The organism is Actinokineospora sp. NPDC004072, assembly GCF_053604195.1.
In genome coordinates this window covers 56,681-110,126 of the sequence record NZ_JBSGHB010000008.1, presented here as the reverse complement: position 1 = coordinate 110,126, position 53,446 = coordinate 56,681, and the positions used below count along the sequence as shown (strand labels likewise).

The 53,446-nt window shown below is 73.2% G+C and carries 63 protein-coding genes and 1 riboswitch (1 of these 64 only partly in view); of the genes, 25 read left to right on the top strand and 38 right to left on the bottom strand.

Features of this window, described 5'->3' with window-relative positions:
• Positions 1–468 precede the first annotated feature (468 nt).
• Positions 469–1,854, bottom strand: coding sequence for a glycine--tRNA ligase (locus ACWEPX_RS14425; RefSeq protein WP_451897612.1), 1,386 nt, complete (start codon positions 1,852–1,854; stop codon positions 469–471).
• 151 nt (positions 1,855–2,005) lie between these two features.
• On the bottom strand, positions 2,006–2,371 hold the full coding sequence (locus ACWEPX_RS14420) for an antibiotic biosynthesis monooxygenase (protein ID WP_451897611.1): 366 nt from the start codon (positions 2,369–2,371) through the stop codon (positions 2,006–2,008).
• A 59-nt stretch (positions 2,372–2,430) separates the two neighbouring features.
• Here ACWEPX_RS14420 and ACWEPX_RS14415 point away from each other — a divergent pair, with 59 nt between their 5' ends.
• The 3 genes from ACWEPX_RS14415 (at position 2,431) to ACWEPX_RS14405 (ending at position 3,593) form a co-directional block, all read left to right on the top strand.
• Positions 2,431–2,703, top strand: coding sequence for a DUF6703 family protein (locus ACWEPX_RS14415; protein ID WP_451897610.1), 273 nt, complete (start codon positions 2,431–2,433; stop codon positions 2,701–2,703).
• Positions 2,704–2,808: 105 nt separating this feature from the next.
• Complete coding sequence (locus ACWEPX_RS14410; protein WP_451897609.1) at positions 2,809–3,183, top strand: ArsR/SmtB family transcription factor; 375 nt, start codon at positions 2,809–2,811, stop codon at positions 3,181–3,183.
• Positions 3,180–3,593 carry a Fur family transcriptional regulator gene (locus tag ACWEPX_RS14405; protein ID WP_451897608.1) on the top strand — a complete coding sequence of 138 codons (414 nt, stop codon included), beginning with the start codon at positions 3,180–3,182 and terminating at the stop codon, positions 3,591–3,593. The genes ACWEPX_RS14410 and ACWEPX_RS14405 overlap by 4 nt, the downstream gene beginning before the upstream one ends.
• 166 nt (positions 3,594–3,759) lie before the next feature.
• Here ACWEPX_RS14405 and ACWEPX_RS14400 read toward each other — a convergent pair whose 3' ends face one another.
• The 17 genes from ACWEPX_RS14400 to hrcA form a co-directional block, all read right to left on the bottom strand.
• Positions 3,760–4,578, bottom strand: coding sequence for a TIGR03943 family putative permease subunit (locus tag ACWEPX_RS14400; RefSeq protein ID WP_451897607.1), 819 nt, complete (start codon positions 4,576–4,578; stop codon positions 3,760–3,762).
• Positions 4,575–5,594: a permease gene (locus tag ACWEPX_RS14395; RefSeq protein ID WP_451897606.1), complete on the bottom strand. Its 1,020-nt coding sequence runs from the start codon at positions 5,592–5,594 to the stop codon at positions 4,575–4,577. The genes ACWEPX_RS14400 and ACWEPX_RS14395 overlap by 4 nt, the downstream gene beginning before the upstream one ends.
• 72 nt (positions 5,595–5,666) lie before the next feature.
• Complete coding sequence (locus ACWEPX_RS14390) at positions 5,667–6,089, bottom strand: hypothetical protein (RefSeq protein WP_451897605.1); 423 nt, start codon at positions 6,087–6,089, stop codon at positions 5,667–5,669.
• On the bottom strand, positions 6,086–6,931 hold the full coding sequence (locus tag ACWEPX_RS14385) for an isoprenyl transferase (protein ID WP_451897604.1): 846 nt from the start codon (positions 6,929–6,931) through the stop codon (positions 6,086–6,088). Before ACWEPX_RS14385 ends, ACWEPX_RS14390 begins: the two co-directional genes overlap by 4 nt.
• A gap of 14 nt (positions 6,932–6,945) precedes the next feature.
• Positions 6,946–7,707 (bottom strand): DNA repair protein RecO, encoded by a 762-nt coding sequence (recO, locus tag ACWEPX_RS14380; protein WP_451897603.1) that lies wholly within the window; start codon positions 7,705–7,707, stop codon positions 6,946–6,948.
• Positions 7,708–7,716: 9 nt separating this feature from the next.
• A complete protein-coding gene (locus tag ACWEPX_RS14375) occupies positions 7,717–8,142 on the bottom strand; it encodes a CD225/dispanin family protein (RefSeq protein WP_451897602.1) in 426 nt (141 codons plus the stop codon).
• 79 nt (positions 8,143–8,221) lie between these two features.
• Positions 8,222–8,641 carry a DUF2752 domain-containing protein gene (locus ACWEPX_RS14370; protein WP_451897601.1) on the bottom strand — a complete coding sequence of 140 codons (420 nt, stop codon included), beginning with the start codon at positions 8,639–8,641 and terminating at the stop codon, positions 8,222–8,224.
• An 8-nt stretch (positions 8,642–8,649) separates the two neighbouring features.
• Positions 8,650–9,549: a GTPase Era gene (era, locus tag ACWEPX_RS14365; RefSeq protein ID WP_451897600.1), complete on the bottom strand. Its 900-nt coding sequence runs from the start codon at positions 9,547–9,549 to the stop codon at positions 8,650–8,652.
• On the bottom strand, positions 9,542–9,841 hold the full coding sequence (locus ACWEPX_RS14360; protein WP_451897599.1) for a (2Fe-2S) ferredoxin domain-containing protein: 300 nt from the start codon (positions 9,839–9,841) through the stop codon (positions 9,542–9,544). Before ACWEPX_RS14360 ends, era begins: the two co-directional genes overlap by 8 nt.
• Complete coding sequence (locus tag ACWEPX_RS14355; RefSeq protein WP_451897598.1) at positions 9,838–10,173, bottom strand: cytidine deaminase; 336 nt, start codon at positions 10,171–10,173, stop codon at positions 9,838–9,840. Before ACWEPX_RS14355 ends, ACWEPX_RS14360 begins: the two co-directional genes overlap by 4 nt.
• The gene (locus ACWEPX_RS14350) at positions 10,166–11,503 is read right to left on the bottom strand and encodes a hemolysin family protein (RefSeq protein ID WP_451897597.1); all 1,338 of its coding nucleotides are present in this window, start codon (positions 11,501–11,503) and stop codon (positions 10,166–10,168) included. The genes ACWEPX_RS14355 and ACWEPX_RS14350 overlap by 8 nt, the downstream gene beginning before the upstream one ends.
• Positions 11,504–11,505: 2 nt before the next feature.
• The gene (ybeY, locus tag ACWEPX_RS14345; protein WP_451897596.1) at positions 11,506–12,057 is read right to left on the bottom strand and encodes an rRNA maturation RNase YbeY; all 552 of its coding nucleotides are present in this window, start codon (positions 12,055–12,057) and stop codon (positions 11,506–11,508) included.
• Between the two features lie 18 nt (positions 12,058–12,075).
• Positions 12,076–13,128, bottom strand: a complete 1,053-nt coding sequence (locus ACWEPX_RS14340; protein WP_451897595.1) for a PhoH family protein — start codon at positions 13,126–13,128, stop codon at positions 12,076–12,078.
• Between the two features lie 100 nt (positions 13,129–13,228).
• On the bottom strand, positions 13,229–13,570 hold the full coding sequence (locus tag ACWEPX_RS14335; protein WP_451897594.1) for a histidine triad nucleotide-binding protein: 342 nt from the start codon (positions 13,568–13,570) through the stop codon (positions 13,229–13,231).
• 1,721 nt (positions 13,571–15,291) lie between these two features.
• Positions 15,292–16,026, bottom strand: a complete 735-nt coding sequence (locus ACWEPX_RS14330) for a 16S rRNA (uracil(1498)-N(3))-methyltransferase (RefSeq protein ID WP_451897593.1) — start codon at positions 16,024–16,026, stop codon at positions 15,292–15,294.
• Positions 16,023–17,177: a molecular chaperone DnaJ gene (gene dnaJ / locus ACWEPX_RS14325; protein WP_451897592.1), complete on the bottom strand. Its 1,155-nt coding sequence runs from the start codon at positions 17,175–17,177 to the stop codon at positions 16,023–16,025. Before dnaJ ends, ACWEPX_RS14330 begins: the two co-directional genes overlap by 4 nt.
• Positions 17,178–17,230: 53 nt before the next feature.
• Positions 17,231–18,256, bottom strand: a complete 1,026-nt coding sequence (hrcA, locus tag ACWEPX_RS14320; protein ID WP_451897591.1) for a heat-inducible transcriptional repressor HrcA — start codon at positions 18,254–18,256, stop codon at positions 17,231–17,233.
• A 170-nt stretch (positions 18,257–18,426) separates the two neighbouring features.
• Between hrcA and ACWEPX_RS14315 the strand changes: the two genes are divergently transcribed.
• Positions 18,427–19,311, top strand: a complete 885-nt coding sequence (locus ACWEPX_RS14315) for a bile acid:sodium symporter family protein (RefSeq protein WP_451897590.1) — start codon at positions 18,427–18,429, stop codon at positions 19,309–19,311.
• Here ACWEPX_RS14315 and ACWEPX_RS14310 read toward each other — a convergent pair.
• The 3 genes from ACWEPX_RS14310 to ACWEPX_RS14300 form a co-directional block, all read right to left on the bottom strand.
• Positions 19,266–19,715 carry a hypothetical protein gene (locus ACWEPX_RS14310; protein WP_451897589.1) on the bottom strand — a complete coding sequence of 150 codons (450 nt, stop codon included), beginning with the start codon at positions 19,713–19,715 and terminating at the stop codon, positions 19,266–19,268. The two genes, ACWEPX_RS14315 and ACWEPX_RS14310, sit on opposite strands and share 46 nt — an antisense overlap.
• Before the next feature lie 9 nt (positions 19,716–19,724).
• Complete coding sequence (locus ACWEPX_RS14305) at positions 19,725–21,416, bottom strand: FG-GAP-like repeat-containing protein (protein WP_451897588.1); 1,692 nt, start codon at positions 21,414–21,416, stop codon at positions 19,725–19,727.
• 105 nt (positions 21,417–21,521) lie between these two features.
• Entirely contained in the window at positions 21,522–22,721 is a 1,200-nt protein-coding gene (locus ACWEPX_RS14300; RefSeq protein WP_451897587.1) for a cytochrome P450, read from the bottom strand.
• A 55-nt stretch (positions 22,722–22,776) separates the two neighbouring features.
• Here ACWEPX_RS14300 and ACWEPX_RS14295 point away from each other — a divergent pair, with 55 nt between their 5' ends.
• Positions 22,777–23,391 carry a TetR/AcrR family transcriptional regulator gene (locus tag ACWEPX_RS14295; protein WP_451897586.1) on the top strand — a complete coding sequence of 205 codons (615 nt, stop codon included), beginning with the start codon at positions 22,777–22,779 and terminating at the stop codon, positions 23,389–23,391.
• Here the strand turns inward: ACWEPX_RS14295 and hemW are convergent.
• Entirely contained in the window at positions 23,384–24,598 is a 1,215-nt protein-coding gene (gene hemW, locus ACWEPX_RS14290; protein WP_451897585.1) for a radical SAM family heme chaperone HemW, read from the bottom strand. The genes ACWEPX_RS14295 and hemW overlap by 8 nt on opposite strands.
• Positions 24,599–24,785: 187 nt before the next feature.
• Here hemW and ACWEPX_RS14285 point away from each other — a divergent pair, with 187 nt between their 5' ends.
• The 11 genes from ACWEPX_RS14285 to ACWEPX_RS14235 all read left to right on the top strand — a co-directional run bounded on the left by ACWEPX_RS14285 (position 24,786) and on the right by ACWEPX_RS14235 (position 34,024).
• On the top strand, positions 24,786–24,869 hold the full coding sequence (locus tag ACWEPX_RS14285) for a putative leader peptide (protein ID WP_451897800.1): 84 nt from the start codon (positions 24,786–24,788) through the stop codon (positions 24,867–24,869).
• Between the two features lie 106 nt (positions 24,870–24,975).
• The gene (locus tag ACWEPX_RS14280) at positions 24,976–26,658 is read left to right on the top strand and encodes a nitrite/sulfite reductase (protein ID WP_451897584.1); all 1,683 of its coding nucleotides are present in this window, start codon (positions 24,976–24,978) and stop codon (positions 26,656–26,658) included.
• Complete coding sequence (locus ACWEPX_RS14275) at positions 26,655–26,822, top strand: Insertion element protein (RefSeq protein WP_451897583.1); 168 nt, start codon at positions 26,655–26,657, stop codon at positions 26,820–26,822. Before ACWEPX_RS14280 ends, ACWEPX_RS14275 begins: the two co-directional genes overlap by 4 nt.
• Positions 26,819–27,502, top strand: coding sequence for a phosphoadenylyl-sulfate reductase (locus ACWEPX_RS14270; protein ID WP_451897582.1), 684 nt, complete (start codon positions 26,819–26,821; stop codon positions 27,500–27,502). Before ACWEPX_RS14275 ends, ACWEPX_RS14270 begins: the two co-directional genes overlap by 4 nt.
• Before the next feature lie 6 nt (positions 27,503–27,508).
• The gene (gene cysD / locus ACWEPX_RS14265) at positions 27,509–28,417 is read left to right on the top strand and encodes a sulfate adenylyltransferase subunit CysD (protein WP_451897581.1); all 909 of its coding nucleotides are present in this window, start codon (positions 27,509–27,511) and stop codon (positions 28,415–28,417) included.
• The gene (locus tag ACWEPX_RS14260; RefSeq protein WP_451897580.1) at positions 28,417–29,691 is read left to right on the top strand and encodes a sulfate adenylyltransferase subunit 1; all 1,275 of its coding nucleotides are present in this window, start codon (positions 28,417–28,419) and stop codon (positions 29,689–29,691) included. The genes cysD and ACWEPX_RS14260 overlap by 1 nt, the downstream gene beginning before the upstream one ends.
• Positions 29,691–30,740 carry an ABC transporter substrate-binding protein gene (locus ACWEPX_RS14255; protein ID WP_451897579.1) on the top strand — a complete coding sequence of 350 codons (1,050 nt, stop codon included), beginning with the start codon at positions 29,691–29,693 and terminating at the stop codon, positions 30,738–30,740. The genes ACWEPX_RS14260 and ACWEPX_RS14255 overlap by 1 nt, the downstream gene beginning before the upstream one ends.
• Complete coding sequence (locus ACWEPX_RS14250) at positions 30,737–31,525, top strand: ABC transporter ATP-binding protein (protein WP_451897578.1); 789 nt, start codon at positions 30,737–30,739, stop codon at positions 31,523–31,525. Before ACWEPX_RS14255 ends, ACWEPX_RS14250 begins: the two co-directional genes overlap by 4 nt.
• Entirely contained in the window at positions 31,512–32,381 is an 870-nt protein-coding gene (locus ACWEPX_RS14245; RefSeq protein WP_451897577.1) for an ABC transporter permease, read from the top strand. Before ACWEPX_RS14250 ends, ACWEPX_RS14245 begins: the two co-directional genes overlap by 14 nt.
• On the top strand, positions 32,381–33,127 hold the full coding sequence (locus tag ACWEPX_RS14240) for a sirohydrochlorin chelatase (RefSeq protein ID WP_451897799.1): 747 nt from the start codon (positions 32,381–32,383) through the stop codon (positions 33,125–33,127). The genes ACWEPX_RS14245 and ACWEPX_RS14240 overlap by 1 nt, the downstream gene beginning before the upstream one ends.
• A 273-nt stretch (positions 33,128–33,400) precedes the next feature.
• Entirely contained in the window at positions 33,401–34,024 is a 624-nt protein-coding gene (locus ACWEPX_RS14235) for a cyclase (RefSeq protein WP_451897576.1), read from the top strand.
• Positions 34,025–34,081: 57 nt separating this feature from the next.
• Here the strand turns inward: ACWEPX_RS14235 and pip (ACWEPX_RS14230) are convergent, their stop codons facing one another.
• Positions 34,082–34,999 carry a prolyl aminopeptidase gene (gene pip, locus ACWEPX_RS14230; RefSeq protein ID WP_451897575.1) on the bottom strand — a complete coding sequence of 306 codons (918 nt, stop codon included), beginning with the start codon at positions 34,997–34,999 and terminating at the stop codon, positions 34,082–34,084.
• Positions 34,996–35,958 carry a prolyl aminopeptidase gene (gene pip / locus ACWEPX_RS14225; protein WP_451897574.1) on the bottom strand — a complete coding sequence of 321 codons (963 nt, stop codon included), beginning with the start codon at positions 35,956–35,958 and terminating at the stop codon, positions 34,996–34,998. The genes pip (ACWEPX_RS14230) and pip (ACWEPX_RS14225) overlap by 4 nt, the downstream gene beginning before the upstream one ends.
• A 51-nt stretch (positions 35,959–36,009) precedes the next feature.
• Here pip (ACWEPX_RS14225) and ACWEPX_RS14220 point away from each other — a divergent pair, with 51 nt between their 5' ends.
• On the top strand, positions 36,010–36,522 hold the full coding sequence (locus tag ACWEPX_RS14220; protein WP_451897573.1) for a MarR family winged helix-turn-helix transcriptional regulator: 513 nt from the start codon (positions 36,010–36,012) through the stop codon (positions 36,520–36,522).
• Here ACWEPX_RS14220 and ACWEPX_RS14215 read toward each other — a convergent pair.
• Together ACWEPX_RS14215 and ACWEPX_RS14210 are read right to left on the bottom strand one after the other, a co-directional pair.
• The gene (locus tag ACWEPX_RS14215) at positions 36,473–37,246 is read right to left on the bottom strand and encodes an enoyl-CoA hydratase family protein (protein ID WP_451897572.1); all 774 of its coding nucleotides are present in this window, start codon (positions 37,244–37,246) and stop codon (positions 36,473–36,475) included. The two genes, ACWEPX_RS14220 and ACWEPX_RS14215, sit on opposite strands and share 50 nt — an antisense overlap.
• Positions 37,247–37,260: 14 nt before the next feature.
• A complete protein-coding gene (locus tag ACWEPX_RS14210; RefSeq protein WP_451897571.1) occupies positions 37,261–37,701 on the bottom strand; it encodes an SgcJ/EcaC family oxidoreductase in 441 nt (146 codons plus the stop codon).
• A gap of 86 nt (positions 37,702–37,787) precedes the next feature.
• Here ACWEPX_RS14210 and ACWEPX_RS14205 point away from each other — a divergent pair, with 86 nt between their 5' ends.
• On the top strand, positions 37,788–38,237 hold the full coding sequence (locus tag ACWEPX_RS14205; protein WP_451897570.1) for a MarR family winged helix-turn-helix transcriptional regulator: 450 nt from the start codon (positions 37,788–37,790) through the stop codon (positions 38,235–38,237).
• Here the strand turns inward: ACWEPX_RS14205 and ACWEPX_RS14200 are convergent.
• Genes ACWEPX_RS14200 through ACWEPX_RS14190 form a run of 3 tightly spaced genes read right to left on the bottom strand, consistent with a single transcriptional unit; the run spans position 38,234 to position 39,110 of the window.
• The gene (locus ACWEPX_RS14200) at positions 38,234–38,533 is read right to left on the bottom strand and encodes a barstar family protein (RefSeq protein ID WP_451897569.1); all 300 of its coding nucleotides are present in this window, start codon (positions 38,531–38,533) and stop codon (positions 38,234–38,236) included. The genes ACWEPX_RS14205 and ACWEPX_RS14200 overlap by 4 nt on opposite strands.
• The gene (locus ACWEPX_RS14195; RefSeq protein WP_451897568.1) at positions 38,530–38,910 is read right to left on the bottom strand and encodes a ribonuclease domain-containing protein; all 381 of its coding nucleotides are present in this window, start codon (positions 38,908–38,910) and stop codon (positions 38,530–38,532) included. The genes ACWEPX_RS14200 and ACWEPX_RS14195 overlap by 4 nt, the downstream gene beginning before the upstream one ends.
• A gap of 5 nt (positions 38,911–38,915) precedes the next feature.
• Complete coding sequence (locus ACWEPX_RS14190) at positions 38,916–39,110, bottom strand: hypothetical protein (RefSeq protein ID WP_451897567.1); 195 nt, start codon at positions 39,108–39,110, stop codon at positions 38,916–38,918.
• Positions 39,111–39,178: 68 nt separating this feature from the next.
• Here ACWEPX_RS14190 and ACWEPX_RS14185 point away from each other — a divergent pair, with 68 nt between their 5' ends.
• Positions 39,179–40,144: a zinc-binding dehydrogenase gene (locus ACWEPX_RS14185; protein ID WP_451897566.1), complete on the top strand. Its 966-nt coding sequence runs from the start codon at positions 39,179–39,181 to the stop codon at positions 40,142–40,144.
• A gap of 29 nt (positions 40,145–40,173) precedes the next feature.
• On the opposite strand, the gene ACWEPX_RS14180 is transcribed toward ACWEPX_RS14185, so the two are convergent.
• The 6 genes from ACWEPX_RS14180 to ACWEPX_RS14155 form a co-directional block, all read right to left on the bottom strand.
• Complete coding sequence (locus tag ACWEPX_RS14180) at positions 40,174–41,199, bottom strand: alpha/beta fold hydrolase (protein WP_451897565.1); 1,026 nt, start codon at positions 41,197–41,199, stop codon at positions 40,174–40,176.
• Positions 41,200–41,223: 24 nt separating this feature from the next.
• A complete protein-coding gene (locus ACWEPX_RS14175; RefSeq protein WP_451897564.1) occupies positions 41,224–42,315 on the bottom strand; it encodes an NAD(P)H-dependent flavin oxidoreductase in 1,092 nt (363 codons plus the stop codon).
• A 17-nt stretch (positions 42,316–42,332) separates the two neighbouring features.
• A complete protein-coding gene (locus ACWEPX_RS14170) occupies positions 42,333–43,133 on the bottom strand; it encodes a TIGR04222 domain-containing membrane protein (protein WP_451897563.1) in 801 nt (266 codons plus the stop codon).
• A 151-nt stretch (positions 43,134–43,284) separates the two neighbouring features.
• Positions 43,285–43,647 carry an MmcQ/YjbR family DNA-binding protein gene (locus ACWEPX_RS14165; RefSeq protein WP_451897562.1) on the bottom strand — a complete coding sequence of 121 codons (363 nt, stop codon included), beginning with the start codon at positions 43,645–43,647 and terminating at the stop codon, positions 43,285–43,287.
• 41 nt (positions 43,648–43,688) lie between these two features.
• The gene (gene lepA, locus ACWEPX_RS14160; protein WP_451897561.1) at positions 43,689–45,536 is read right to left on the bottom strand and encodes a translation elongation factor 4; all 1,848 of its coding nucleotides are present in this window, start codon (positions 45,534–45,536) and stop codon (positions 43,689–43,691) included.
• A gap of 129 nt (positions 45,537–45,665) precedes the next feature.
• Complete coding sequence (locus ACWEPX_RS14155; RefSeq protein WP_451897560.1) at positions 45,666–46,046, bottom strand: VOC family protein; 381 nt, start codon at positions 46,044–46,046, stop codon at positions 45,666–45,668.
• A gap of 45 nt (positions 46,047–46,091) precedes the next feature.
• Here ACWEPX_RS14155 and ACWEPX_RS14150 point away from each other — a divergent pair, with 45 nt between their 5' ends.
• The 5 genes from ACWEPX_RS14150 to ACWEPX_RS14130 all read left to right on the top strand — a co-directional run bounded on the left by ACWEPX_RS14150 (position 46,092) and on the right by ACWEPX_RS14130 (position 48,713).
• Entirely contained in the window at positions 46,092–46,526 is a 435-nt protein-coding gene (locus tag ACWEPX_RS14150; RefSeq protein ID WP_451897559.1) for a type II toxin-antitoxin system PemK/MazF family toxin, read from the top strand.
• Positions 46,527–46,581: 55 nt separating this feature from the next.
• Positions 46,582–47,520: an SPFH domain-containing protein gene (locus ACWEPX_RS14145; RefSeq protein WP_451897558.1), complete on the top strand. Its 939-nt coding sequence runs from the start codon at positions 46,582–46,584 to the stop codon at positions 47,518–47,520.
• Positions 47,520–47,726, top strand: coding sequence for a hypothetical protein (locus ACWEPX_RS14140; RefSeq protein ID WP_451897557.1), 207 nt, complete (start codon positions 47,520–47,522; stop codon positions 47,724–47,726). The genes ACWEPX_RS14145 and ACWEPX_RS14140 overlap by 1 nt, the downstream gene beginning before the upstream one ends.
• Positions 47,727–47,851: 125 nt before the next feature.
• On the top strand, positions 47,852–48,115 hold the full coding sequence (gene rpsT / locus ACWEPX_RS14135; RefSeq protein WP_451897556.1) for a 30S ribosomal protein S20: 264 nt from the start codon (positions 47,852–47,854) through the stop codon (positions 48,113–48,115).
• Positions 48,116–48,212: 97 nt separating this feature from the next.
• Complete coding sequence (locus ACWEPX_RS14130; RefSeq protein WP_451897555.1) at positions 48,213–48,713, top strand: acyl-CoA thioesterase; 501 nt, start codon at positions 48,213–48,215, stop codon at positions 48,711–48,713.
• A gap of 140 nt (positions 48,714–48,853) precedes the next feature.
• Here ACWEPX_RS14130 and holA read toward each other — a convergent pair whose 3' ends face one another.
• Positions 48,854–49,828 carry a DNA polymerase III subunit delta gene (gene holA, locus ACWEPX_RS14125; protein ID WP_451897554.1) on the bottom strand — a complete coding sequence of 325 codons (975 nt, stop codon included), beginning with the start codon at positions 49,826–49,828 and terminating at the stop codon, positions 48,854–48,856.
• 137 nt (positions 49,829–49,965) lie between these two features.
• Positions 49,966–50,093, top strand: a riboswitch (SAM riboswitch).
• Positions 50,094–50,104: 11 nt separating this feature from the next.
• Here holA and thrC point away from each other — a divergent pair.
• Positions 50,105–51,358 carry a threonine synthase gene (gene thrC, locus ACWEPX_RS14120; protein WP_451897553.1) on the top strand — a complete coding sequence of 418 codons (1,254 nt, stop codon included), beginning with the start codon at positions 50,105–50,107 and terminating at the stop codon, positions 51,356–51,358.
• 14 nt (positions 51,359–51,372) lie between these two features.
• Here thrC and ACWEPX_RS14115 read toward each other — a convergent pair whose 3' ends face one another.
• Positions 51,373–53,446, bottom strand: the 3' portion of a protein-coding gene (locus ACWEPX_RS14115; RefSeq protein WP_451897552.1) for a ComEC/Rec2 family competence protein. Its footprint extends 224 nt past the window's final position; only the last 2,074 of its 2,298 coding nucleotides appear in the window; the start codon falls outside the window, past its right edge; the stop codon is at positions 51,373–51,375.

The following is a 53,446-nucleotide window of genomic DNA, read 5'->3' as shown; positions in this document are numbered from 1 at the left end:
CATCGACGGCCACCGGGCCGATTCGCCCGCTGGTCCGATCAATCGGGCTGGCTCCCGGGTCAGACTGGCTCGGGTCGAAGCGACACGGATCGGGCTGACTCCGGCCGGGGTGACGGGGGACGACGCGGGTCAGGGCGACCGGGTCGGGCAGCGACCGGTGGGTCGGGCCGCTGAGCAAGCCCGGGGGCCGGGCGTCTGGGCTGGTTCGGGCGTTCTGAGGCCGGGCAGGTGCCGGGCGGCAGGTGTCGAGCGCAGGGCTGTTGGCTTGGGCGGGCCGGGCGGCTCGGCGTTGCGCCAGCCTGGGCTTGGCTTGCGGGTAGCCGCGCTGCCACCGTGGGGCGTGGGTGCCAGCCGGGTCGGGGCGGTGGGTGGTGTTGCCGCGACCCGGCTGGTGGAGGCCCTGTCGATGGAACCCCTGTCCGTGGCCCGCACGTGGTCCGTGGGTGGGCTGCGCTGGGTGGCTGGTGGTTAGCAGCCGACCAGTTGGGCGGCGAGGTAGGACTCCAGGTTGTCCAGGGAGACGCGCTCCTGGGACATGGTGTCGCGCTCGCGGACCGTCACCGCTTGGTCGGTGAGGGTGTCGAAGTCGATCGTGACGCAGAACGGGGTGCCGATTTCGTCCTGCCTGCGGTAGCGCCTGCCGATCGCGCCTGCGTCGTCGAAGTCGATGTTCCAGTGCTTGCGGAGGGCGGCGGCGACGTCGCGGGCCTTCGGGGAGAGGTCGGCGTTGCGGGAGAGCGGGAGGACGGCGACCTTGACCGGGGCCAGCCTGCGGTCCAGGCGCAGGACGATGCGCTTGTCGACGCCGCCCTTGGCGTTGGGGGCCTCGTCCTCGGTGTAGGCCTCGACCAGGAAGGCCATCATCGGGCGGCCGACACCTGCTGCCGGTTCGATGACGAACGGGCGGTAGCGGGAGTTGGTGGCCTGGTCGAAGTACGACAGGTCGACGCCGGAGTGGTTGGAGTGGGTCGTCAGGTCGAAGTCGGTGCGGTTGGCGATGCCCTCCAGCTCACCCCACTCGGAGCCGGAGAAGCCGAAGCGGTACTCGATGTCGACGGTGCGCTTGGAGTAGTGGGACAGCTTCTCCTGCGGGTGCTCGTAGACCCGCAGGTTGTCCTTGTCGATGCCCAGGTCGGTGTACCAGCGCATGCGCTCGTCGATCCAGTACTGGTGCCATTCCTCGTCGGTGCCCGGCTCGACGAAGAACTCCATCTCCATCTGCTCGAACTCGCGCGTGCGGAAGATGAAGTTGCCCGGGGTGATCTCGTTGCGGAACGACTTGCCGATCTGGCCGATGCCGAAGGGCGGCTTGCGGCGCGAGGTCGTCTGCACGTTGAGGAAGTTGATGAAGATGCCCTGCGCGGTCTCCGGCCGCAGGTAGTGCAGGCCCTCCTCGGACTCCACCGGACCGAGGTGGGTCTTGAGCATCATGTTGAACTCGCGCGGCTCGGTGTACTGGCCGCGGACGCCGCAGTTCGGGCAGGGCACGTCGGACAGGTCGTCCTCGGTGACCGCCTTGCCGGTGCGCGTCGAGTGCTCCTCGGCGAGGGTGTCGGCGCGGAAGCGCTTGTGGCAGTTGGTGCACTCCACCAGCGGGTCGTGGAAGGCGCCGACGTGGCCGGAGGCCACCCACACCTGGCGCGGCAGGATCACCGACGAGTCCAGGCCGACGACGTCCTCGCGGCCCTGCACCATGGTCTTCCACCACTGGCGCTTGATGTTGTCCTTCAGCTCCACGCCCAGCGGGCCGTAGTCCCAGGCCGACCGCGTTCCGCCGTAGATCTCCCCGCACGGGTAGACGAAGCCTCGGCGCTTGCAGAGACTGACCACGGTGTCGATCCGGTCGGCTGCCACTGACCCTCCAGCGGGAGAACTACGAGAAGGATGCAAGGGTAGCCATCCGCGGCCCGCCGACCTGACCGGGGGATTCGTCCCCGGCGTCCGCGCGCCCCGACCAGCCCCCGCGTCCACGGTAACGCCTGACCCGCGGGTGGCCGGAACCGGATTACCGGGCCGACGCGGGCCCGCCCGCCTCACCCAGCCGGACCGTGCCCGCGTCGGCGGCCAGCAGGCTGGTGTGCTCGCGGACCCCGTCGCCGTCGGCCTCCAGCACCAACTCGTACGCGGCGGGCTCGGCGCTCTCGGCGCGGGCCAGGAACGGGATGACGTGCGTGCGGACGTCGAAAGGCGACAACGCCCTCCGGTACGCGGCGATGGAGTCGAACTCCACCGTCAGCACCCAGGTGTCGGCCTCGGTGGAGCGCACGAACAGGCCGCGGCGGCAGCCGGGCTGGGCCAGCAGCAGGGCCAAGGCGCGGCGGGCGTCGGCCAGCAGGTCGGCGGCGTCGGTGAACCGGGCGATGAGCAGCACGTGGGACTCCCCGGGGAGGTGATGGGGCTAACCTAGCGGCTCGACCCGAGGAGGAGACCGTGGCCCGAAACCGGACGATGCGCACGCAGCTGCTGCCCGGTCGGGGGCCGCTGGCCAAGGTGCCGCCGCTGGCGGCGTTCCTGCTGGTCATCGGGCTGTTCGCGGCCGGTGTGCTGATCAAGGGCGGGGTCGGGGCGGCGCTGTTGCTGCTGCTCGCGGCCGCCGTCGGCGCGCTGCTCGCCGCGACCTGGGGCGTGCTCACCCCGGCGCAGCGGGGCGGGCGGCTGCTGGTGCTGGCCGTGGTGGTGGCCATCGCCTTCTCCGTGCTCTGACGGCGCGGCGGGCAGACCGGGAATTGTGAAAGACGCATAGAATGGTGAACACGGTAACCATCACACCCGGCGGCCCGGGCTGTCGTCGGGAGGCTAGGGAGGACGATGTCGACCGTGACCCCGGACGCCGCCCCGGACGAGCTGCGCGCCACCGAGCACTCGCCGGACCGGCCTGCGGTGCACCGGGCGGCCCGGCGACCGGCGACCACCCTGGCCGCCGCGGGTGATTTGCTGCGCGCGCTGGCCGCGCCGGTGCGCATCGCCATCGTCCTCGAACTGCGCGAGGCCGACCGCTGCGTGCACGAGCTGGTCGAGGCCCTCGGCGTCGCCCAGCCGCTGATCAGCCAGCACCTGCGGGTGCTCAAGTCCGCAGGCGTGGTGCACGGCGAGCGGCACGGCCGGGAGGTCGTGTACCGGCTGGTCGACGAGCACCTCTCGCACATCGTGGTGGACGCCGTCGCCCACGTGGAGGAGGAGTGACCGACGACCGCTCCGCGGCGACCGTCCCGGGCAAGCGCTCCACCCGCCAGCGCACCGCCGTCGCCCGCCTCCTCGACCAGCTCGACGACTTCCGCTCCGCGCAGGAGCTGCACGAGGAGCTGCGCAAGCGCGGCGAGGGCATCGGCCTGACCACCGTCTACCGCACCTTGCAGTCGCTGGCCGACGCGGGCGAGATCGACGTGCTGCGCACCGACTCCGGCGAGGCCATCTACCGGCGCTGCTCCAGCCACCACCACCATCACCTGGTGTGCCGCACCTGCGGGCACACCGTCGAGGTGGAGGGCCCGGCCGTCGAGCGGTGGGCCGAGCGCGTCGCCGCCGAGAACGGTTTCTCCGATGTCAGCCACACCGTCGAGATCTTCGGCACCTGCGAGCGCTGCGCGGCCTGAGCGGGCGCAGCAGGCCGCGGCCGACCCCACCCGCCGCGCGGGCCGACCTCCCCCACCAGGGCGCCGATCGGCCAGCAGCAGAGCAGGCTGGGCGTCCGGCCCCCCGCCGCCAGGTTATCCCGCGGGGGTGGGGTGGGGCGATGGGAGTTTGCGGGGTGTGGATGGGTCACGTCTCGTAAGGGTTTTCGGGTTGGGGGATCTGGGAGAGGCCGGTGACGGTCAGGGTGGGGATGTAGTCGGTTTCCTTGGTTGCGGTGCCCGGCTGGAGCTGGCCGACGGCTTCGACCCAGGTGTCGTCCGCGAGGGTGGAGGCGCCTTCGCCGTCGAGGTTGACCTTGACGGGGAAGGCGTCGGCGGCGCAGCAGGCGATGGTGAGGCGGGCGAGGTAGACCTCGTCGCCCTGGGTGACGATGAAGCCGGTCAGGCGGACGGTGCGGTCCTTGAGGGAGTCGCCGGAGTCCCAGGCGGCTCGGGCGGCGAAGTCGGCCATGGGCACGGCGATGACCTCGCCCGGGGGCAGGGGCGGGAACAGCGAGCGGCCGTCGGTGCCCGCAGCTCGGCTGGCGGCGGCGGAGTTGTCGGTGCGCATCACCGAATCCGCGCCCAGGGCAGGCGGGGCGATGAGGAAGATCGCCAGGACCGGCAGCAGCAGGAGCCAGGCGCTGCGGGCGGAGTGGTTGTGCTCGCCGTCGTGGGCGTGACCGCTGGTGTCCTGCTCGGAGGCGTGGACGGGCTCGGCTCCGACCGGGGTGGCAGCGCTGTCGCCGCGCTGGTGCGGGAGGACGGGCTCGCTGCGCTCGGGGCCGGAGGCCATCAGGTCGCGGGCGATGGAGATGGCGGCCAGGGCCACCATGACCGCGCCGCCGCCGATGAGCCACGGGAGGTGGGCGGGTTTGACGTACTGCAGGTAGGCGCCCGAGAAGCTGATCTTCAGCAGGGCGCCGCCCGCCAGGATCAGCAGGATGTTCTGGGTCTCGCGCCTCATCCGATGCCTCCGAGGAACACCAGGCCGCTCACGACCGCGCAGGCCACCGCGACGACGAAGGTCGCCGGGCCGAAGCGCAGGGCGAAGGCGCGGCCGAACGTGCCCGCCTGCAGGGCGAACAGCTTGACGTCGATGGCCGGGCCGACGACCAGGAACACCAGCTTGGGCAGCAGCGGCATGCCCGAGATCGACGCGGCCACGAAGGCGTCGGCCTCGCTGCACAGCGCCAGCAGCACCGCCAGCGCCGCCATCACGACGACACCCAGCACGACCTGCTCGCCCAGGGTGTCCACCCAGGACCGCGGGATCGCCACGTTCAGCACCGCCGCGGTCAGCCCGCCGAGGACCAGGAAACCGCCCGCGTCCACCAGATCGGCGCGCGAGGTCTCGAAGAACATCCGCCAGCGCGTGCGCCCGCGCGGCTCGGGCAGGCGCCGCAGCGCGCGCTCGATGATCCAGGACGCCTTGCCGAAGCGCGCCCACAGCCAGCCCATGACGATCGCGGTGGCCAGCGAGCCGACGAGGCGGGCCACCACCAGCTCCGGGTTGTTGGGGAAGGCGACGTTCGTGGCGACCAGCACGACCGGGTTCACCGCGGGCGCGGCCAGCAGGAACGCCAGGGCCACCGAGGTCGGCACGCCCTGCTGCATCAGCCGCCTGGCCACCGGCACGGCCGCACACTCGCAGGTCGGCAGCGCCACGCCCGCGATCCCCGCCACCGGCACCGCGGCCGCCTGCTTCTTCGGCAGCAGCCGGTTGAGCGCCGAGGCGGGCACGAACGCCGCGATCGCGCCGCTGATCAGCACGCCCAGCACCAGGAACGGCAGCGCCTGCACGCACACCGCGACGAAGATCGTCGCCCCGGTCTGGACCGCGCCGACGTCCAGCCACGAGGTCAGCCAGCTCTGCCCGACGAGCGCCAGGACCAGCAGCACGCACAGCACTTCCAGCGAGGTGATCCGGCGCGCGGGCTTCTCCTCGTCCGCCCGCGGCTCGGCAGTGCTGACCTCGCTCATCGGCGCTCCAACGCGGGATGCGGGAATGTCACTCGGCGCATGATGCCGGCCGCCGGGACACCGGGGGGAGCGTCAGCGCGCGGGTTGGCCCGATCCGGTGGTTCCCAGCAGATCCGCGCGCAGCTGCGACGCCGTCGACACCACCAGCAGCAGCAGCGTGCCCAGCGGGGCGATCTCCAGGCCGTGCGCGGGGAAGGCGTACCGGAGGGTGACGTCCATGCCCCGGTCGGTGTGCACGACGCCGAGCGTGCCGAACAGGCCCTGGCCCGCGCGCTCGGCCGCCGAGGCCGCCAGCGCCGGGTCGTCGGGCAGGTCCCAGGCCACCACGCAGGTCAGGCTGACCACGACCAGGCCCTCGGACAGCTCCATCGCCTGCACCGCGCACGGCACCTCGCCGTGGCGGAAGGTCAGCGAGCCGTCGTCGTCGACGGTGACGTCGTGGTAGAGCTCCAGGGCCTCGCGGGTGCGGTCGAGCAGCGCGGCCTCGGGCGTCATGCGGTGTCTCCGCTCTGCAGCTGGGCCGCGACCTCGTCGGAGTCCTGCGCGGCGCCGAAGCGGCGGTCGCGGCGGGCGTACTCGGTGACGGCGGCCCACAGGTGGGTTCGGTCGAAGTCGGGCCAGAGGACGTCCTGGAACACCAGCTCGGCGTAGGCGGACTGCCAGAGCATGAAGTTCGAGGTGCGCCGCTCCCCCGACGGCCGGATGAACAGGTCCACATCCGGCATGTCCGGCTGGTACAGGAACCGGGCGACGGTGCGCTCGTCCACCTTGTCCGGGTTGATCCGGCCCTCGGCGGCGAGCTGGGCGATGCGCCGGGCCGCGTCGCCGATCTCGGCGCGGCCGCCGTAGTTGATGCACATGGCCAGGTGCAGCTTGTCGTTGGGCCGGGTGCGCTCCTCGGCGACCTCCAGCTCCTTGATGACGCTGCGCCACAGCCGCGGCCGCCGCCCGGCCCAGTGCATGCGCACGCCCATGTCGTCCAGTTCGTCGGTGCGGTGGCGGATGACGTCGCGGGAGAAGCCCATGATGAAGCGGACCTCCTCGGCGCTGCGCCGCCAGTTCTCCGTGGAGAAGGCGTAGAGCGACAGCCACTTCACGCCCAGCTCCAGGCAGCCGATCGCGGCCTCGACGACCCGCGCCTCGCCGCGCTTGTGCCCCTCGACGCGGGTCAGCCCGCGCTGGTTGGCCCAGCGGCCGTTGCCGTCCATGACGATGGCCACGTGCCGGGGCACCAGCTCGGCGGGGATGGCGGGCGGACGGGCGCCGGACGGGTGGGGCGCGGGCGGCCGTACCGGTCTGCCCGCCTCGCTCCGGCTGGGCGGGCGCCGTCGCAGCACCGCGATACCTCCGATCAGGGGGACTGGTCCGGCCGCGATGGTACTTGCCTGCGCTCGACCAGCGGCAGGGACCGCAGCTGCCGCTCCAGGTGCCACTGCAGCAGCGCGGCGACCAGGCCCGAGGTCTCCCGGCGCACCGGCTCGCCGCTGGCCTCGGCGACGTCCCACAGCCCGTGCGCCAAGGCGTCCATCAGGGTCAGCACGTCCCGCGACGGGCTGGCCGAGCCCGCCGGGCGGCAGCGCGGGCACACCGAGCCGCCCGCGGGCACGCTGAACGCCGGGTGCGGGCCGGGCTCGCCGCAGCGGGCGCACTCGCCGATCGCGGGCGCCCACCCGGCGAAGGCCAGCGCCCGCAGCAGGAAGGCGTCGAGCACCAGGGAGGCGTCCCGGGTGCCGTCGGCCAGCGCCCGCAGCGCGCCCGCCACCAGCAGGTACAGCCGCAGGACCGGCTCCCCCTCCTCGGCGGAGAGCCGGTCGGCGGTCTCCAGCACCGCGCAGCCCGCGGTGTAGCGGCGGTAGTCGGCGGCGATGGTCGCCCCGAAGGCGTCGAGGGTCTGCACCTGGGTGATCACGTCGAGCGTGCGGCCGGTGTAGAACTGCACGTCGACGTGGGCGAAGGGCTCGACCCGCGCGCCGATGCGCGAGGTCATCTTGCGCACGCCCTTGGCCACGGCGCGGACCTTGCCGTGCTTCTGGGTGAGCAGGGTGATGATCCGGTCCGCCTCGCCGAGCTTCTGCACGCGGAGCACCACCCCGGTGTCGCGGTAGAGGCTCACCCGACGAGCTTAGAACGCGGCGAAGGCCACGATGACCCAGATGATGCCGAAGACGCAGCCCAGGCCGCCGAGGATCGTGCCGATCAGGCAGATCGTCTTGGTGGTGTTCGACGCCGACAGCGCCATCTGGTAGTCGCCGCGCATCTTGTGCTGGCCGACTTCGTTCGACTTCATCAGCGCGAGGATGCCGAAGAGGATGCCGCCGATGAAGAAGCTGGCGATCGCCCAGCCCTTGTAGTCCGGGATGGCGTTGATGTCGCCGTAGGGCTGTCCGTAACCGGGGTGCCCGTAGGGCTGGCCGTACGGCTGGCCGTAGCCGGGCGGGCCGTACGGCTGCGGCGGCTGCCCGTAGGGCTGCTGGCCATACGGCGGCTGGCCGTACGGCGGCGGCTGCTGGCCGTACGGCTGCTGCGGCTGACCATAGGGATTGGTCACGAAAGTCCCCCTGGGAAACCCGGATCGGTGTCGACTGCGCGGAAGGATAACGGGTGACCAGGACCGCGGTGGGGCGGATTCACACTGACAGCGCGGCGAATGGTTGCATGGGCAGGTTGCGGACCACGAACCAGACGATGAGCAGCGGGATCACCACGTGCGGGGTGTACTTCCAGTGCAGCCACGACCGCACGTGCCTGCCCCGCACGCGGCTGACCGTCCACGCCACCGCGGCCCAGGCGAACAGTCCGAGGAAGACGAACGACACCGCGTTGTAGCGCAAGGCTGCGCCGATGTCGCCGTGCAGCAGGCTGTAGAGCATGCGCAGGCCGCCGCAGCCCGGGCAGCACACCCCGGCGAGCGCCTTGGTCGGGCAGGTGGGCAGCCAGCCGCCCGGGGTCGTCGGGTCGGCCAGCAGCACCGCGGCGCACCCGGCCGCGGCCAGCGCGGCCAGGGCCAGCGGCGGGCCCAGCGCCGCGGCGCGCCCGCGCCGCGGCATGACGACCACTAGAACCCCAGCCGCCGCAGCTGGCGCGGGTCGCGCTGCCAGTCCTTGGCGACCTTGACGTGCAGGTCCAGGTACACCCGGGTGCCCAGCAGCGCCTCGATCTGCTTGCGGGCGCTGGTGCCGACCCGCTTGAGCCGCTCGCCGCGGTGGCCGAGGATGATCCCCTTCTGGCTGGGCCGCTCGACGAAGACGAAGGCGTGCACGTCCAGCAGATCGTCGCGGCCTGCGCGCGGCACCATCTCCTCGACGGTGACCGCGATCGAGTGCGGCAGCTCGTCGTGCACGCCCTCCAGCGCGGCCTCCCGGATCAGCTCGCCGACCAGCACCGCCTCCGGCTCGTCGGTCAGCTCCCCGCCGGGGTAGAGGGCCGGGCCCTCGGGCAGCCGGGCCACCAGCAGATCGGCCAGCGTGCCCACCTGGAAGCCGTCCTTGGCGGACACCGGCACCAGCTCGGCGAAGTCGAACGCCTCCTGCAGCGCCAGCAGCTGCGCGGCCACCTGCTCGGGCGGCACCAGGTCGGTCTTGGTCACCACGCCGACCACCGGCGTCTTGCGGGCGACCTTGACCAGCTCGCCGAGGATGAACTTGTCGCCGGGGCCCACCTTCTGGTCGGCGGGCGCGCAGAACCCCACGACGTCCACTTCGGACCAGGTCTGCCGCACGACGTCGTTGAGCCGCTCGCCGAGCAGCGTGCGCGGGCGGTGCAGGCCGGGGGTGTCGACGATCACCAGCTGCGCGTCCGACCGGTGCACGATGCCGCGGATGGCGTGCCGGGTGGTCTGCGGCTTGCTGGAGGTGATGGCGACCTTGCCGCCCACGAGCGCGTTTGTCAGGGTCGACTTGCCCGCGTTGGGCCGCCCCACGAAGCAGGCGAACCCGGAACGGTGCGTGTCACTCACTTGCCCATTGTGCCTTCCGCAATCCGGGCGCGGCGACGCGGTGCAGCTCCAGGACCTCCGGCAGCGGCCCGCCCGAGGTCAGCCAGGCCGCCACGTCGGCGAGGACGGCCTCGCCGCGCACCCAGCCCAGCCAGACCGGCGCGGCGCCCGGCCGCTGCACGACCAGGACGTCGGGGGTGTCGCAGGCGTCCAGGCAGTCCACCGCCCGCACGCTCGCCCCCACCCGCTCGGCGACGCCGCGCAGCGCGCCGAGGTCGGCGCTGTGGCAGTCGGCGCAGACGGTGAACCTCACCGCAGCACGTCGAGCACGGCGCCCGAGGCGTCCGCCCGCAGCACCGGGGCGGCCGGGGCGAGGTCGCGCACGGCGGCCACGGAGGCGGCGTCCACCGCGTCGGCGGCGGTGACCACGGCGGCGGCCTCCAGGCCGGGCGCGCCGCTGGAGACCGCGGCGGCCACCGCGGCCTGCAGCGCGGTGAGCTTGAGCGAGGGCAGGTCGACCGAGGCCGCGGCGTAGGTGCGGCCGTCGGTGTCGCGGACGGCGGCGCCCTCGGCCGCGCCGGTGCGCGCCCGGCTCGACCGCGCCAGCGTCACGATCTTGGCATCCTCCGGGTCCAGCTCAGCCACGGTCGGCGCTCCTCTCCCCCGCGATCTGCTCGGCGGTGTCGTCCGTCTCGTCGGTGCCGTGGGTCTCGGATCGGCGGACGACGACGGAGGTGATGCGCACCCGGCCGCGGCTGTCCTTGCCGCCCTCGGCACGGAACCGTAGCCCGGTGATCTCCGCCTCCGCGCCGGGAAGTGGCACACGTCCCAGCCGCTGGGCCAGCAGCCCGCCGACGGTCTCCACGTCCGGGTCCTCCAGCACCAGGCCGAACAGCGCGCCGAGGTCCTCGACCGGCAGCCGGGAGCTGACCCGCACCGCGCCGTCGGGCAGGTGCTCCACCGGGGGCCGGTCGTCGGTGTCGGACTCGTCGGTGATCTCCCCGACGATCTCCTCCAGGATGTCCTCGATGGTCAGCAGGCCCGCCGTGCCGCCGTACTCGTCGACGGCGATGGCCAGGTGGTTCTTCGACAGCTGCATCTCGCGCAGCAGGTCATCGATGCGCTTGGTGTCGGGGACGAACACCGCCGCGCCCATCAGCTCGGCGACCGTGCGGTTCTCCGCCCCGGGCTCCATCCACGCCCGGACCAGGCCCTTGAGGTTCACCAGGCCGACGATGTCGTCGACGCTCTCGCCGATGACCGGCAGCCTGCTGTAGCCGGTGCGCAGGGACAGCGCCAGCGCCTGGCGGACGGTCTTGGCCTGCTCGATCCACACCATCTCGGTGCGCGGGACCATCACCTCGCGGGCGATGGTGTCGCGCAGCTCGAACACCGAGTGGATCATCTCCCGCTCGTCGGCGTCCACCACGCCGCGCTCCTGGGCCATGTCGACCAGCTCGCGCAGCTCGACCTCGGAGGAGAACGGGCCCTCGCGGAAGCCCTTGCCGGGGGTGATCGCGTTGCCGACCAGGATCAGGAACCGCGACAGCGGGCCGAGCACCGTGCCCAGCACCCGCACCGGGCCCGCCACCAGCAGGCCGACGCCGTAGGGGTGCTGGCGGCCGATGGTGCGCGGGCCGACGCCGACCAGCACGTAGGACACCACGATCATGCCCAGCGCGGCGACCAGCCCGGCCAGCACGCCGGGATCGATGTGGCGCAGGCACACCGCCGCCACCAGCACGGTCGCGGCCAGCTCGCAGCTCAGCCGCAACAGGAGCAGCAGGTTGATGTGCCGAGGCCGCTCGGCGAGCACGGCGCGCAGCTGCTTGGCCCCGGCCCGGCCCTGCCGGACCAGGCCGTCCACCCGGGCCGTGGACACCGTGGACAGCGCGGCGTCGGCCGCGGCGAAGACCCCGGCGGCCAGGACGAGCAGGACCGCGATGACGAGCAGGCCGACCGAGTCCGCGGACAACGCTAACCCCGCTCGGTGGGATCGGACTCGGCGAGCCCGACGGCGCCGAGGAGCTTGTCGTCCTCGACCCGCTGCGCCGCGCGCCGCTTGGCCTCGGCGGCAGCCGCCTTGAAGTCGGCCAGGATGCGCTTCTGCAGGGTGAACATCTCCCGCTCCTCGGCGGGCTCGGCGTGGTCGTAGCCGAGCAGGTGCAGCACGCCGTGCACGGTGAGCAGGTGCAGCTCGTCGCCGAGGCTGTGCCCGGCCTTGCGGGCCTGGTCCTTGGCGAACTCCGGGCACAGCACGATGTCGCCGAGCAGGGCGGGGCCCAGGTCGGCGGCATCGGGCCTGCGGGCGTTGTCCAGCTCGTCCATCGGGAACGCCATGACGTCGGTGGGGCCCGGCAGGTCCATCCAGCGCTCGTGCAGGTCGGCCATGACGTCCAGCTCGACCAGCAGCACCGACAGCTCGGCAAGCGCGCTGACGTTCATCCGGTCCAGGGCGAACCGGGCGGCGGCCACGATCGACGCCTCGTCGACCGCCACTCCCGACTCGTTGGCAATCTCGATGCTCACCCGGCCATTGTCCCCGGTCTAGCGACCCGGCCTGCGCCCACCCGCGCGCACCCGCGGCGCGGGCTCGTCGTCGTCCTGGTCGTTCTGCCAGCGCTCGTAGGCGTCGACGATGTCGCCGACCAGCCGGTGACGGACCACGTCGCCGCTGGTCAGGGTGGCGAAGTGCACGTCATCGATGCCTTCGAGGATCTCCTTGACCACCCGCAGCCCGCTGCGCTGCCCGCCGGGCAGGTCGACCTGGGTGACGTCGCCGGTCACCACGATCTTGGACCCGAAGCCGAGCCTGGTCAGGAACATCTTCATCTGCTCGGGCGTGGTGTTCTGGGCCTCGTCGAGGATGATGAAGGCGTCGTTGAGCGTCCGGCCGCGCATGTAGGCCAGCGGGGCGACCTCGATCGTCCCGGCGCTCATCAGCCGCGGGATGGAGTCGGGGTCGACCATGTCGTGCAGGGCGTCGTAGAGCGGGCGCAGGTAGGGGTCGATCTTCTCGAAGAGGGTGCCGGGCAGGAAGCCCAGCCGCTCGCCAGCCTCGACCGCCGGGCGGGTCAGGATGATGCGGTTGACCTGCTTGGCCTGCAGCGCCTGCACCGCCTTGGCCATCGCCAGGTAGGTCTTGCCGGTGCCCGCCGGGCCGATGCCGAACACGACGGTGTTGGCGTCGATGGCGTCGACGTAGCGCTTCTGGTTGAGCGTCTTCGGCCGGATCGTGCGGCCGCGGCGGGACAGGATGTCGAGGCTGAGCACCTCGGCCGGGGACTCCGCCGCGTCCGAGGACAGCATGGCGACGGTCCGCCGGACCGTGTTGGGGTCGACCTGCTGCCCGCGGGCGGCCAGCGTGGCCAGTTCGGTGAACACCCGCTCGGCGAAGGCGACGTCCGCGGGGGCCCCGGAGAGGGTCACCTCGTTGCCGCGGACGTGCACATCGGCGTCGAGCAGCTCTTCGGCGAGCCGCAGGTTCTCGTCGCGGGAACCGAGCAGGGCCAGCACGGCCCCTTCCGGGATCGCGAACCGGGACTGGGCGTCGCGGGCGTCGTCCTGGGGGGAGGCGCCCTGTGCGCTACCGGTCGTCACGTGCCTTCGGTCCTGCCTTCTGCGCCCGCGCGCTGCTATCGGTTCTGGCCCTTCGATGCTAGCCGGGGGCACGGCCGCAGCGCACCGGAGAAACCCCCGGCTACCGCCCGAACCCGCCGAGCTGCTCACCCCCGAGCACATGCATGTGCGCGTGGAACACCGTCCGGCAGGCATCGTCCCCGGTGTTGAACACGAACCGATACCCCGACTCCGCCACCCCCTCAACCCCCGCGACCTGCGCCCCGGCGGCAATCACGTCGGCCAGCAGCTCGGGGTCCCCGGCCAGCGCAGCGGCGTCCTCGTGGTGCGTCTTGGGCACCACCAGAACGTGCACGCGGGCCTGCGGGCTGATGTCCCGGAAGGCGTAGACGGTCTCCGTCTCCACCACCTTCTGAGACGGGACCTCACCAGCCACAATCCGACAGAACAGACAGTCGCTCATCCCCAAACCATATCCACCACGCCGCCTCTCAAGGTCATGGGAGCGGGGCTGGGTTGGGGGGTTGGCCGGCAGCGGGTCACGGGGCGGGGAGGAGGGGCCGGGATCAGGAGGTGGGCGCGGGCCAGGCAGTGACCGGACTGGGGAGTGGCGAAAGGCACGGCCGACGCGAGGCCGGGAGCCTCCGGGTGGGCAGCCGGCGGACGAGTGGCGAGCACCGGGAACGAGGACAGGGAGGGACGGGGACAAAGCAGACGGACACAAGAAGCGAGGACGGTCCAGCGGGCAGGAACGCGATCGGACCCGAGACCAAGACCGGAAGCGGACGCGGGCGCGGGCGCGGGCGCGGAGGCCGGCCCGGGAGCGGAACCGCACCAAGACCAAGACCGGACCGGAGCCGGACGCGAGCGAGAGCGGAAGCCGGACCGGAACCACAGCGAACCGGGAGTGGGGCTGGAGCGGGACTGGAATCGGGAAGGGGCGCAGGAACGGACCGAGGGTGGCGGTGGAGGCGGGAAGTGGCGCGAACGGGGGCAGGGGCGAAGGAGGGACGGGGCGAAGGAGGAACGGGAACGGGAGCAGGGACGGAACTGGGCGGCGAGGGCCAGGGCAAGGGCAGCGAGCGGGGAACCGAAGGGCGGGAACGAGGACGCGGAACGGGAGGAAGCGGGAACGGCAACTGAGCGCAGGAGCGGAACGAGCGCGGAAGCGGGGGAGCGAAAGCGACGCCGAGCGCCAGCACGAGCACGAGTGCGAGTGCAGTCGCAGGGGCGAGCGCGGGTGAGGGCGCGAGCGCGAGTGAGGGCGCAGGTGGAGGCGCGAGCGCGGGCGCAGGCGCGGGCGCGGGTGAGGGCGCAGACGCGAGCACAAGCGCGGGCACGAGCGCGGGCGCAGGCGCGGGCGCGGGCGCGGGTGAGGGCGCGGGTGAGGGCGAGGGCGAGGGCGCGAGCACAAGCGTGGGCGCGGGCGCAGACGCGAGCGCGGGCGAGGGCGAGGGCGCAGACACGAGCACAAGCGCGGGCGCGGGCGCGAGCGCAGGGGCGGGCGCGAGCACAAGCGCGGGCGCGAGCGCGAGCGCAGGGGCGGGCGCGGGCGCGAGCACAAGCGCGGGCGCGAGCGCAGACGCGAGCGCGAGCGCGGGCGCAGGCGCGGGTGAGGGCGAGGGCGCAGACGCGGGGGCGGGCGCGGGCGCGGGGAGTGGAAGCGGCACCGAGCGCAGGAACAGGGTGCGAGCGCAGGCCCGAGCGCGGGTGCAGGGTGCGAGCACGGACGCTGGGGGTGGGCGTGGGTGAGGGCGCGCGCACTCGAACGCAGGCGTCCTGGAGCGGGAGCCGGGAGCCCGGGAGGCGCGAGTAGGCAGGGCGAGCGAGGCGGGGGCGCGGAGGCGTTGGCGGGAGGCGTTGGCCGAAGGCCAAGGATCACCCGAATGGCCCTCACCCCGGGTCGGGACGGGGCGCGCCGTGGGGGTGTGGGGGCTCGGCCCCCACATGTGATGACGGGTCTTCCCCGGCGAAGGGCGAAGCCCGAGCAAGGGGAGGCGGAAGACCCGCGCGGGCGGAGAGACCTGGGGGTCGCCCCTCCGCCCTGCGCGGCACCGCCGGACCGAGGGGGGAGGTGTCCGGCGGTCGATCTGAGCGGCTCGACTGGTTCGTTTGGCCGAAGCCGTGGGAGAAGCGTAGCCCGAGTCGCGGGGGTTGCGCCACCGCGAGATGTGGGGTTCGGGGTTAGTGCCAGCGGTGTGTCAGGGCGCCGAGGGCGCCCAGGGCGACGGCGGCTGCGGTGGAGGTGCGCAGGATCGTCGGGCCGAGGCGGACGGGGATGGCTCCGGCGCTGGTCAGGGTGTCGAGTTCGGTGGGGGTGATGCCGCCTTCGGGGCCTACCACCAGGAGGATGTCGCCCGCCGTCGGCAAGGGGACCGCGGACAGCGCGGTGGCCTGGTCGGCTTCCAGGACCAGGCAGAGGGCGCTCTCTCCCACGCGCTGGGACAGGGCGCGCAGGTCTGCCGGGGCGGTGACCTCGGGGAGGCGGGCGCGGCGGGATTGCTTGGCGGCTTCGCGGGCCGTGGAGCGCCAGCGGGACAGGGCCTTGTCGCCGCGGGGGCCGTCGTCCCAGCGGGCGATGCTGCGGTGGGCGCGCCAGGGGATGATCTCGTCGGCGCCCGCCTCAGTCGCCAGTTCGACCGCCAGCTCGCCGCGGTCGCCCTTGGCGAGGGCTTGGGCGACGACGACGCGCGGGGCGGGTTCGGGCTCGGTCCAGCGCTCCAGGACAGCCAGGTCGAGCGCGTCCTTGGCCGCCGCGGTCACCGAGCAGCGGGCCACGGCGCCGCGGCCGTCGGAGACCAGCAGCTCCTCCCCCGGCCGCAGCCTGCGCACGGCGGCGGCGTGGCGGCCTTCCGGGCCGTCGAGGGTGAAAGCGCCGCCCGCGGGGAGGGTGTCGACCAGGAACAGCGCGAGGCTCACCGCGGGTGCCGGGAGCGCAGCCGGGAGAACAGCCCGCCGCCGCGGCCGTTGGTGCCCGCGAGGGTGCCCTCCTCCTCGCCGCGCAGGCCCGCGAGCTCGCGCAGCAGCTCGGTCTGCCGGGCGTCGAGCCGGGTGGGGACCTCGACCTCGATGTGCACGTGCAGGTCGCCGCGGCCGTCGACGCGGCCGGTGGAGCGCAGCCTGGGCAGGCCGCGGCCGGGCATGACCAGCTCGGTGCCCGCCTGGGTGCCCGCGGTGATCTCCAGCTCGACCTGGCCGTCGAGGGTCTCCAGCTTGAGCGCTGCGCCCAGGGCCGCGGTGGTCATCGGCACGCGCAGGGTGCAGTGCAGGTCGGCGCCCGCGCGCTCGAAGGTGTGGTGGGGCAGCTCCTGGACCTCGACGTAGAGGTCGCCCGCCGGGCCGCCGCCGGGGCCGACCTCGCCCTGGCCGGACAGCCGCACGCGCATGCCGTCGGCCACGCCCGGCGGGATCTTGGCGGTGATGGTGCGCCGCGAGCGGACCCGGCCCTCGCCGACGCACTGCGGGCACGGCTCGGGGATGACCTCGCCGAAGCCGCGGCAGACCGGGCACGCCCGGGCGGTGACGACCTGGCCGAGGAACGAGCGCTGCACCGACTGGACCTCGCCGCGCCCGTGGCAGGTGTCGCAGGTGGTCGGGCTGGTGCCCGCCGCGCAGCCGGAGCCGCGGCAGGTGTCGCAGAGGATCGCGGTGTCGACGGTGATGTCGCGGCTGACGCCGGTGTTGCACTCCTCCAGGGTCAGCTCGATGCGCAGCAGCGCGTCGGAGCCGGGCTGCACGCGGCTGCGCGGGCCGCGCCCGCCCCCGCCGCCCGCGGCCGCGCCGAAGAAGGCGTCCATGATGTCGCCGAGGCCGAACCCGCCGAACGGGTCGCGCCCGCCGCCCCCGCCGCCGTTGGACAGCGGGTCGCCGCCCATGTCGACGATCTTGCGCTTCTGCGGGTCGGACAGGACCTCGTAGCACGCGGTCACCTCGCGGAACCGCTGCTGCGCGGCCTCGTCGGGGTTGACGTCCGGGTGCAGCTCGCGGGCGAGCTTGCGGTAGGCGCGCTTGATCTCGTCGGCGCTCGCGTCCGGCCGAACACCCAGGGTGCCGTAGTAGTCCCTCGCCACGTGTTCCTCCTGCCCCGGGTCGGCCCAGGGCTCCCTCGACAACTTCCCCCCGCCTACTGGCTGAGGATCTCTCCCACGTAATTCGCCACCGCGCGCACCGCGGCGATGTTCGTCGGGTAGTCCATGCGCGTCGGGCCGACCACGCCGAGCCCGCCGAGGTGGTCGCCGCCGAGCCTGCCGTAGCCGATGGACACCACGGAGGTGCTGCGCATCTCCTCGGCCTCGTTCTCCTCGCCGATGCGCACCGTGATCGTGCGCGAGTCGCCCGCCGCGGCCAGCAGCTTGAGCACGACGACCTGCTCCTCCAGCGCCTCCAGCACCTGCCGCAGCGAGTTGGGGAAGTCGGTCGCGTTGCGGGTGAGGTTGGCGGTGCCGCCGAGGACCAAGCGCTCCTCGGGGTGCTCGACCAGCGACTCGACCAGCACGGTGCTGATCTTGACGACGTGGTCGCGCAGCTCGGGCGGCGCGGAGTCGGGCAGCTCGGCGACCTTGGCCGCGGCGTCGGTCAGGCGCCTGCCGGTCAGCGCGGTGTTGAGCATGGTCCGCAGCCGGGCGACGGCCTCGTCGGTGACGATGTCGCCGAGGTCGACCACGCGCTGGTCGACGCGGCCGGTGTCGGTGATCAGCACCAGCATCAGCCGGGCCGGGGTGATCCCGACGACCTCGACGTGGCGCACCGTGGAGGTGGTCAGCGTCGGGTACTGGATCACCGCGACCTGGCGGGTGAGCTGGGCCAGCAGCCGCACGCTGCGGCGCATCACGTCGTCGAGGTCGATGGCGCCCGCGAGGAAGGTGCGGATGGCCCGCCGCTCGGCCACCGACAGCGGCTTGATCTCGCTGAGCCGGTCGACGAAGAGGCGGTAGCCCTTGTCCGTGGGGATGCGGCCCGCGCTGGTGTGGGGCTGGGTGATGTAGCCCTCCTCCTCCAGCGCGGCCATGTCGTTGCGCACCGTCGCGCTGGACACGCCGAGGTTGTGCCGCTCGACGATCGCCTTGGACGCGACCGGCTCGTTGTCGCGCACGTAGTCGGCGACGATGGCGCGCAACACCTCGAACCGGCGCTCGTCCGCGCTGCTCATGGCCACCTCCTCGGCTCAAACCTGCGGCTCCCGGCTCAAGTTTACGGAGCGTCGGACCCTTGGTGGTTGCTCGGTGCTCGGATCACCGTTGCGACATTGCCGCCTGCGGCCCCTTGCGCACCTCGTCGCCGTTGTCCGAATCTTGCAGCCCCCCGGTGAAGGAGCCCGCCATGGAAGCCTCATCCACGCTGACCACGGTGTTCCTGCCGATCGCGCTGGCGATCGTCATGCTCGGCCTCGGCCTGCACCTGACCGTGGCGGACTTCACGCGCGTGGCCAGGGTGCCCAAGGCGGCGCTGCTGGCGCTGGCCACCCAAATCCTGGTGCTGCCCGCGGTGTGCCTGGGCCTGGTGCTGGCCTTCGACCTCGAACCGCTGCTGGCCGTCGGCATGATGCTGCTGGCCGCCTCCCCCGGCGGGACGACGGCCAACATCTTCAGCCACCTGGCGGGCGGCGACGTCGCGCTGAACATCACCCTGACGGCGATCAACTCGGTGCTCGCGGTCGTGACGCTGCCGATCGTGGTCAACCTGTCGATCGCGGGCTTCCTGGACGACGACACGACCATCGGCCTGCAACCGGCGAAGATGCTCCAGGTGTTCGCCATCGTGCTGGTGCCGGTGGCGGTCGGGATGGCGGTGCGCAGGCGGTGGCCGGACTTCGCCGACCGGATGGCCCGGCCGGTGAAGATCGCCTCCATCGCGGTGCTGGTGGCCGTCATCGTCGGGGCGATGGTGGCCGAGCGGGACAACCTCGTGGACTACCTGCGCTCGGTCGGGCTGGTGTCGCTGCTGCTGGTGGTGCTCAGCCTGGCCCTGGGCTACGCCGTGCCCCGGCTCGCGCGGGTCGAGCCGAGGCAGGCGATCGCCTCGTCGTTCGAGGTGGGGGTGCACAACTCGACGCTGGCCATCACGATCGCGCTGTCGCCGTCGCTGCTGGGCAACGCCACGATGGCCGTGCCCGCCGCCGTCTACGGGGTGGTCATGTTCCTCCCGGCGGGGCTCATGGCCTACTGGTTGGGCGGCAGGAGGCGCGCGGCGGTCTCGCGCACGTAGTCCTGCGGGTCGGCTTCGGCGGCGCGGCGCACCTTGGCGATCAGCGCGGGCGAGTCGGCCGCGGCGACCGAGCCGATGGCGACCTTGCGCACGCCCGGGTCGCTGTCGTCGAGCAGGGTGTCGCCGACGCGCTCGAAGTCGCCCACCGGCAGGTTGCGCAGGGCGGCGGCGGCCGCGACGCGCAGGATCGGGTCGCCCCGCTCGGCGGCGTCGGCGACGATGGCCGCCGAGCCCTCGCCGCCGATCACGCTGGCCAGGTAGACGGCTTTGGAGGCGAGCATCGAGTCCTCGCCTGCGGCCAGCTCGGCCAGGAGCGGCAGCGCCTCGGTACCGAGCGCGGCGGCCTCCTGGTAGTCGACCTCCTCGGCGTCGAGGCGGCTGCGCACGTCCCGCATGGTGACCATGTCCGGCTCCTATTCGGCGTGGGTGAGGGTGCTGTCCTTCATCTCGATGACTTCCATCGGGATGAGGTCGGGCGGGGGGTTGGTGATGTTGGCGGTGCCGCCGCCGGTCATCAGCCGGTTGTTGTCGGCGACGTGGTTGAGGCCGAGCACGTGGCCGACCTCGTGGGCCAGCGTCCAGCGGGTGGCGCCCTGGACGACGGCGGCGCTGGGCTGGCCCGCCGGGTGGGCGGCGCAGCCGTTGGTCGGCGGGACGGTGGAGCGCACGAAGTACACGACCACGTCCCCGGGGGCGACGCCGTTGCGGTTGGCGAAGAGCGCGTTCTGCTCGGCGGTGGTCTCCCCGCGCACGCAGCGGCCGACGTCGAGGTCGTTGAGGGCGGGCGCGGTCAGCCACTCGGTGCTGACCCGGTGCACGCGGATGCCGACGGCCTCGTAGACCTGCTGCATCGCGGTCAGCATCTGGTCGATGGGGATGGTCGGGTCGGTGAGGATCTTGACGTGCACGCGGACGACCTCGGTGCCGATCCCGACGTGGTTGACGGCGGTGTCGAGCAGCCAGCCGCCCAGCCGCGTGCCGTTGGCGGCGAGCATCAGCGACGTGCAGGTGCCGCCGGTCTGCTTGAGCACGCCGATGCCCCACGGGCTGGTCACGACGATCTCGGCCCGCCCGTCGCGGTCGAAGTCGCCCACCATGTCGAAGCGGTTGTCGGCGGTGTTGAGCAGCCAGCCGCCGAACCGGGTGCCGTTGGGCTGCATCATCGGGGCGGCGAGCGTGCCGCCCGCCAGTTCGAGGATGCCCAGTCCCCACGGGCTGGCCACCAGGATCTCCTGGCGGCCGTCGCCGTCGAAGTCGGCGACCGGGCCGAAGCGGTTGTCCGCGGTGTTGAGCAGCCACCCGCCGAACCGCGTGCCGTTGGGGGCCATCATCTTCGGGGCGAAGGCGCCCCCGGTGCGCCCCAGGATGCCGATGCCCCACGGGCTGGTGACCACGACCTCGGGCGTGCCGTCGCCGTCGAAGTCGCCGACGTTGCCGAAGTGGTTGTCGGCGGTGTTGAGCAGCCAGCCGCCGAACCGGGTGCCGTTGGGGGCCATGACCGGGGAGGTGAGCGTGCCGCCGGACAGCTCCAGCACGCCCAGGCCCCACGGGCTGGTGACGAGGAGCTCGTCGCGGCCGTTGCGGCCGAAGTCGCCGACCGGGCCGAAGCGGTTGTCGGCGGTGTTGAGCAGCCACTCGCCGAAGCGCGTGCCGTTGGGGGCCATCATGAGCACGCTGAACGTGCTGCCGGTGAGCTTGAGGATGCCGATCCCCCACGGGCTGGTGATCAGCACCTCCTGGCGGCCGTCGCCGTCGAAGTCGCCGACCGGCCCGAAGCGGTTGTCCGCGGTGTTCAGCAGCCACCCGCCGAACCGGGTTCCGTTCTGGGCCATGAGGATCGAGGTGAAGGTCCCGCCCTCGCGTTTGAGCACGCCGATGCCCCACGGGCTCGACACCAGGATCTCCTGCTTGCCGTCGCCGTCGAGGTCGGCCTGGACCTCGAAGCGGTTGTCCGCGGTGTTGAGCAGCCAGCCGCCGAACCGGGTGCCGTTGGGGGCCATGACCGGGGAGGTGAGCGTGCTGCCGGACAGCTCCAGGACGCCGAGGCCCCAGGGGCTGGTGATGGGGACCTCGGCGCGGCCGTCGCCGGTGAAATCGCCGTTCATGCGCTACCGCCTCTCGCTGGGATGACAACCAGGAGGCGGGGGCGGCCGCGGGAAATACGCGCGGGGGCGGATAGGGGCCGTAGGTCCCTATCCGCCCCCGCGCCGCTAGACCGAGATCGGGACGCGGGCCGCGCCGCGCAGGTTGATGCGGCCGTTCCACTCGATCTCGCCCGCCTGGGCGAGCTTCGGGTAGCGGGCGACCAGCCTGCCGATGGCGACCTGGGCCTCCAGCCTGGCCAGCGCGGCGCCGAGGCAGTGGTGCGGGCCCGCGCCGAAGGAGACGTGCAGGCGGGCGTCGCGGCGGTCCAGCCGCAGGACGTCGGCGTCGGGCCCCCAGAAGCGCTCGTCGCGGTTGGCCGAGGCCTGGGCGAGGATGAGGAAGCTGCCCGCGGGGATCTCCTGGCCCGCGACCGCGACCGGCGCGGTGGTGACCCGCCTGGTGGACTGCACCGGGCTGTCGTAGCGCAGGAACTCCTCGACGGCGTTGCCGATGAGGTCGGGGTTGGCCTGCAGCGCGGCGAGCTGGTCGGGGTGGCGCAGCAGGGCGACCACGCCGTTGGAGATCAGGTTGACCGTGGTCTCGTGGCCCGCGACGTAGAGCAGCACGACCTGCGCGACGAGCTCGTCGTCGTTGAGGACGTCGCCGCCCTCCTCGGCGCGGATGAGGGCGGTGAGCAGGTCGTCGCCCGGGTCGGCGCGCTTGGCGGCGATGGCCGCCCGGCACAGCTCCGACAGCTCGGCGTCGGCCTCGCGGATGCGGCGGACCACGTCGGTGTCGGTGATCGGCTCCAGGGAGCGCACGAGCGTGCCGGTCAGCTCGCGGGCCCGCTCGGCGTCGGCGACGTGCATGCCGAGCATCTCGTTGATGACGGTGAACGGCAGCGGGAAGGCCAGCTCGCTCACCAGGTCGCCGCCGCCGTCGAGCCGGTCGAGGGCTTCGTCGACCAGCGCGGTGATGCGCGGGCGCAGGCCCTCGATGGCGCGCGGGGTGAACACCTTCGACACGAGTCTGCGCAGCCGGGTGTGGTCCGGCGGGTCGCGGTCGAGCATGGATAACCCGCCGCCGCGCAGGTGGGAGTCGTCGCTGCCGCGCAGGGCGTCGCGGGTCGGGTGCGGGGTGAGGTGGCGCTGCTCGACCGACAGGTTCGCCCGCAGCAGGTCGGCCACGTCGTCGTGGCGGGAGATGAACCAGAAGCCGAGCGGGTGCTCTTGGGCGGGGGCGGCGTCGCGCAGCTCGCGGTAGTGCGGGTACGGGTCGTCGGTGAAGCCCGGCATGAACGGGTTGAAGAGGAGCATTTCGGTCATAAGCACCTACTCGGCGTTGGTTACATACACTGCGTATGTGGCTACTGTACCCGCTATGCCCGCCCCCAGGAGCCGCCGCGAGGAATATTCCGACGCGACGCGCGCCGCGATCCTCGACGCGGCCACCCGGCGGTTCGCCACGGCGGGCTTCGCGGGCACGGGCCTGGAAGACGTGGCCACCGACATCGCGGCTACCCGCGGCGCGGTCTACCACCACTTCGCGAGCAAGAAAGCCCTCTTCGCGGCCGTGCTCGATGAACAAGAGGTGGGTTGCTCCCGCCGGATACACCAGGCGCGGACCACCGCGGCGGACCCGTGGGCGGGCGCGCTGGCGGCGATGGAGGCGTTCCTCGACCAGTGCTTGGACCCGGTCTACAGCCGCATCGTCTGGCTGGAGGGCCCGATCGCGCTGGGCTGGCAGGTGTGGCAGGAGGCGGAGAAGAAGTACGCCTACGCCCACATCCGGGAGATCCTGGCCGAACTGGTCGACGCGGGGCTGCTGGACCCGCTGCCGCAGGAGACCGCGGCGAACCTGTGCTTCACCGCGCTCGGCACCGCGGGGCAGGCCCTGGCCCAGGCCGACCCGGCCGACCAGCCGCGCCTGCGCGCGGAGTACAGCGAGGTGATCGGCCGCATGCTCGCAGGCCTGGGGGCCGGACCCGCTAGGTGAGCCTGCGGACCACGGCGTCGGCCAGCAGGCGGCCTGCCGGGGTCAGCACGCAGCGGCCCGCGTCCAGGGCAGCCCGCTCCAGGAGGCCGTCGGCGGCGGCTTGGACCGCTTCCTCGCGGCCCGCGTCGTCCAGGACCTCGACCGGCAGCCCCTCGGCCAGCCGCAGCTCCAGCAGCACCCGCTCCACCCGGCGGTCGTCGTCGGAGAGGATCTCGCGGGCCGCAGCGGGGGACGCGCCGTCGGCCAGGGCGGCGGCGTAGCGGGCCGGGTGCTTGACGTTCCACCAGCGCACCCCGCCGACGTGGCTGTGCGCGCCGGGGCCGACGCCCCACCAGTTGTCGCCGCGCCAGTAGATGAGGTTGTGGTGGCAGCGGGCCGCGGGGGTGGCCGCCCAGTTCGACACCTCGTACCAGGACAGCCCGGCCGCCGACAGCGCCGCGTCGACCTGCTCGTAGCGGTCGGCGAGGACGTCGTCGTCGGGCATGGGCAGCTCGCCGCGGCGGATCCGGCGGGCCAGGGCCGTGCCGTCCTCCACGATCAGCGCGTAGGCCGAGACGTGGTCGACGCCCGCCGCCAGCACCGCGTCGAGGGAGCGGGCGAGGTCGTCGGCGGACTCCCCCGGCGTGCCGTAGATCAAGTCCAGGTTGACGTGCTCGAAGCCCGCCGCCCGCGCCTCCTGGGCCGCGGCGACCGCCCGGCCGGGCGTGTGGTTGCGGTCGAGCACCCGCAGCACGTGCGCCGCGGCCGACTGCATGCCCAGCGACACCCGGGTGTAGCCCGCCGCCCGCAGCTCGGCGAAGAACTCCGGTGACGTCGACTCCGGGTTGGCCTCCGTCGTCACCTCCGCGCCGTCGGCCAGCCCGACCGTCGAGCGCACGAGGTCGAGCACCGACGCCAGCCCCGAGGCGCCCAGCAGCGAGGGCGTGCCCCCGCCGACGAACACCGTGGACGCCCGCGGGGCCGCCGGCAGCACCCGGGCGGCCAGCTCCAACTCCTGCCCCACCGCCGCCAGCCACGACGACGGCGACGCCGAGCCGCCCAGCTCCCCGGGGGTGTAGGTGTTGAAATCGCAGTAGCCGCAGCGCGTCGCGCAGAACGGGACGTGGACATAAATCCCGAATGAACGGTTCACCGCCGATGTGAGCGCGCTAACAGGCAACGCCCCGTCGGAGGGCGCCGGATCACCATCGGGAAGCACGGAAGGCACCTATTCATCGTCTCATCCGGCAAAGGACCGTACATTCCGACCCGGTGTGACCGCGCGCAAATGTCCGGTCAATGCGCCACCACCGCGGATGTGCCAGCCGGCCTGCGGAAACGCAAGCAGGACCAGGGACGTCCCAGCATGCGGATGACTGTGGACCACCCCCTGGACGCATGGCAGGCTGATCACCATGTCAGCAGCGACCGAAGTCCGCCTCGTGGCCCGCCGCCACGTGGATTTCCGTCGCGTCGCCAGCGCGATGTGCCGCCTGTAGCCCATTTTCCCTGTCTGGTATTCAGCAGGCGTGGACGCGCTGGCAATCCCGTGCCATCCCCACCGGATGTCCGACGCGCGAGCGCCCCGACCCGGAGGACTAACCGGTGTCTCCCACCACAACACCCTCGCCCGCCAAGCGCGCGCGCCGTGGCGAGGGCCAATGGGCGCTCGGCTACCGCGAGCCGCTGAATCCGAACGAGCGGTCCAAGAAGGACGACAACCCGCTCAACGTCCGGGCGCGCATCGAGGGCATCTACGCCCTCGGCGGCTTCGCCAGCATCGACCCGGGTGACCTGCGCGGCCGGTTCCGCTGGTACGGCCTCTACACCCAGCGCAGGCCCGGCATCGACGGCGGCCGCACCGCGACGCTGGAGCCCGAGGAGCTCGACGACGAGTACTTCATGCTGCGCGTGCGCCTGGACGGCGGCGCGGTCAGCACCGAGCAGCTGCGGGTCATCGGCGAGCTGTCCACGACCTACGCCCGCGACACCGCCGACATCACCGACCGGCAGAACATCCAGTACCACTGGATCCGCATCGAGGACATGCCCGAGATCTGGCGCCGCCTCGAAGGCGCGGGCATGACCACGATGGAGGCGTGCGGCGACTCCCCGCGCGTCATCCTCGGCTCCCCGGTCGCCGGGATCGCCCAGGACGAGGTCATCGACGGCACCCCGGCCATCGAGGAGATCCGCGAGCGGTTCATCGGCAACCCCGACTTCGCCAACCTGCCGCGCAAGTTCAAGACGGCGATCTCCGGCCTGCCGGACGTCGCCCACGAGATCCACGACGTCGCCTTCGTCGGCGTGGTGCACCCCGAGCACGGCCCGGGCTTCGACGTGTGGGTCGGCGGCGGTCTGTCGACCAACCCGATGCTGGGCCAGCGCCTGGGCGCGTGGGTGCCGCTGGCCGAGGTGCCCGACGTCTTCGGCGCGGTGATCAGCGTCTTCCGCGACTACGGCTACCGCCGCCTGCGCAACCGCGCCCGCATCAAGTTCCTGGTCAAGGACTGGGGCGCGGCCAAGTTCCGCGAGGTGATGGAGGAGGAGTACCTCGGCCGCAAGCTGATCGACGGCCCCGCGCCGGAGATCCCCGCGGTGCCGGTCGACCACGTGGGCGTGCACCGGCAGAAGGACGGCAACTTCTACGTCGGCGCGGCCCCGATCGCGGGCCGGGTCTCCGGCTCGATCCTGGTCGAGGTCGCCGCCGCCGCGGAGCGGGCGGGCTCGCGGCGGGTGCGGTTCACCCCGCAGCAGAAGCTGGTCGTGCTGGACGTGCCCGAGGCCGAGGTGGACGGCCTGCGCGCCGACCTGGCCGCGCTCGGCCTGCAGGTGGACCCGTCGCCGTGGCGGCGCGGGGTGCTGGCCTGCACCGGCATCGAGTTCTGCAAGCTGGCCATCGTCGAGACCAAGGCCCGCGCGCACGACCTGGTAGCCGAGCTGGAGCACCGGCTCAAGGACATCACCGACGGCATCACCGCGCCGATCACCGTCCACATCAACGGCTGCCCGAACTCCTGCGCCCGCATCCAGACCGCCGACATCGGGCTCAAGGGCCAGATCGTCACCGACGACCACGGCAACCAGGTCGAGGGCTTCCAGGTGCACCTCGGCGGCGGGCTCGGCCTGGACGCGGGCTTCGGCAAGAAGCTGCGCGGGCACAAGGTCGTCGCCAGCGAGCTGGCGGCCTACGTCGAGCGGGTGGTGCGCGCCTTCGTCGCCGAGCGCGCCGCCGACGAGCGCTTCGCCCAGTGGGTGGCCAGGACCGACGAGGCGAACCTGCGATGACCGAGCGGGCGGTGCCCTACCACTGCCCGTTCTGCGGGGAGGAGGATCTGCGGCCGCACGACGAGCCGCCCGGTTCCTGGGCGTGCTGGGGCTGCAGGCGGGTGTTCACGGTGAAGTTCGCCGGGCTGCTGCTCGGCGGCGCGACTGCGGGGGTGGACGCATGACCGATCTGCGGGTGCTGGCCGAGAAGGCCCAGCACGAGCTGGCCGACGCGACGGCGGCCGAGGCGCTGGCGTGGACCGCCGAGACCTTCGGCGACCGGTTCATCGTGGCCTCGAACATGCAGGACGCGGTGCTGATCGACCTGGCCTACCAGGCCAAGAAGGACATCGACATCCTGTTCCTGGAGACCGGCTACCACTTCGCCGAGACGATCGGCGTGCGCGACGCGGTGGAGGTGGTCTACCCGCAGGCGCGCATCGTCACCGCCGAGGCCGAGCAGTCGGTGGCCGAGCAGGAGGCCCAGTTCGGCCTGCTCAACAAGACCGACCCGAGCCGGTGCTGCCACCTGCGCAAGGTCGTGCCGCTGCAGCGGACCCTGAAGGACTACGACGCCTGGGTCACCGGCGTGCGCCGGGTCGACGCGCCGACGCGGGCCACCACCCCGATCGTCCAGTGGGACGAGCGCAACGGGCTGGTCAAGGTCAACCCGATCGCGCCGTGGACCGACGAGGAGTTCAACGCCTACATCGCCGAGAAGGGGATCTTGGAGAACCCGCTGGTCGGCGCGGGGTACCTGTCCATCGGGTGCGCGCCGTGCACCAGCAAGCCGCTGCCCGGGCAGGACGCGCGCAGCGGCCGGTGGGCGGGCCAGGCCAAGACCGAGTGCGGACTGCACGGGTAGGGAGACATGACACTCACCGACATCCGATTGGACGCCCTCGACCGGCTGGAGTCCGAGGCGGTGCACATCTTCCGCGAGGTCGCGGGCGAGTTCGACCGGCCGGTCATCCTGTTCTCCGGCGGCAAGGACTCCACCGTCCTGCTGCACCTGGCGGTCAAGGCGTTCTGGCCTGCCCCGGTGCCGTTCCCGCTGCTGCACGTGGACACCGGGCACAACCTCGACGAGGTCATCGAGTTCCGCGACCGCACCGTCGAGCGCTACGGCCTGCGGCTGCACGTGGCCAGCGTGCAGGACTACATCGACGACGGCCGCCTGGCCGAGCGCGCCGACGGCACCCGCAACCCGCTGCAGACCGTGCCGCTGCTCGACGCGATCACGGCCAACAAGTTCGACGCGGTCTTCGGCGGCGGCCGCCGCGACGAGGAGCGGGCCCGGGCCAAGGAGCGGATCTTCAGCCTGCGCAACGCCTTCGGCCAGTGGGAGCCGCGCCGCCAGCGCCCGGAGCTGTGGAACCTCTACAACGGCAGGCACAAGCCCGGCGAGCACGTGCGGGTGTTCCCGCTGTCGAACTGGACCGAGCTGGACGTCTGGCGCTACATCGAGCGCGAGCGCATCGACCTGCCGCAGATCTACTTCGCCCACCGGCGCCAGGTGTTCCAGCGCGACGGCATGTGGCTGACCCCCGGCCCCTGGTTCGGCCCGGCCGACGGCGAGGAGCTGGTGACCAAGACCGTCCGCTACCGCACCGTCGGCGACGGCTCGTGCACGGGCGCGGTGGAGTCCGACGCGGCCGACATCGCCGCGGTGATCGCCGAGGTGTCGGCGAGCAGGCTCACCGAGCGCGGCGCGACCCGCGCCGACGACCGGCTGTCCGAGGCCGCCATGGAAGACCGCAAGCGGGAGGGCTACTTCTGATGTCGGACCTGCTCAGGCTGGCCACGGCGGGCAGCGTCGACGACGGCAAGTCGACGCTGGTCGGGCGGCTGCTCTACGACACCAAGTCGGTGCTGGCCGACCAGCTCGACGCGGTGCACCGCGCCAGCGTCGACAAGGGCCTGTCCACCCCGGACCTGTCCCTGCTGGTCGACGGCCTGCGCTCGGAACGCGAGCAGGGCATCACCATCGACGTGGCCTACCGCTACTTCGCCACCCCGGCGCGCACGTTCGTGCTCGCCGACACCCCCGGGCACGTGCAGTACACCCGCAACACGGTGACGGGTGCGTCCACCGCGCAACTGGCCATCCTGCTCGTCGACGCCCGCAAGGGCGTGGTGGAGCAGACCCGCCGCCACGCCGCGGTGCTGGCGCTGCTGGGCGTGCCGCGGCTGGTGCTGGCGGTCAACAAGATCGACCTCGTGGACTACGACGAGGAGACCTTCGCCGTCATCGCCAAGGAGTTCGAGTCCCACGCCCAGGCCCTGGGCTACGCCCCGGGCGCGGTGCGCACCATCCCGGTCTCGGCGCTGGTGGGCGACAACGTGGTGGAGCGCTCGGCCAACACCGGCTGGTACGCCGGGCCGACGCTGCTGGAGCACCTGGAGACGGTGCCGGTCGAGCCCGACCCGCACGACGCGCCGTTCCGCTTCCCGGTGCAGTACGTCGTGCGCACCAACACCGCGGCCCACCCGGACTACCGCGGCTACGCAGGCCAGGTCGCGGCGGGCACCGTGCGCCCCGGCGACGAGGTCGTCGTGCTGCCCGCGGGCCGCCGCACCACCGTCACCCGCATCGACACCCCCGACGGCGAGCTGCCCGAGGCGGTGGCGGGCCAGTCGGTGACGCTGCTGCTGGCCGACGACATCGACATCACCCGCGGCGACCTGATCGCCCCGGCCGCCGCGGCGCCGCAGGTCACCGAGGAGTTCGACGCGACGCTGGCGTGGCTGGGCGACAAGCCGCTGCGGCCCAACGCGCGGGTGCTGGTCAAGCACGGCACGCGCACGGTCCAGGCGCTCGTCGGGGAGCTGGCGGCGCGGTTCGACGAGCAGACGCTGTCCACCGTGGACGCCCCGGAGGCGCTGGAGCTCAACGATATCGGCCGGGTGCGGCTGCGCACGGCCGAGCCGCTGCCGCTGGACGACTACGCCGCGGTCCGCCGCACGGGCGCGTTCCTGGTCATCGACCCCGCCGACGGCACGACCCTGGCCGCAGGCCTGGTCGGCGCGAGCCTGGTCGCCGCGGGGCCGTGATGCGGACGCTGGCCGCCGTCGTCGCCGTGGTGCTGCTGGTCTCCGGGTGCACCCGGGTCCAGCGCACCGAGGCGTGGGAGCGCGGCCCGGTGCCCGACCGCGGACCCGCCGCGGAGCTGCGGCTGGGCTTCTTCCCCAACGTCACGCATGCGTCCGCGCTCATCGGGCTCGACCAGGGCTTCTTCGCCCGCGAGCTGGGCGGGACCACCGTGGTGCCGACGAAGTTCACCGACGGGGCCACCGAGGTCTCGGCGTTCCTCGGCGGGTCCCTGGACGCGGGCTTCATCGGCTCGGGCCCCGCGCTCAACGCCTTCGCCAAGTCCGACGGCCGGGCCGTGCGCCTGGTCGCCGGGGCGACCTCGGGCGGGGCGCAGCTGGTCACCACCCCGGACATCGACTCCCCCGACGACCTCGCCGGCCGCGTCGTGGTCACCCCGGCGCTGGGGAACACCCAGGACATCGCGCTGAAGTCCTGGCTGGTGGAGACCGGGCTGGCAGGCCGGGTCGAGGTCACCAACCGCGACCCGGCGCAGACCTTCGCCGCGTTCGGCAAGGGCGAGGTGCAGGCCGCGTGGCTGCCCGAGCCCTGGGCGTCGCGGCTGGTGCTGGACGCGGGCGCGCGGGTGCTGCTCGACGAGGCCGAGCTGTGGCCCGGCGGCCGGTTCCCGACCACCGTGCTGCTGGTGCGCACCCGGTTCCTCGCCGAGCACCCGCAGACCGTGCGCGCCCTGATCCGGGGCCTGCTGGCCGCCGAGGACTGGGCCGCCCAGCACCCGGAGCAGGCGCGCGCCGCGGTCAACCGCCAGCTCGGCGAGCTGGTCGGCAAGCCGCTGCGCGAGCCGGTGATCGAGCGGGCCTTCCAGGGCATCCGGCTCGACCACGACCCGGTCGCCGCCGCCTTCCCGGAGCTGGCCCGCGACGCGGTGACCGCGGGCATCGCGCTGCGCCCGGTCGACCTGGCCGGCTTCGTCGACCTGACCGCCCTGAACACCGAACTCGCCGCCCTGGGCCGACCGGCCGTGGGCACTAGTGACCTGGAGCACCCATGACCGCCACGCTCGCGGCCACTCCCGCGGCCACCGAGATCGACGCCATCGTCCGCATGAGCGGGGTCCGCAAGGTGTTCGGGCACGGCCCGCGCGCGGTCACCGCGCTGGACGGCATCGATCTGGCGGTGGCGCCCGGGGAGTTCGTCTGCCTGCTCGGCGCGTCCGGCTGCGGCAAGACGACCGTGCTGAACATGATCGCCGGGCTGGACCGGCCCAGCAGCGGCGAGATCGAGCTGACCACCACCCGCCCCGCGGTGATGTTCCAGGAGGCCGCGCTGATGCCGTGGCTGACCGCGGCCCGCAACGTGGAGCTGCCGCTGCGGCTGGCGGGGGTCAAGCGCACCGAGCGCCGGGCGCGGACGCTGGAGCTGCTGGACCTGGTGCGCCTGGGCGGGGCGGGCGACAAGCGCCCGCACGAGCTGTCCGGCGGCATGCGCCAGCGGGTGGCGCTGGCCCGCGCGCTGGCCTCGGCCCTGCAGGGCAACAACGGCGAGGCGTCGTCGCTGCTGCTGATGGACGAGCCGTTCTCCGCGCTGGACGCCATCACCCGCGACGTCCTGCAGGGCGAGCTGCTGCGCGTGTGGGAGGCGACGGGGACCGCGGTCGTGTTCGTGACCCACGACGTGCGCGAGGCCGTGCGGCTGGGCCAGCGCGTGGTGCTGCTGTCGTCCAAGCCCGGCCGGGTCGTGCAGGAGTGGGCGGTCGCGGGCGCGCACGAGGCCGAGCTGGCCGAGGAGATCAACGGCCGCCTGCGCGAGGTGATCAGCAGCCATGCCGCGGCCTGAGACCGCCACCGCGCCAGCGGACTCCGTCGGCGCGGGTCTCGACGCGCTGGACACCCCGGTCGCCGCGGGCCGCCAGCGCAAGCTGCTGCGTTCGGTGCTGGCCCCGGTGATCGCGCTCGCGCTGGTCGTCGCGGTGTGGCAGTTCCTCTGGTCGCGGGCGTACTGGCCGGAGTACCAGCTGCCCGCGCCGCTGGACGTCTGGCGGCAGATCGCCAGGATCGTCGGCACCGGCGAGGTGTGGGAGTTCCTGTGGGTGTCGGTGCACCGGGCGGTGATCGGGTTCCTGATCTCGCTGGCCGTGGCCACCCCGCTGGGCCTGCTGCTGGCCAAGGTGCCGCTGGTGCGCGCGGCGATCGGGCCGCTGATCTCCGGGCTGCAGTCGCTGCCGTCGGTGGCCTGGGTGCCCGCCGCGGTGCTCTGGTTCGGGCTCAACGACGCCGCGATCTACACCGTGGTGCTGCTGGGCGCGGTGCCGTCGATCGCCAACGGCCTGGTCGCGGGCATCGACCAGATCCCGCCGATCCTGCCGCGGGTGGGCAAGGTGCTGGGGGCGGGCCGCTTCGACACCGCCCGGCACATCCTGCTGCCCGCGGCGCTGCCGGGCTACCTGGCGGGGCTCAAGCAGGGCTGGGCGTTCTCGTGGCGGTCGCTGATGGCCGCCGAGCTGATCGCCACCTCGCCCGCGCTGGGCTTCGGCCTGGGGCAGTACCTGCACAACGCGATGGCGCTGTCGGACATGTCCATGGTCATCGCGGGCATCCTGCTGATCTTCTTCGTCGGCGTGGGCATCGAGCTGCTGGTGTTCCGGCCGCTGGAGCGGGCGGTGCTGCGCTCGCGCGGGCTGGGGGCGCTGTGATCCCGCTGGTCGCCGTCGCGCACGGCAGCCGCGACCCGCGCTCGGCCGCCGCGGTCGCCGACCTGCTGGACGTGGTGCGCTCGCGCACGCCCGGCCTCGACGTCCGGGGCGCGTTCCTGGACCTGTCGACGCCCCGGCTGATCGATGTGCTCGGCGCGCTGCGCCGCGACGGCCACCGGCGGGCCGTGGTGGCCCCGCTGCTGCTGGGCCGGGCCTTCCACGCCCGCGTCGACCTGCCCGCGCTGCTGGCCGAGGCCGCCGCGGCCTACCCGGGCCTGGCGGTGTCGGTCGCCGACGTGCTCGGCCCGGCCCCGCTGCTGGAGGCGGCGGCGCTGCGCAGGCTGGCCGACGTCGGGGTGGAGCCGGGCGACGGCGGCCTCGGCGTGGTGCTGGCGGCGATCGGGTCGTCGCACGCCCCGGCGAACGCGCGCGTGGCCGAGGTGGCCGCGCGGTGGGCGCGCACCCTGGGCTGGGCAGGCGTGGCACCCGCCTTCGCCTCGGCGGCGCCGCCGGACGTGCCCGCGGCGATCGCGGTCCTGCGCGCGCGGGGGGCGCGCAGGATCGCGGTGGCGTCCTGGTTCCTGGCCCCGGGCCTGCTGCCGGACCGGGTGGCCGCCCAGGCGCTCGCGGCGGACCCGCGCGCCCGGATCGCGCCGCCGATGGGCAACGCGGTCGAGGTGGCCGAGCTGGTGGTCGAGCGCTACCGCGCCGCCGAGGCCGCCGCGCGGGCCGCGACGTTGGGGTAAACGGGGGTAACACATAACCACCCGGGCGGAGCCGCCGCCGCCGCTGCGCGTCGACGGGGCTGGGCCGGGCGGGCGACCCGGCTGCCCGGCCGATGCCCACCCGATCACCGGCGTGGCCCAGCCGGAGCAAGATCACCGCAACGGTGCGTCCCCGGTGGCCGGGCACCCGGGTACCGGCCCGCCGGGGCGCTCCTTGACCAGCCGTCTACTCGGAAGTAACCATCAGTCCTGCCGCGGCGCCCTTGTCCCCCAAGCGATCCGAGGTATTCGACGATGAAGCCCATACCCCGTCGCACCCTGTCCGGCCTGGCTGTGGCCGCCGCGGCGCTGGTCGCGTTCACCCCGACCGCGGCGGCCGTGCCCGCCGCGGTGAACTTCGCCTGCCAGGGCTCGACCCCGCTCGGCCCGGAGGACTTCACCTTCGCGCAGAACGCCGAGGTCACCGCCCCGGCGACCGTCGCACCGGGCGCGGCGTTCAGCATCGTGATCGACCCCGCGCCCAACACCATCCCGACGTCGGTCAACGGCTACACCGTGCGCCGGGTGCAGACGCTGGCCCTGAAGGTGCCGATCCCGGCGAACTCGACCTACGTGTCCGCATCGCTGTCCGGTGGGTCCAATGTGGGCACCACGGCCATCTCGGTCAGCGGCGGGGTCGTCACCATCACCGCCAGCGGCCCGATCAACGGCGGCGCGGGCTTCGAGCTGCCGACGGTGACCGCCCGGCTCACCGCGGGGCAGTCCGGGACCATCCAGACGAAGCTGCACGGGACGAGCTACAGCGACCCGGGCCTCACCTTCACCGCCGTCGTGTCGTCGTTCCTGGGCAACATCAACGTCCCGACCCGGTGCTACCCCAACCCCAACCCGGTGATCACCACGACCACCATCGCGTGATCCCACCCGAGGTCCCGCGCGGGCGGCCCGGCGCCCGCGCGGGACCTCCCCGCGGCGTCAGGCGAACTCGTCGAAGGCCCGCAGCAGCCGCGCCCGCATCGCCGGGCTCGCGTTGTGCCCGGAGTCCTCGATGACCGCCAGCGTCGCGTCCGGCCAGGACCGCGCCAGCTCCCACGCGGTCTCCAGTGGACTGCTGAGGTCGTGCCTGCCGTGGATCAGCACGCCCGGGATGCCCGCCAGCTTCCCCGCCTCCCGCAGCAGGACCCCTTCGTTGAGGAACGCCCCGCGGGAGAAGTAGTGCGCGCACAGGCGGGTGAAGCACAGCTCGTCGGCGTCGAGCGGGTGCTCGACCGGCGCCGCGTTCGGCTCCAGGGAGAGCACGGTGTCCTCCCACCGCAGCCATTCCGCCGCCGCGTCGCGCTGGGTCGCCGGGTCGGCCATCAGCCGGTCGTAGGCGGCCAGCACCTCGGCCACGGGCGCGCCGGGGGCGACCGCGCAGAACCGCTCCCGCGCGTCGGGGAAGTAGCGGCCGACGCCGTGGTACAGCCACTCGATCTCCCGGCGGCGGGTGGTGGTGACGTCGATGAGCACCATCTCGGTCACCCGGTCCGGGTGCGCCTGGGCGTAGGCCAGCGCCAGCGTCGCGCCCCAGGAGCCGCCGCTGACCAGCCAGCGCTCGATCCCCAGGTGCTCGCGCAGCTTCTCCATGTCGGCGACGAGGTTCTGCGTGGTGTTGGCCGACAGGTCCACGCCGGGGTCGGCGGCGTGCGGGGTGCTGCGCCCGCAGTTGCGCTGGTCGAACAGGACGGTCCGGTACTTGTCGGAGTCGAACCAGCGGCGGTGCTTGTCCGTGCAGCCGCCGCCCGGCCCGCCGTGGGCCCACACCGCGGGCTTGCCGTCCGGGTTGCCGACCACCTCCCAGTAGACGCGGTCGCCGTCGCCGACGTCGAGCAGGCCGCTCTCGACAGGGGTCACGCGAAGTCCCGGTAGGCGCGCAGGAAGGCGTCGCGCATGGCGGGGCTGCCGGTGTGGCCCGCGTCCTCGATGATCTCCAGCCGGGCGTCCGGCCACGCCTTGGCCAGGTCCCACGCCACCTCCAGCGGCCCGCCGAGGTCGTGCCTGCCGTGGATCAGCACCGCGGGGATGCCCGCCAGCTTCCCCGCCTCGCGCAGCAGCACGCCCTCGTCGAGGAAGGCGCCCTGGCTGAAGTAGTGCGCGCAGATGCGCACGAAGCAGACCTGGTTCTGGTTCAACCGCTGGCTGTAGGAGCCGGGGTTCCCGTTGACCTCCAAGGAGATCACCGCGTCCTCCCAGCGCAGCCACTCGGCCGCGGCGCGCTCGCGGACCTCGGGGTCGGGGTCGCGGACCAGGGCGTTGTACGCGCCGAGGATCTCCTCGATGGGGGCGTCGGCAGGCACGTGCGAGACCAGCGAGTGGAACCGCTGCCACTCCTCCGGGAAGAAGCGGCGCACGCCCCGGTAGAGCCAGTCGGTGTCCGATCGGCGGGTGACCGTGACGTCGATGATGACCATCTCGGTCACCCGGTCCGGGTGCGCCTGGGCGTAGGCCAGCGCCAGCGTCGACCCCCACGACGCGCCGCTGACCAGCCAGCGCTCGATCCCCAGGTGCTCGCGCAGCTTCTCGATGTCCGCGATCAGGTTCTGCGTGGTGTTGGCCGACAGGTCGACCGCGGGGTCCGCGGCGTTGGGCGTGCTGCGGCCGCAATTGCGCTGGTCGAACAGGATGGCGCGGTACTTCTCCGGGTCGAACCACCGGCGTTGGTTCACCGAGCAGCCCGAGCCCGGCCCGCCGTGCAGGTACACCAGCGGCTTGCCATCGGGGTTGCCGACGGCCTCCCAGTAGATCTGATTCCCGTCACCTACGTCGAGCATCCCCGAGTCGTGCGGCTCGACGGGCGGGTGCAGGTCCAGCATGACGTCCCCTTTCCAACAGTGCTGTTATATTAGCACTGTTACACTGAGGCGGTGACGACCATCGAGTTCTTGGGCACGCGGCTGCGCCATCTGGTTGAGCATCTGGAAACCAGCGTGGCGTCGGTCTACGACGACCTCGGCCTCACCTGGTTCCGCCCGCGCTACACCGCCTACCTGCGGACCCTCGACGCGGGCCCGCGCTCGATCAAGGAGCTGGCCGAGGCCGTCGGGGTCACGCACTCGGCGGCCAGCCAGACGGTGGCGCAGATGGTCAAGGACGAGCTGGTCGCGCTGGAACCCGGCAGGGACGCCCGGCAGCGGATCGTGCGGCTGACCCCGGCCGCCGAGCGGCTGCTGCCCGTGCTCCACGCGGAGTGGGCGGCCACCGCCCGGGCGGCCCGGGAGCTGGAGGAGGAGCTGTCGACCCCGCTGAGCGCGCTGATCGACGAGGTGACCGCGGCGCTGGCCCGCACACCCATGCGCGAGCGCATCGCCGCGGCCGACCCCGAGCTGGTCAGTCGGTGGGGACCCACCGGGCGGGCCGCTTCTGGGCGAAGGCGCTGATCCCCTCCTGCCCCTCCTCGCTGGCGAAGAAGCGGGCCGACAGCGCCAGCATCTCGGCGAACTCGCTGGACATGTCCGACGGGCGCTCCCGGCGCAGGATGGCCTTGGTGGCCGAGAGCGCCTTGGGCCCGCCGAGGGCGAGCATGCCGGTGTAGCGGTCCACCTCGGCGTCGAGCTGCTCGGCGGGCACGGCCGAGTTGATCAGCCCGATCTGCACGGCGCGGGCGGCGTCGAACTTCTCCCCGGTGAGGAACAGCTCGTGCGCGGCCCGGGGCAGCAGCCGCGGCAGCACGGTCACCGAGATGATCGCCGGGACGACGCCGATGCGGACCTCGGTGAAGGCGAAGGTGGCGTCCGCGGCGGCCACGGCGATGTCGGCGGCGGCGACGATCCCCACCCCGCCAGCGCGGGCCGGTCCGGCCAGCTTGGCCACGATCGGCTTGGGGCTGGTCCAGATCTGCTCCAGGATCGCCGGGAACTCGTTGACGCCCTGGTCGGCGGCCGAGGCCCCGCCCGCCTCCTTGAGGTCCATGCCCGCGCAGAACACCGGGCCGGTGTGGTCGAGCACGATCACCCGCACCGCGTCGTCGTCGACCGCGGCGCCGAGGTGGGCCCGCAGCTCCCGGCGCAGCTGCGCGGAGAGGGCGTTGCGGTTGTGCGGGGAGTCCAGCGTGATCCGGGCAACGCCGCGGGCGACCTCGTAGTGCACCAACTCATCAGCCATGCTCCGCACCCTAACTAGCGCAGGCGCTCGGGTTTGGTCCCCGGGGCGAACCGGAAGGAGACCGCCTCGGCCAGCGGCTTGGCCTTGGTGTTGTGGAACGCCGCGATGCGCCACCGCCCGTCGCCCTCCCGGACCAGGGTGTACGTCTGCACCTTGGTCAGCCTGGCCTTGGGGGTGCGCTTGTGGACGTCGCCGTAGCCGACCACGGTCGCGGTGTTGTCCCCGTGGAAGCGGATGCTGTGCGTCCTGCCGCTCAGCGCGGTGCCCTTGAGGAACTTCGCCCACAGGGTCCGGTGCGACTCGGCGATGTCGCGCCTGCCCACGTAGAGCGTGCCGACCCAGGTGACGTAGGTGGCGTCGGCGGTGAACAGGTCGGCGAAGGCGTCGGCGTCCTGGCGCTCCCACGCCTGCGCCAGCTCCCGCATGACCTGCTCGATCTCGGCGGTCCGGTCCATGACCCGCTCCCCTCGGTAGAATGGGACAGATACTGCACACATGCAGTATCTGCATGCATGCAACAATATCCCAGGAGCCGAGCGCGATGCCACCCCCCGAGCTGCACCAGGTGTTCCGCCGCTACATGGACGCCGTCGGGCTCAACGCCCAGGCCGCCGCCGCGGCTGCCGGGCTGCCCACGACGGACTGGTACGCCCTCAGCGTGCTCGACCTCGCGGGCGGCAGGCTGACCGCGGGCGAGCTGGCCGAGCGCACCGGGCTCACGACCGGGGCGGCCACGCGGATGGTCGACCGGCTCGCCCGGGGCGGGCACGTCAGGCGGGTCACCGACCCCGAGGACCGGCGGCGGGTCGTGGTCGAGCTGGTGCCCGGGAGCCTGGACGTGGACGAGATCGTCGGCAGCGCGCGCGAGCACCTGGGCGCGGTGTTCGCCAGCTTCACCCCGGAGCAGCTCGCGGTGCTGGTCGACTACTTCACCCGGGCGACCCCGGCCTTCCACCGCGCCACCGCGGAGATCCGGGCGCGCAAGGGCTAGGGCTCGACCAGCATGACCGACAGCGACCGCCCGCGGCCTGCGAAGTCGGCGACCGCGTCGGAGAGGACCGACTGGATGGCGCGGAAGCCCGCGGGGTCGGCGGCGGCGAGCACGTCGGGGCGGGTCCACACCAGCACGTGGTCGCCCTCGGGCAGCCAGGACAGGTCGGTCAGGCAGTCGTAGAGGGCGTCGAGGTTGTGGCCGAACCAGTCGGGGAAGCGCAGCGCCGCGGCCACGGCCTCGTAGAAGTCGAGCTTGCTGCGCACGGCCGTGCCGTCGAGGGTGTGCTCGGTCATCGGGAGGTGTCCACGGCGACGAAGGACTCGTAGTGGTCGGCGGAGTAGTACACCTCGTCGGCCGAGCCGGTCACCAGCCTGCGGGCCCCGCGGTCGGGGCTGCCCGGGGTGGGCACGGTGTACTCCTTGTAGTAGCCGCTCTCCCGCTCGGGCAGCAGGCCCTCGCGGTTGCCGAAGGTCGAGCCGTCGCGGTCGGGGTACGGGAACGGGCCGCCCCGCTCGATCAGCGCCCAGGTCTGGGCGACCTCGGCGGGCAGCTCCGACAGCGCCGCGGTCGGCAGCCCGGCGTCGCTGCTGAGGTCGCGGACCAGCCAGCCGCCGAGGACCAGCGCGACGAGGGCGACCAGGGCCAGGGTGATGCGCCTGCGGGGGACCATCCGGGCTACTCCGCGTCGATCGGCGGCTCGTGCCGGGAGCCGAAGCGCGCCGAGGTGTAGTCGACCGCCCGGTCGATCAGCCAGGCCAGCCCCAGGCACAGCGGCAGCAGCACGGCCATGACGAGGGTGAACTGCAGGGCGAACGGCGTGGTCGCCAGCCACAGCTCGACGTCGTCCCACCAATCGGTCAAACCCTGCACATACCCGAGAGTAGACCTCGGCCACTTCCGCGGGGCGGGCGGACCTGCGCCTGGCTATGTTGCTGGTCATGTTCGCCGTGTATGCCGCAGAGCCCAACCCGGACGACCCGCTGGCCGCGCTGACCTCGGGCGAGCGCCCGGACCCGGTGGCCCCCGACGGCTGGGTCGAGGTGGACGTGCGCGCCGCCAGCCTCAACATGCACGACCTGTGGACGCTCAAGGGCGTCGGCATCAAGGCCGAGCGCTTCCCGATGATCCTGGGCTGCGACGGCGCGGGCACGCTGGCCGACGGCACCGAGGTGGTCATCCACCCGGTGATCGGCGACCCGGCGTGGACCGGCGACGAGACCCTGGACCCCAAGCGCACGCTGCTGACCGAGCTGCACCAGGGCACCTTCGCCGAGCGGGTCGTGGTGCCCGCGCGCAACGTCCTGCCCAAGCCTGCGGACCTGTCGTTCGGCGAGGCCGCGTGCATGGGGACGGCCTGGCTGACCGCCTACCGGATGCTGTTCGTCAAGTCCGGCCTGCGCCCCGGCCAGACGATGCTGGTGCAGGGCGCCTCCGGCGGGGTGTCGACGGCGCTGATCGAGCTGGGCCGCGCCGCGGGCCTGCGGGTGTGGGTCACCGGCCGCACCGAGGCCAAGCGCGCCCTGGCCGCCGAGCTGGGCGCGCACGCGGTCTTCGAGTCCGGGGCCCGCCTGCCGGAGAAGGTCGACGGGGTGTTCGAGACCGTCGGCAAGGCCACCTGGTCGCACTCCATGCGGGCGCTCAAGCCCGGCGGCGTCATCGTGGTGTCGGGCTCCACCAGCGGCCCCGACCCCAGCGCCGACCTCCAGCGCCTCTTCTTCCTCCAGCTGCGGGTGATCGGCTCGACCATGGGCACCCGCGACGAACTGGCCGACCTGCTCGCCTTCTGCGCCACCGCGGGCATCCGCCCCCGCATCGGCGCGCAGCTCCCGCTGGCCGACGCCCGCACCGGCTTCGAGGCCATGCAGGCGGGCGAGACCGCCGGGAAGATCGTCTTCACCCGCTGAGGCAGGGCGGCTGACGCCCTCAGCCGCCCTCAGCCGCCGAGGTGCCGGTCGATGAGCGGCCAGGTCTCGTGCCTGGCCGCCCGGCCGGTCAGCACGCCGAGGTGGCCGCCGGTGGCGGTGACGAAGTCGACCTCGGCGTCGGTGAGCACGGTCGCCAGGTGGGCCACCGCGCGCCGGGGGGCGATGGTGTCGGAGCGGCCCGCGATGAGGAGCGTGCGCTGCTTGGCGGCGCTCAGGTCGATGCGGGTGCCCCCGACCTCGACCGCGCCGCGCGCCAGGGCGTTGGCGCGGTAGAACTGGTGGTAGATCTGGCCGACCGTGCGGCCGGGGTAGGCGGCCATGTTCGCCGTGAACCGCTCCACGGCCTCGACCTGGGCGAGGTAGTCGCGGTCGCGCAGGTTCGCGGCGAGCACGAACGGCTTGGTCAGGTGCCGGTCCAGCGCCGAGACCTGGAACGCGGCGCGGACCAGCGGGGCCGGGATCGTGCCCAGCGCGCGGTAGACCGGGGTGAAGGCGTGCCCGCGGGTCGCGGCGACGATCGGGCGGAACGGCATCAGCAGCGGCATCTTGCTGAAGTCGAACGGGCTCGCCACGACGGTCAGCGAGGCGATCGCGTCCACGCCGAGCCGGGCGGCGGCCAGCACCGACAGGATGCCGCCGAAGCACCAGCCGACCAGGTGCGGCGCGCGGCCGGTGCGCCCGCGGACGGCGGCGATCGCGGCGGGCAGCACCTCGTCGACCCAGTGCTCCAGGCCCAGATCGCGCTCGGCGAACCCGATCGGGCCGTAGTCCAGCAGGTAGGTCGGCCGCCGCGGGGCCAGGTGCTCGACCAGGCTGCACCCGCGCCGCAGGTCGAAGGGGGTGTCCGGGACCCCCAGCGGCGGCACGAGCAGCACCGGCTCGCCCGCGTCCGCCGAGTCGTACAGGTAGAGGCGACAGGCCCGGCCCTGGTCGACCAGCGTTCGCGGCATCGGGGTGAAGTCGGCGAATCCCCCGCCCAGCACCCGCTGCGCCGCGTTCCCCGCGGCGGCGAGCACGCCGTCCAGCACTCCCATCGCGCCTCCCTACTTGATAGTAGGTTAACCGCGGGGCTCGTCCCCGGGATGCGGCTCTGTGCCCAACCGCACATCGTCGGCCGAGGTCAGCCGCTGCGCGAGGGCCGCGGCGGCGGCCCGGGCCTGCTCATGCAGCCGGGCGATGACAGCGGCGGCAGGCTCATCGCTGCCAAGCGGGTAGCCCTGCCCAGCCCAGAGTGACATGACTTCGGGGTCCCCCGCCGCGCGCATGGGGCGGGTGAGGTTGTTGAGCTGCGGATACGCCGAGGGCGCCCCCGGGTGCTCGCGCATGAACCGGTTGACCAGCCCGCGCGCGGGACGGCCGCTGTAGGCCCTGGTCAGCCCGGTCTCCCGGTCCCCCGCGGCCAGCGCGGCGCGGTAGGCGGGCGCGGTGCCCGCCTCGGGGCAGCGCAGGAACGCCGTGCCGAGCTGGGCGGCGACGGCGCCCGCGGCCAGGACGGCGGCCACGTCGCCGCCGTGCATGAGCCCGCCCGCGGCGATGAGCGGCAGCCCGGTCCCAGACAGCAGCCGCAGCGCGGGCAGCAGGTCGTAGAGGGGTCCGCCGCCGGGGTGGGCGCGGTCGTCGGCGAACGCGCCGCGGTGCCCGCCCGCGGCCGCGCCCTGCACGCACAGCGCGTCGACGCCTGCCTCGGCCGCCTGCTCGCCCTCCTCGGGCGTGGTCACCGTGGCGATCAGGTAGCTGCCGGCATCGCGCAGCCGGGCGAGCACGTCGGCGCCCGGCAGGCCGAAGGTGAAGGAGACCGCGGGCACGGGCGTCCCGACCAGCAGGTCCACCTTGGCGGCGAAGTGGTCGTCGTCCCAGGTCGGCTTGCCCGGCTCGACCCCCAGCCGCGCGCACTCGGCCGCCACGGCCGCGGCGTGCCCGCCCACCAGCGCCTGCGTCGGCGGGCCCGGCACGAAGAGGTTCACCCCGAACGGCCCCGCGGTGCCCGCCCGCACGGCGGCGATCCGCTCGGCCAGCGCGGGCGCGGTGAGGTAGCCGCCGGGGAGGAATGCCGTCGCCCCCGCCTCGACCGCGGCGACGACCAGCTCCGGGGTGCTCGCGCCACCCGCCATCGGCGCGACGACGATCGGTACCGCCAGCTCGCTGAACACGGGATCAGCGTACGGACTCAGCCGCACCCGCCGCAGCCACCGCACCCGCCGCCACCGCAGGAACCGCCGCCGCCCCCGTCGCCGCCGGAGCCGCCGTCACCGCTGGAGCCGCTGGTGGCGAACGCGCCGCTCACCTCGGGGTCCGGGTAGGCGGCCAGGCCGAGCAGGGCGACCGACAGCAGCACGGCGCCGCCCGCGGCGATCCGGTCGGAGCGGGCGCCCGCCAGCGCGGCCTTGCCGCGCCGGGTCGGCCCCTCGTTGGAGAGGAACCCCATGAAGACCATGCCGATGATCGCCGTGGCGACCAGCGAGACGACCAGCAGCACCACCGGCTTGTCGTTGGCGATGCCCGTGCCCATGCGGATCATGCCCACGACGAGGATGATCGTGAACAGCCAGCCCGCCTTGCGGGCGCGGCGGATCCGCTCGACCGAGCGCAGGTACCCGGCCTCGACCATGCGGCGCTGCAGGTCGGCCGCGACGGCGCCGCCGGTGAGCCTGCGCGCGTCCGGAACCCGGCTGAGTTCGCGCAGGACGGTGTCCTCGTGCGCGTCGGCGGGCCGGGCGCCCGCCACCGGCTGCGCGGCGCCCGAGCGGCTGACGCGCACCTGGCCGCGGGCCACCAGCCCGGCCAGCGCGGTGTGCGCGACCCGGCTGGGCCCGCCCGCCAGCATGGCGATGCCGTAGGTGTCCAGGCCCATCGGCGCCGCAGGCCGGGAGGACCTGACCCAGCGCAGCACCGCGACACCCACGAGCACCGCCACGCCGACGGCGAGCCAGTGCAGGGCCAAGTACTGCGGACCGGTCAATCCCCACATCGCGGCCTCCTCGGGTGTGCGCCGCACCTGCTGTTCTCCGACCTCGCCGAGTTGCCCGCTCCGGCTCCAGTGCGGCCGGAGCCCTGTGGGTCGGCCGGCGCGGAGCACGAGGTCGGCGTGCTCGAGCACCCCGTTGGACGCGCGGTGATCGTCAGGGGTTCCGCCGGGCGTCCAGCTCGGCGACCAGCTTCTTCGGCGCGACCGCCCGGTAGGCGTCGGCGACGATCTCGGCGACCTCGGCCCAGTCGAGCGCCACGTCCAGGTGCACCCCGAGCCAGCCCCGGTGCCCGACGTAGGGCGGCCGGAAGAAGCGCTCCGGGTCCTCGGCCACCAGCTCCTCCTGCACCCCCGGCGGCGCAGCGCACCAGAAGGCGAGCCGCCTGCCGTGGTGCTCGCCCACGTAGCGCGCGAACGACTTGCGCACGAACCACGCGGGCGAGCCGTGGCTCACCTTCTCGGTCACCTCCGGCAGCGCGAGGCACAGCTCGCGCAGCCGCGGCAGCGGATCCGCCATCCCGACCTCCCCGCGCACTTCCTACCGCAGGGGTCCGACAGTCACTTCTTCTTCTTGTCCGCCGAGGAGGCGTCGTCGGTGGAGAGGGCGGCGACGAAGGCTTCCTGGGGGACCTCGACGCGGCCCACCATCTTCATCCGCTTCTTGCCTTCCTTCTGCTTCTCCAGCAGCTTGCGCTTGCGGGTGATGTCACCGCCGTAGCACTTGGCGAGCACGTCCTTGCGGATGGCGCGGATCGTCTCCCTGGCGATCACCCGGGAGCCGATGGCGGCCTGGATGGGCACCTCGAACTGCTGGCGCGGGATCAGCTCGCGCAGCTTGGTCGCCATCCGGGTGCCGTAGCCGTAGGCGGCCTCGCGGTGCACGATCGCGCTGAAGGCGTCCACCGGCTCGCCCTGCAGCAGGATGTCGACCTTGACCAGCTCGGCCTCCTGCTCGCCGGACTCCTCGTAGTCCAGCGAGGCGTAGCCGCGGGTGCGCGACTTCAGCGCGTCGAAGAAATCGAAGATGATCTCGCCGAGGGGCATGGTGTAGCGCAGCTCGACGCGGTCCTCGGACAGGTAGTCCATGCCCAGCAGCTGCCCGCGCTTGCTCTGGCACAGCTCCATGATCGCCCCGATGTAGTCCCCGGGGGAGATGATCGTGCACTTGGTGACCGGCTCGTACACGCTGGCGATCTTGCCGACCGGCCAGTCCGACGGGTTGGTCACCGTCAGCTCCTTGCCGTCGTCGGTGATCACCCGGTAGACGACGTTGGGCGCGGTGGAGATCAGGTCGAGGCCGAACTCGCGCTCCAGCCGGTCGCGGGTGATCTCCAGGTGCAGCAGGCCGAGGAAGCCGCAGCGGAAGCCGAAGCCCAGCGCCGCCGAGGTCTCCGGCTCGAAGGTCAGCGCGGCGTCGTTGAGCTGCAGCTTGTCCAGCGCCTCGCGCAGGTCCGGGTAGTCGGAGCCGTCCACCGGGTAGAGCCCGGAGTAGACCATCGGCTGGGGCTCGCGGAACCCGGCCAGCGGCTCGGTCGCGCCCTTGCGCTCGGCGGTCACGGTGTCGCCGACCTTGGACTGGCGCACGTCCTTCACACCGGTGATGAGGTAGCCCACCTCGCCGACGCCCAGGCCGCTGCACGGCTTGGGCTCCGGGGAGATGATCCCGACCTCCAGCAGCTCGTGGGTGGCCCCGGTGGACATCATCTTGATCCGCTCGCGGGGGGTGATCTTGCCGTCGACCACGCGGATGTAGGTCACCACGCCGCGGTAGGTGTCGTAGACCGAGTCGAAGATCATCGCCCGGGAGGGCGCGTCCGCGTCGCCGACCGGGGCCGGGACCTGGCGGACCACCTCGTCGAGCAGCTCCTTGACGCCCACGCCGGTCTTGGCCGACACCCGCAGCACGTCGGACGGCTCGCAGCCGATGATGTGGGCCAGCTCGGCGCTGTACTTCTCCGGGTCGGCGGCGGGCAGGTCGATCTTGTTCAGCACCGGGATGATGTGCAGGTCGCGGTCCAGCGCCAGGTACAGGTTGGCCAGCGTCTGCGCCTCGATGCCCTGGGCGGCGTCGACCAGCAGGATCGCGCCCTCGCAGGCGTCCAACGCGCGCGAGACCTCGTAGGTGAAGTCGACGTGGCCGGGGGTGTCGATCATGTGCAGCACGTGCTCGCCGCCGTCGACGACCCACGGCAGCCGCACGTTCTGGGCCTTGATCGTGATGCCGCGCTCGCGCTCGATGTCCATGCGGTCGAGGTACTGGGCACGCATGGCGCGCTCCTCGACCACGCCGGTGATCTGCAGCATCCGGTCGGCCAGGGTCGACTTGCCGTGGTCGATGTGGGCGATGATGCAGAAGTTGCGGATCTGCTCCGGCGCCGTGAAGGTCGTGTCCGCGAACGTAGCCACTCAGGTCCCTCGCATGGTCAATGGGTCGCCGCTATCGTCCCATGAGTGGCGCGGCCTGCCCCTATCCGGCACCGGCCCCCGCTCCCCCATGCCGCACCGCTGTCAACCGGACACGCAGGGTGAACGGACTCAGGGCTTGCGGCTGTCCAGGCGCATCGGGTGGTCCGGCGGCACCTCGACCAGCACGATCTTGAGCCCGTCCGGGTCGGCCAGCCAGCACTCGCGCAGGCCCCACGGCTCCAGCTTCGGCTCCCTGGTGATCGGCACCCCCTTGGCCCGCAGCTCGGCCACCGCGGCGGCGAGGTCGCGCACCTGCAGCCAGATCGCCAGGTCCGGGCTCGGCGGGCCGTGGCCGCGGCCGGAGACCTCCAGGTGGCCGTTGCCGGTGAAGAACACCGTGCCGCCCGGGAACTCGCGGAACACGGCCAGGCCGAGGGTGTCGCGGTAGAAGGCCAGCGACCGCTGCCGGTCGAGCGGGCGGATCACCAGCCTGCTGCTCAGGAACTCCATGTCTATCGTCCTACCGGACCCGGCCCGCCAGTACTGTCCGACGCCATGCTGACTTCCGACGACCCGCGCCCGGCGCGGGGGGCGGTCTGGCAGGCGCCGACCGCCGACCGGCCCGACTCCCTGGACTACGCCCCGGCGCTCGACGGTGACGCCGACCCCGGCGAGGTCGTCTGGGCGTGGGTGCCCTACGAGGACGACCCCGACCGCGGCAAGGACCGGCCGCTGCTGGTCGTCGGGCGGGCCGGGCGGATGCTGCGGGCGTTGCAGCTGACCACCAAGGCCCCGCACCGCCTGGACGTCGACGACTGGCTCGAACTGGGCTCGGGCGGCTGGGACCGGGACGGGCGGGTGTCCTGGATCCGCCTCGACCGGCTCTTCGAGCTGGGCGAGGACGACATCCGGCGGGAGGGCGCGGTGCTGCCCCGGGACCGGTTCGAGCTGGTGGCGGCGGCGCTGCGGGAGCGGTACGGCTGGCGCTGAGCTTCAAAAATGTGATATCACTTTGCTAGTCGTCAGCTAGCAGAGGAGCACGCCCATGACCACCGAATCCGTCCCGGTCCTACCGCCACCGCACGTGCGCGAGCGCGTCGCCCTGGCCACGGCCGGGATGCCGGTCGCGGTCGTCGGCATCGTGCTCGGCCTCGGCGGCCTCGCCCTCATCGGCGCGGGCATCGCCGGGATCGCGGGCGGCATCGCCATGGGGAGGCCGCTGGCGATCACCACGATCGTGCTGGGCGTGGTGGCGGTCGTGGCCTCGGCGCTGTCCTTCGGCGGCCTGACGATGGTCAACCCGAACGAGGCCCGGGTGCTGCAGTTCCTCGGCCGCTACACCGGCACGCTGCGGCTGGACGGGCTGCGCTGGGTGAACCCGTTCACCACCCGCAAGCGGGTCAGCACGCGCATCCGCAACCACGAGACCGCCGTCATGAAGGTCAACGACGCCGAGGGCAACCCGATCGAGATCGCCGCGGTCGTGGTGTGGCAGGTGGAGGACACCGCGCGGGCGGTGTTCGAGGTGGACGACTTCATCGAGTTCGTCGGCATCCAGACCGAGACCGCGGTGCGCCACATCGCCACCTCGTACCCCTACGACGAGCACAGCGACATCAACCGCCTCTCGCTGCGGGAGAACGCCGACGAGATCACCCAGAAGCTCTCGGCCGAGGTCGCCGCGCGGGTCGAGGCCGCGGGCGTGCGGATCATCGAGTCGCGCATCACCCACCTCGCCTACGCCCCGGAGATCGCGATGGCGATGCTGCGCCGCCAGCAGGCGGGCGCGGTCGTCGCGGCGCGGGCGCGGATCGTGGAGGGCGCGGTCGGGATGGTGCAGCTGGCCCTGGACGAGCTGGCCGCCAACGCCGTGGTCGACCTGGACGAGGAGCGCAAGGCGGCGATGGTGTCCAACCTCCTGGTGGTGCTGTGCAGCGACCACGACGCGCAGCCGGTGGTGAACACGGGGTCGCTCTACACCTGATGGCCGAGCGCAAGAAGATCCTCCTGCGCCTGGACCCCGCGATCCACGACGCGGTGGCCCGGTGGGCCGGGGACGAGCTGCGCAGCGTCAACGCCCAGATCGAGTTCCTGCTGCGCCGGGCGCTGGCCGAGGCCGGGCGGCTGCCATCGGACGCGGGCGGACCGGCCCGCCGGGGCAGGCCACCCAAGGCGGAGCCGCAGGGCTGAGCCTGTTAACCTGGCTCGTCGCGTCCGTACGGCACTCCGCCGTGGAGGAGAACCGGGGCCTCGCGCCCTCGGAGCCATCGACAAGTGCGCCGCGACCCACCGCACCGCGAAGGAAGGGCTGAGCCATGGCCAACATCAAGTCGCAGCTGAAGCGCATCAAGACCAACGAGAAGCGCCGCCAGCGCAACAAGGCCGTGAAGTCCGCGGTCAAGACCGCGGTGCGCAAGTTCCGCGAGGCCGCGGAGGCGGGCGAGAAGGCCCAGGCCGAGACCCTGATGCGCGCCGCTGGCCGCGCCCTGGACAAGGCCGCGAGCAAGGGCGTCATCCACGCCAACCAGGCCGCGAACAAGAAGTCGGCGATGGCGCTGCGCTTCAACAAGCTGGGCTAAGGCGTTTCCACGGCGGCGCCGCACCCGTTCCCACGGGTGCGGCGCCGCTGTCGTGGGCGCGCCCGCGCGTCGCGCCGGGATGGGGGAGACTCGCGGTATGGAGCCCAAACCCCCGTCGGCGGCGCGCACCTCGCTGTCGCACATCATGACCGCGCTGGACACCAACCTCCTCGGCACCGTCCACGGTGGCGTGGTCATGAAGCTGGTCGATGACGTCGCGGGCGCCGTCGCCCAGCGCCACTCCGGCGGCCCGGCGGTCACCGCGGCGATGGACGGCATGACCTTCCTCCACCCCGTCCGCGTCGGCGACCTGGTCCACGCCCACGCGCAGGTCAACTGGGCGGGCCGCTCCTCGATGGAGGTCGGGGTCCGCGTCCTGGCCGAGCCGTGGGACCGCGCTGGCGTCCCCCCGGTCCGCGTCGCCACCGCCTACCTCGTCTTCGTCGCCGTCGACGCCCACGGCCAGCCCCGGCCGGTCCCCCCGCTCCTGCCCGAGACCGACGAGGACCACCGCCGCCTCCGGGAAGCCGAGATCCGCCGCAAGCACCGCCTCACCCGCCGCGACGAGATCCTGGCCAGCCGCGAGGAACACGCCTGACGCGCTCCACAGCGGACGCGCCGGTGTCCACAGAGGTCTTCCGCGGCGGTCTTCCGCGGCGGTCCTCCGCGGCGGTCTTCCGCGGCGGTCTTCCGCGGCGGTCTTCCGCGGCGGTCTTCCGCGGCGGTCTTCCGCGGCGGTCAGGTGCCGCGGGCGCGGACCAGGCGGAGCACGGCGCGCTCCAAGGCGTAGTCGGCGTCCACGGCGGCGCCCTTGACGTCGGCGTTGACCTCCGCGGCGATCTGCATGGCCTCGACCAGGCCCTCCGCGCGCCAGCCCCGGGACTGGGCCACGGCCTTCTTCACCTTCCACGGCGGCATGCCCAGCTGCTGGGCCAGCCGGAACGGGTCGGTTCGGCCCGCGCCCGCCACCCGGGCGATCGTGCGCACGGCGTCGGCGAGGGCGTCGGCGACCAGGACGTGCGCCACGCCGAGCTGCAGCGCCCAGCGCAGCGCCTCCAGCGCGCCCGCGACGTCGCCGGTGACGGCCTTCTCGGCCACGGCGAACCCGGTGACGTCGGCGCGGCCGCGGTGGTAGCGGCGCACGGCCTCCTCCGAGACCGTGCCGCCGGTGTCGGCGACCAGCTGGGCGGCCGCGGCGGCCAGCTCGCGCAGGTCCGAGCCGACCGAGTCGATGAGCGCGGCGACCGCGGCCGGGTCGGTGCGCCCGCCCGCCCGGCGGATCTCCTCGCGGACGAACGCCTCGCGCTCGGCGGGCTTGGTCAGCTTCGGGCACTCGGTGACGGCCGCTCCGAGCTTGCGCAATGCGGCGACGAGGTCCTTGCCCGCCTTGCGCCCGCCGCCGTTGTGCGCGACGACCAGGACGATGCCCTCCGCGGGCGCCTTGGCGTAAGCGGTGACGGCGGCGGCGATGTCCTGGGTGATCTCCTGCGCGGCGTCCAGGACGATCACCCTGCCCTCGGCGAACAGCGACGGCGAGACGAGTTCGGCCAGCTCAGGGGGTGTGAGGTCGGCCACCCGGACGCGGGTGAGGTCGGCGGCGGGGTCGACCAGCCGCACGCTGTCGAGCGCGGCCCGGACGGCGCGTTCGACCAGCAGTTCCTCCTCGCCCAGCACCAGTTGCAGCGGGGCCGGGGTGACCGCGGGTGACTTCACACGGGCATCCTGCCATGCCACGCCGACACCGCCGGGTAGCGCAAGGGCTCTCGCATGATGGACGTCCTGTTGGTCACGCGGGGCCGCGGTGTCGTAGCGTGTCGGCAAGGCCCATCCCGGGCCGCACAACCGAATACCGCTCATCCAGAGGGGCAGAGGGAACGGCCCGACGAAGCCCCGGCAACCGGCGTGAGTGTCACCTCCTCGTGAGGTCGACCACGACCACGGTGCCAATTCCGACCCGCGGACGCGGGAGAGATGAGGAGATACCTCGCGATGACTGCCGTCGACACCACGCCCGCCCTCGACCTCGGTCCCGCGCGCGCCCTCTCCTGTCGGGAGTGCGGCCACCAGATCCCCCTCGCCGCGGAATTCGCCTGCGCGGAGTGCTTCGGCCCGCTCGAGGTCGCCTACGACTTCGGCACCGTAACCCGCGCCGACATCGAGGCGGGCCCCAAGTCGATCTGGCGCTACCGGCGCCTGCTGCCCGTCCCGCCGGACGTGCAGGCCCACCCCAACACCGAGCCCGGCTTCACCCGCCTGGTGAAGGCCGACCGCCTCGCCGCCGCGCTGGGCGTGAAGTCGCTGTGGGTCAAGGACGACACCGGCAACCCGACCCACTCGTTCAAGGACCGGGTCGTCGCCGTCGCCCTCGCCGCGGCGCGCAAGCTCGGCTTCACGGTGCTGGCCTGCCCCTCCACGGGCAACCTGGCCAACGCCGTCGCGGCCGCTGCCGCCCGCGCGGGCTGGGATTCAGTTGTGCTGATCCCCTCCTCCCTCGAACGCGCCAAGATCCTCACCACCGCGGTGTACGACGGTTCGCTGATCGCCGTCGACGGCAACTACGACGACGTCAACCGCCTGGCCACCGAACTGGCCGCGGAGAACGAGGACTGGGCGTTCGTCAACGTCAACGTGCGCCCGTACTACGCCGAGGGCTCCAAGACCCTCGGCTACGAGGTCGCCGAGCAGCTCGGGTGGCGCCTGCCCGGCCAGGTGGTCATCCCGGTCGCGTCCGGGTCGCAGCTCACCAAGGTGGACAAGGCATTCCGCGAGCTGGCCGCCCTCGACCTGGTGGAGGACACCCCCTACCGCGTCTTCGGCGCCCAGGCCACCGGCTGCGCCCCGGTGTCGGCGGCGTACAAGGCCGACCAGGACGTCATCATCCCGGTCAAGCCCAACACCATCGCCCGGTCGCTGGCCATCGGCGCGCCCGCCGACGGCCCCTACGTCCTCGACACCGTCCGCCGCACGGGGGGCGCGGTGGAAGATGTCACGGACGAGGAGGTCGTCGAGGGCATCCGCCTGCTGGCCCGCACCGAGGGCATCTTCGCCGAGACCGCGGGCGGGGTCACCGTGGCCACGGCGAAGAAGCTCATCGACTCGGGCCAGCTCGACCCGGACGCCGACACCGTCCTGCTGATCACCGGCGACGGCCTCAAGACCCTCGATGCCGTCGAGGACCGCATCGGCCCCAAGGCCGTCGTCCCGCCGACCACGGCCGCGGTGCGCGCGGCCCTGCAGGGCTAGAGTCCACACCGGACTCATCCCGGCGGCCCCCTGGACACCAAGGCGGGCCCGGGGACGACCGCGACGTCTCCCCCGAGATCGGTGCGCCCGGTGCGCGCGCCGATCCGGGCGAGCACGGCGAGCGTCCCCGGGTTCGGGTGCCCGTAGCGGTTGCGCGCCCCGACGCTGACCACCGCCAGCCGCGGCCCGACGGCGGCCAGGAACGCCGGGTCGCTGAACCGCGACCCGTGGTGGGGCACCTTGACCACCTCGGCGGCCAGGTCGATCCCGGACGCCGCCAGGTCGGCCTGGGCGGTGAGCTCGATGTCCCCGGTGAGCAGGACCCGTCCCGCGGTCGTGCTGGCGAGCAGGACGAGCGAGGCGTTGTTGATCGCGCTGCCGTCCGCGTCCTCGGGTTGGGCATCGCCTCCTCTCGGATGGAGCACGTCGATCGTCAGCCCAGGCCAGGTCAGCCTGCGCCCAGCGGTCAGTTCCACCACGGGCACACCGCCCGCGGCGGCGCGCACGCGGTCCCACGCCCAGCCCGGCTGCCTGCCGGGCCCGACGACGACCGCGCCCGGCGGCCCCCGGTCGAGCACGGCGGGCAGGCCGCCGATGTGGTCGGCGTGCAGGTGGCTGAGCACCACGGCCGCCACCCGGCTGGCGCCGAGCCGGTCGAGGCACTCCCCCATCGGCTCGGGTTCGGGCCCGGTGTCGACCACCACGACCGTCCCCGCCTCGGCCGTGGCCAGGACCATGCCGTCGCCTTGGCCGACATCGCAGGCGATGAACGCCCAGCCCTCCGGCGGCCACCCGGGCCGGGCGATCCGGACCGGGATGACCACCAGCAGCACGCCGACGAGCGCCAAGGCCACCAGCGCCCGCACCTTGGGCAGCCGCGCCGCCAGCACGAGCACGCCCGCCGCCGCGGCCGCGGTGACCCCGCCCCACCAGCCCTCCGGCCACGGCACGGCCGCCCCGGGGATGCTGGCAGCGTGCTCGGCGACGGTGAGCAGCCACCACGTCTCCGGACCCGCCGCGGCGACCAGCGCCTGAGCCGCCCCGGCCCACAGCGGCGCGACCAGCGCGGCGAGCACGCCCAGCACCGTCGCGGGCGCGACGACCGGCGCGGCCACCAGGTTCGCCGCCACCGCGACGAGGCTCACCTGCCCGCTCATGCCCGCCACCACGGGCGCGGTGACCAGGTGCGCCGCCGCGGGGACGGCGATCGCCTCGGCGATGCCCGCTGGCACCCGCCTGCCCCGCAGCGCGGCCGCCCACCGCGGGGCGATCAGCACCAGGCCTGCGGTGGCGAGCACGGATAGGACGAAGCCGAAGGAGACGGCCATCTCGGGGTCGACCGCGACCAGCCCGATCACCGCGACGGCGAGCGCAGGCAGCGTGGACTTCTCCCGTCCCAGCGCCAACGCCAGCATCCCGATGACGCCCATGACCGCCGCCCGCAGCACACTCGGCTCCGGCCCGGCGAGCACGACGAACCCGACCATGGCCGCCGCCGCGCCCGCCGACGCCATCCACGGGCCTGCCCTGAGGAGCCGGAGCAGGAACAGGGCGAAGAATCCGGTGATGGCCAGGTTCGCCCCGCTGACGGCCAGCAGGTGGGTCATGCCCGCGGTGTCGAAGTCCGCGCGGACGCCGGGCGGGAGCCCGTCGGTGTCGCCGACGACGAGGGCGGGCAGCAGCCCGGCCGCCTCCGGCCCCAGGACGTGCGCGGCGGTTCCGCGCAGCCCGGCCCGCAACTCGGCCGCGATCCGCTGGGCGGCGCCGGGTTCGTCCACATCGGAGGGAGGCCCGCGGACGTTCGCCGTCGCCGCCGTCAGCCCACCCGCCGGAGCCGGAGCCAACCGCGCCGCCGCGGTCGCCTGCTGCCCGGGGAGGAGCCCCGCCCAGTGCTCGGCAGGCGCGAAGACGACGACTTGCCCACCACCGGGTACCGCGCGGGCGGTGATGACCACGGTGCGTACTCCGGAAGGCGTTGCCCCGTACCCGGCCGCCCGAATGGGTCGCGGCCGCTCGGCGACTTCGACGCGGAGGACGATGCTTTGCCGCTCGTCGGCCATCGCCCGGAGCGGGTCGTGCGCGGCATCT

Bases quoted from the DNA above. Each gene is read 5' to 3' on its own strand.
- ACWEPX_RS14410 (WP_451897609.1), top strand. From the start codon at position 2,809: ATGTCGACCGTGACCCCGGACGCCGCCCCGGACGAGCTGCGCGCCACC.
- ACWEPX_RS14400 (WP_451897607.1), bottom strand. From the start codon at position 4,578: ATGAGGCGCGAGACCCAGAACATCCTGCTGATCCTGGCGGGCGGCGCC.
- ACWEPX_RS14395 (WP_451897606.1), bottom strand. From the start codon at position 5,594: ATGAGCGAGGTCAGCACTGCCGAGCCGCGGGCGGACGAGGAGAAGCCC.
- ACWEPX_RS14390 (WP_451897605.1), bottom strand. From the start codon at position 6,089: ATGACGCCCGAGGCCGCGCTGCTCGACCGCACCCGCGAGGCCCTGGAG.
- ACWEPX_RS14370 (WP_451897601.1), bottom strand. From the start codon at position 8,641: ATGCCGCGGCGCGGGCGCGCCGCGGCGCTGGGCCCGCCGCTGGCCCTG.
- ACWEPX_RS14335 (WP_451897594.1), bottom strand. From the start codon at position 13,570: ATGAGCGACTGTCTGTTCTGTCGGATTGTGGCTGGTGAGGTCCCGTCT.
- hrcA (WP_451897591.1), bottom strand. From the start codon at position 18,256: ATGAGCAGCGCGGACGAGCGCCGGTTCGAGGTGTTGCGCGCCATCGTC.
- ACWEPX_RS14315 (WP_451897590.1), top strand. From the start codon at position 18,427: ATGGAAGCCTCATCCACGCTGACCACGGTGTTCCTGCCGATCGCGCTG.
- ACWEPX_RS14310 (WP_451897589.1), bottom strand. From the start codon at position 19,715: ATGGTCACCATGCGGGACGTGCGCAGCCGCCTCGACGCCGAGGAGGTC.
- ACWEPX_RS14305 (WP_451897588.1), bottom strand. From the start codon at position 21,416: ATGAACGGCGATTTCACCGGCGACGGCCGCGCCGAGGTCCCCATCACC.
- ACWEPX_RS14300 (WP_451897587.1), bottom strand. From the start codon at position 22,721: ATGACCGAAATGCTCCTCTTCAACCCGTTCATGCCGGGCTTCACCGAC.
- ACWEPX_RS14295 (WP_451897586.1), top strand. From the start codon at position 22,777: ATGCCCGCCCCCAGGAGCCGCCGCGAGGAATATTCCGACGCGACGCGC.
- ACWEPX_RS14285 (WP_451897800.1), top strand. From the start codon at position 24,786: ATGTCAGCAGCGACCGAAGTCCGCCTCGTGGCCCGCCGCCACGTGGAT.
- ACWEPX_RS14275 (WP_451897583.1), top strand. From the start codon at position 26,655: ATGACCGAGCGGGCGGTGCCCTACCACTGCCCGTTCTGCGGGGAGGAG.
- ACWEPX_RS14270 (WP_451897582.1), top strand. From the start codon at position 26,819: ATGACCGATCTGCGGGTGCTGGCCGAGAAGGCCCAGCACGAGCTGGCC.
- cysD (WP_451897581.1), top strand. From the start codon at position 27,509: ATGACACTCACCGACATCCGATTGGACGCCCTCGACCGGCTGGAGTCC.
- ACWEPX_RS14260 (WP_451897580.1), top strand. From the start codon at position 28,417: ATGTCGGACCTGCTCAGGCTGGCCACGGCGGGCAGCGTCGACGACGGC.
- ACWEPX_RS14255 (WP_451897579.1), top strand. From the start codon at position 29,691: ATGCGGACGCTGGCCGCCGTCGTCGCCGTGGTGCTGCTGGTCTCCGGG.
- ACWEPX_RS14250 (WP_451897578.1), top strand. From the start codon at position 30,737: ATGACCGCCACGCTCGCGGCCACTCCCGCGGCCACCGAGATCGACGCC.
- ACWEPX_RS14245 (WP_451897577.1), top strand. From the start codon at position 31,512: ATGCCGCGGCCTGAGACCGCCACCGCGCCAGCGGACTCCGTCGGCGCG.
- ACWEPX_RS14235 (WP_451897576.1), top strand. From the start codon at position 33,401: ATGAAGCCCATACCCCGTCGCACCCTGTCCGGCCTGGCTGTGGCCGCC.
- pip (WP_451897574.1), bottom strand. From the start codon at position 35,958: ATGCTGGACCTGCACCCGCCCGTCGAGCCGCACGACTCGGGGATGCTC.
- ACWEPX_RS14215 (WP_451897572.1), bottom strand. From the start codon at position 37,246: ATGGCTGATGAGTTGGTGCACTACGAGGTCGCCCGCGGCGTTGCCCGG.
- ACWEPX_RS14210 (WP_451897571.1), bottom strand. From the start codon at position 37,701: ATGGACCGGACCGCCGAGATCGAGCAGGTCATGCGGGAGCTGGCGCAG.
- ACWEPX_RS14205 (WP_451897570.1), top strand. From the start codon at position 37,788: ATGCCACCCCCCGAGCTGCACCAGGTGTTCCGCCGCTACATGGACGCC.
- ACWEPX_RS14200 (WP_451897569.1), bottom strand. From the start codon at position 38,533: ATGACCGAGCACACCCTCGACGGCACGGCCGTGCGCAGCAAGCTCGAC.
- ACWEPX_RS14195 (WP_451897568.1), bottom strand. From the start codon at position 38,910: ATGGTCCCCCGCAGGCGCATCACCCTGGCCCTGGTCGCCCTCGTCGCG.
- ACWEPX_RS14185 (WP_451897566.1), top strand. From the start codon at position 39,179: ATGTTCGCCGTGTATGCCGCAGAGCCCAACCCGGACGACCCGCTGGCC.
- ACWEPX_RS14180 (WP_451897565.1), bottom strand. From the start codon at position 41,199: ATGGGAGTGCTGGACGGCGTGCTCGCCGCCGCGGGGAACGCGGCGCAG.
- ACWEPX_RS14170 (WP_451897563.1), bottom strand. From the start codon at position 43,133: ATGTGGGGATTGACCGGTCCGCAGTACTTGGCCCTGCACTGGCTCGCC.
- ACWEPX_RS14165 (WP_451897562.1), bottom strand. From the start codon at position 43,647: ATGGCGGATCCGCTGCCGCGGCTGCGCGAGCTGTGCCTCGCGCTGCCG.
- ACWEPX_RS14155 (WP_451897560.1), bottom strand. From the start codon at position 46,046: ATGGAGTTCCTGAGCAGCAGGCTGGTGATCCGCCCGCTCGACCGGCAG.
- ACWEPX_RS14150 (WP_451897559.1), top strand. From the start codon at position 46,092: ATGCTGACTTCCGACGACCCGCGCCCGGCGCGGGGGGCGGTCTGGCAG.
- ACWEPX_RS14145 (WP_451897558.1), top strand. From the start codon at position 46,582: ATGACCACCGAATCCGTCCCGGTCCTACCGCCACCGCACGTGCGCGAG.
- ACWEPX_RS14140 (WP_451897557.1), top strand. From the start codon at position 47,520: ATGGCCGAGCGCAAGAAGATCCTCCTGCGCCTGGACCCCGCGATCCAC.
- rpsT (WP_451897556.1), top strand. From the start codon at position 47,852: ATGGCCAACATCAAGTCGCAGCTGAAGCGCATCAAGACCAACGAGAAG.
- ACWEPX_RS14130 (WP_451897555.1), top strand. From the start codon at position 48,213: ATGGAGCCCAAACCCCCGTCGGCGGCGCGCACCTCGCTGTCGCACATC.
- thrC (WP_451897553.1), top strand. From the start codon at position 50,105: ATGACTGCCGTCGACACCACGCCCGCCCTCGACCTCGGTCCCGCGCGC.